The sequence below is a fragment of the Stenotrophomonas sp. INTA L402-1 genome, assembly GCF_059295135.1.
This window is the reverse complement of sequence record NZ_JCAFWP010000009.1, coordinates 1-55,562: the sequence shown is the minus strand read 5'-3', so window position 1 is coordinate 55,562 and position 55,562 is coordinate 1. Positions and strand designations below refer to the sequence as shown.

The 55,562-nt window shown below is 66.5% G+C and carries 54 protein-coding genes (1 of these 54 running past the window's edge); 26 read left to right on the top strand and 28 right to left on the bottom strand.

The window, feature by feature from the left end:
- A protein-coding gene (locus tag AC5O77_RS07730; protein ID WP_049462122.1) for a class II fumarate hydratase crosses the window boundary here: on the bottom strand, positions 1–520 show its beginning. 908 nt of this gene lie to the left of the window's left edge; 520 of the gene's 1,428 nt are visible here — the first part of the coding sequence; its start codon is at positions 518–520; the stop codon falls past the left edge of the window.
- Between the two features lie 293 nt (positions 521–813).
- Between AC5O77_RS07730 and purB the strand changes: the two genes are divergently transcribed.
- The 6 genes from purB (at position 814) to lpdA (ending at position 10,926) form a co-directional block, all read left to right on the top strand.
- The gene (gene purB / locus AC5O77_RS07725; RefSeq protein ID WP_049422054.1) at positions 814–2,181 is read left to right on the top strand and encodes an adenylosuccinate lyase; all 1,368 of its coding nucleotides are present in this window, start codon (positions 814–816) and stop codon (positions 2,179–2,181) included.
- Between the two features lie 665 nt (positions 2,182–2,846).
- The gene (locus AC5O77_RS07720; RefSeq protein ID WP_293798947.1) at positions 2,847–4,262 is read left to right on the top strand and encodes a ribosomal protein uL16 3-hydroxylase; all 1,416 of its coding nucleotides are present in this window, start codon (positions 2,847–2,849) and stop codon (positions 4,260–4,262) included.
- A gap of 9 nt (positions 4,263–4,271) precedes the next feature.
- Positions 4,272–5,168, top strand: a complete 897-nt coding sequence (locus tag AC5O77_RS07715) for a GNAT family N-acetyltransferase (protein ID WP_478056921.1) — start codon at positions 4,272–4,274, stop codon at positions 5,166–5,168.
- A 186-nt stretch (positions 5,169–5,354) separates the two neighbouring features.
- A complete protein-coding gene (locus AC5O77_RS07710; RefSeq protein WP_032129626.1) occupies positions 5,355–8,186 on the top strand; it encodes a 2-oxoglutarate dehydrogenase E1 component in 2,832 nt (943 codons plus the stop codon).
- A 40-nt stretch (positions 8,187–8,226) separates the two neighbouring features.
- Entirely contained in the window at positions 8,227–9,426 is a 1,200-nt protein-coding gene (sucB, locus tag AC5O77_RS07705) for a dihydrolipoyllysine-residue succinyltransferase (RefSeq protein WP_125431639.1), read from the top strand.
- 63 nt (positions 9,427–9,489) lie between these two features.
- On the top strand, positions 9,490–10,926 hold the full coding sequence (gene lpdA / locus AC5O77_RS07700; protein WP_049398740.1) for a dihydrolipoyl dehydrogenase: 1,437 nt from the start codon (positions 9,490–9,492) through the stop codon (positions 10,924–10,926).
- A 148-nt stretch (positions 10,927–11,074) separates the two neighbouring features.
- Here the strand turns inward: lpdA and AC5O77_RS07695 are convergent, their stop codons facing one another.
- From AC5O77_RS07695 to AC5O77_RS07645, 11 genes are all read right to left on the bottom strand, one after another.
- Positions 11,075–11,320: a hypothetical protein gene (locus tag AC5O77_RS07695; protein WP_478056922.1), complete on the bottom strand. Its 246-nt coding sequence runs from the start codon at positions 11,318–11,320 to the stop codon at positions 11,075–11,077.
- Entirely contained in the window at positions 11,317–11,529 is a 213-nt protein-coding gene (locus AC5O77_RS07690) for a hypothetical protein (RefSeq protein ID WP_010486834.1), read from the bottom strand. The genes AC5O77_RS07695 and AC5O77_RS07690 overlap by 4 nt, the downstream gene beginning before the upstream one ends.
- 169 nt (positions 11,530–11,698) lie before the next feature.
- Positions 11,699–13,288: an alkaline phosphatase D family protein gene (locus AC5O77_RS07685; RefSeq protein WP_478056923.1), complete on the bottom strand. Its 1,590-nt coding sequence runs from the start codon at positions 13,286–13,288 to the stop codon at positions 11,699–11,701.
- Positions 13,288–15,531, bottom strand: coding sequence for a TonB-dependent receptor family protein (locus AC5O77_RS07680; protein ID WP_478056924.1), 2,244 nt, complete (start codon positions 15,529–15,531; stop codon positions 13,288–13,290). The genes AC5O77_RS07685 and AC5O77_RS07680 overlap by 1 nt, the downstream gene beginning before the upstream one ends.
- A 173-nt stretch (positions 15,532–15,704) precedes the next feature.
- Positions 15,705–17,135 carry a replicative DNA helicase gene (locus tag AC5O77_RS07675; protein WP_010486827.1) on the bottom strand — a complete coding sequence of 477 codons (1,431 nt, stop codon included), beginning with the start codon at positions 17,133–17,135 and terminating at the stop codon, positions 15,705–15,707.
- 212 nt (positions 17,136–17,347) lie between these two features.
- Positions 17,348–17,908, bottom strand: coding sequence for an NADPH-dependent FMN reductase (locus tag AC5O77_RS07670; protein WP_032129634.1), 561 nt, complete (start codon positions 17,906–17,908; stop codon positions 17,348–17,350).
- A gap of 66 nt (positions 17,909–17,974) precedes the next feature.
- Positions 17,975–19,918, bottom strand: coding sequence for an asparagine synthase (glutamine-hydrolyzing) (asnB, locus tag AC5O77_RS07665; RefSeq protein WP_154264005.1), 1,944 nt, complete (start codon positions 19,916–19,918; stop codon positions 17,975–17,977).
- Positions 19,919–19,921: 3 nt separating this feature from the next.
- Entirely contained in the window at positions 19,922–22,201 is a 2,280-nt protein-coding gene (locus tag AC5O77_RS07660) for a thiamine pyrophosphate-dependent enzyme (protein WP_478056925.1), read from the bottom strand.
- Positions 22,202–22,279: 78 nt separating this feature from the next.
- Positions 22,280–22,936, bottom strand: coding sequence for a glutathione S-transferase family protein (locus AC5O77_RS07655; RefSeq protein ID WP_049460582.1), 657 nt, complete (start codon positions 22,934–22,936; stop codon positions 22,280–22,282).
- 175 nt (positions 22,937–23,111) lie between these two features.
- Positions 23,112–23,654, bottom strand: a complete 543-nt coding sequence (locus AC5O77_RS07650) for a GNAT family N-acetyltransferase (protein ID WP_049460564.1) — start codon at positions 23,652–23,654, stop codon at positions 23,112–23,114.
- Between the two features lie 126 nt (positions 23,655–23,780).
- Positions 23,781–24,626 (bottom strand): glycine zipper 2TM domain-containing protein, encoded by an 846-nt coding sequence (locus AC5O77_RS07645; protein WP_049398785.1) that lies wholly within the window; start codon positions 24,624–24,626, stop codon positions 23,781–23,783.
- Positions 24,627–24,789: 163 nt separating this feature from the next.
- On the opposite strand from AC5O77_RS07645, the gene AC5O77_RS07640 reads away from it, so the two are divergent.
- Both AC5O77_RS07640 and AC5O77_RS07635 read left to right on the top strand, forming a co-directional pair.
- Positions 24,790–25,005 (top strand): DUF6116 family protein, encoded by a 216-nt coding sequence (locus AC5O77_RS07640; protein WP_032129638.1) that lies wholly within the window; start codon positions 24,790–24,792, stop codon positions 25,003–25,005.
- Positions 25,002–25,781, top strand: coding sequence for a TatD family hydrolase (locus tag AC5O77_RS07635; protein WP_478056926.1), 780 nt, complete (start codon positions 25,002–25,004; stop codon positions 25,779–25,781). The genes AC5O77_RS07640 and AC5O77_RS07635 overlap by 4 nt, the downstream gene beginning before the upstream one ends.
- A gap of 73 nt (positions 25,782–25,854) precedes the next feature.
- Here AC5O77_RS07635 and AC5O77_RS07630 read toward each other — a convergent pair whose 3' ends face one another.
- Entirely contained in the window at positions 25,855–26,682 is an 828-nt protein-coding gene (locus AC5O77_RS07630; protein ID WP_478056927.1) for a tRNA threonylcarbamoyladenosine dehydratase, read from the bottom strand.
- Positions 26,683–26,762: 80 nt separating this feature from the next.
- Between AC5O77_RS07630 and AC5O77_RS07625 the strand changes: the two genes are divergently transcribed.
- Both AC5O77_RS07625 and AC5O77_RS07620 read left to right on the top strand, forming a co-directional pair.
- Positions 26,763–27,197: a cytochrome c gene (locus AC5O77_RS07625; RefSeq protein WP_049398757.1), complete on the top strand. Its 435-nt coding sequence runs from the start codon at positions 26,763–26,765 to the stop codon at positions 27,195–27,197.
- Positions 27,198–27,333: 136 nt separating this feature from the next.
- Entirely contained in the window at positions 27,334–27,828 is a 495-nt protein-coding gene (locus AC5O77_RS07620) for a glycine zipper 2TM domain-containing protein (protein ID WP_010486804.1), read from the top strand.
- A gap of 71 nt (positions 27,829–27,899) precedes the next feature.
- On the opposite strand, the gene AC5O77_RS07615 is transcribed toward AC5O77_RS07620, so the two are convergent.
- Positions 27,900–28,109 carry a cold-shock protein gene (locus AC5O77_RS07615; protein WP_005410290.1) on the bottom strand — a complete coding sequence of 70 codons (210 nt, stop codon included), beginning with the start codon at positions 28,107–28,109 and terminating at the stop codon, positions 27,900–27,902.
- A 236-nt stretch (positions 28,110–28,345) separates the two neighbouring features.
- On the opposite strand from AC5O77_RS07615, the gene AC5O77_RS07610 reads away from it, so the two are divergent.
- The 3 genes from AC5O77_RS07610 (at position 28,346) to arsC (ending at position 30,446) form a co-directional block, all read left to right on the top strand.
- Positions 28,346–28,831: a DUF456 domain-containing protein gene (locus AC5O77_RS07610; RefSeq protein WP_049398758.1), complete on the top strand. Its 486-nt coding sequence runs from the start codon at positions 28,346–28,348 to the stop codon at positions 28,829–28,831.
- Between the two features lie 119 nt (positions 28,832–28,950).
- Positions 28,951–30,105, top strand: coding sequence for a phospholipase A (locus tag AC5O77_RS07605; protein WP_019337376.1), 1,155 nt, complete (start codon positions 28,951–28,953; stop codon positions 30,103–30,105).
- Complete coding sequence (arsC, locus tag AC5O77_RS07600) at positions 30,105–30,446, top strand: arsenate reductase (glutaredoxin) (protein ID WP_478056928.1); 342 nt, start codon at positions 30,105–30,107, stop codon at positions 30,444–30,446. Before AC5O77_RS07605 ends, arsC begins: the two co-directional genes overlap by 1 nt.
- Before the next feature lie 71 nt (positions 30,447–30,517).
- Here arsC and AC5O77_RS07595 read toward each other — a convergent pair whose 3' ends face one another.
- The 4 genes from AC5O77_RS07595 to AC5O77_RS07580 form a co-directional block, all read right to left on the bottom strand.
- Positions 30,518–31,153, bottom strand: a complete 636-nt coding sequence (locus tag AC5O77_RS07595; RefSeq protein ID WP_478056929.1) for a glutathione S-transferase family protein — start codon at positions 31,151–31,153, stop codon at positions 30,518–30,520.
- Between the two features lie 58 nt (positions 31,154–31,211).
- Positions 31,212–31,547, bottom strand: a complete 336-nt coding sequence (locus tag AC5O77_RS07590) for a hypothetical protein (RefSeq protein WP_478056930.1) — start codon at positions 31,545–31,547, stop codon at positions 31,212–31,214.
- A gap of 76 nt (positions 31,548–31,623) precedes the next feature.
- Complete coding sequence (locus AC5O77_RS07585) at positions 31,624–32,019, bottom strand: hypothetical protein (RefSeq protein WP_478056931.1); 396 nt, start codon at positions 32,017–32,019, stop codon at positions 31,624–31,626.
- 119 nt (positions 32,020–32,138) lie between these two features.
- Positions 32,139–33,656: a fumarate hydratase gene (locus AC5O77_RS07580; RefSeq protein ID WP_478056932.1), complete on the bottom strand. Its 1,518-nt coding sequence runs from the start codon at positions 33,654–33,656 to the stop codon at positions 32,139–32,141.
- Positions 33,657–33,805: 149 nt separating this feature from the next.
- On the opposite strand from AC5O77_RS07580, the gene AC5O77_RS07575 reads away from it, so the two are divergent.
- The 5 genes from AC5O77_RS07575 (at position 33,806) to AC5O77_RS07555 (ending at position 38,903) form a co-directional block, all read left to right on the top strand.
- The gene (locus AC5O77_RS07575) at positions 33,806–34,702 is read left to right on the top strand and encodes an RNA polymerase sigma-70 factor (protein ID WP_329893511.1); all 897 of its coding nucleotides are present in this window, start codon (positions 33,806–33,808) and stop codon (positions 34,700–34,702) included.
- A 36-nt stretch (positions 34,703–34,738) separates the two neighbouring features.
- The gene (locus AC5O77_RS07570) at positions 34,739–35,188 is read left to right on the top strand and encodes a carboxymuconolactone decarboxylase family protein (protein ID WP_012511595.1); all 450 of its coding nucleotides are present in this window, start codon (positions 34,739–34,741) and stop codon (positions 35,186–35,188) included.
- A 66-nt stretch (positions 35,189–35,254) separates the two neighbouring features.
- A complete protein-coding gene (locus AC5O77_RS07565; protein WP_423163107.1) occupies positions 35,255–36,076 on the top strand; it encodes a hypothetical protein in 822 nt (273 codons plus the stop codon).
- 96 nt (positions 36,077–36,172) lie between these two features.
- Positions 36,173–38,044, top strand: a complete 1,872-nt coding sequence (locus AC5O77_RS07560) for an ABC transporter ATP-binding protein (protein WP_478056933.1) — start codon at positions 36,173–36,175, stop codon at positions 38,042–38,044.
- Between the two features lie 79 nt (positions 38,045–38,123).
- Positions 38,124–38,903, top strand: coding sequence for a ferredoxin--NADP reductase (locus AC5O77_RS07555; RefSeq protein WP_046984352.1), 780 nt, complete (start codon positions 38,124–38,126; stop codon positions 38,901–38,903).
- A gap of 77 nt (positions 38,904–38,980) precedes the next feature.
- Here the strand turns inward: AC5O77_RS07555 and AC5O77_RS07550 are convergent, their stop codons facing one another.
- Positions 38,981–39,460 carry a glutathione peroxidase gene (locus tag AC5O77_RS07550; protein ID WP_121505091.1) on the bottom strand — a complete coding sequence of 160 codons (480 nt, stop codon included), beginning with the start codon at positions 39,458–39,460 and terminating at the stop codon, positions 38,981–38,983.
- A 130-nt stretch (positions 39,461–39,590) separates the two neighbouring features.
- Here AC5O77_RS07550 and AC5O77_RS07545 point away from each other — a divergent pair, with 130 nt between their 5' ends.
- Positions 39,591–41,759: a M3 family metallopeptidase gene (locus AC5O77_RS07545; RefSeq protein WP_478056934.1), complete on the top strand. Its 2,169-nt coding sequence runs from the start codon at positions 39,591–39,593 to the stop codon at positions 41,757–41,759.
- Between the two features lie 198 nt (positions 41,760–41,957).
- On the opposite strand, the gene AC5O77_RS07540 is transcribed toward AC5O77_RS07545, so the two are convergent.
- From AC5O77_RS07540 to AC5O77_RS07525, 4 genes are all read right to left on the bottom strand, one after another.
- On the bottom strand, positions 41,958–42,719 hold the full coding sequence (locus tag AC5O77_RS07540; protein ID WP_478056935.1) for a hypothetical protein: 762 nt from the start codon (positions 42,717–42,719) through the stop codon (positions 41,958–41,960).
- Between the two features lie 161 nt (positions 42,720–42,880).
- A complete protein-coding gene (gene cfa / locus AC5O77_RS07535) occupies positions 42,881–43,996 on the bottom strand; it encodes a cyclopropane fatty acyl phospholipid synthase (RefSeq protein WP_049421515.1) in 1,116 nt (371 codons plus the stop codon).
- A 19-nt stretch (positions 43,997–44,015) separates the two neighbouring features.
- A complete protein-coding gene (locus tag AC5O77_RS07530) occupies positions 44,016–44,897 on the bottom strand; it encodes a DUF3298 and DUF4163 domain-containing protein (protein ID WP_049421528.1) in 882 nt (293 codons plus the stop codon).
- A 37-nt stretch (positions 44,898–44,934) separates the two neighbouring features.
- Positions 44,935–45,237 (bottom strand): GNAT family N-acetyltransferase, encoded by a 303-nt coding sequence (locus AC5O77_RS07525; RefSeq protein ID WP_006455911.1) that lies wholly within the window; start codon positions 45,235–45,237, stop codon positions 44,935–44,937.
- 209 nt (positions 45,238–45,446) lie between these two features.
- Between AC5O77_RS07525 and AC5O77_RS07520 the strand changes: the two genes are divergently transcribed.
- Positions 45,447–45,608: a hypothetical protein gene (locus tag AC5O77_RS07520; protein ID WP_165929939.1), complete on the top strand. Its 162-nt coding sequence runs from the start codon at positions 45,447–45,449 to the stop codon at positions 45,606–45,608.
- A gap of 43 nt (positions 45,609–45,651) precedes the next feature.
- On the opposite strand, the gene AC5O77_RS07515 is transcribed toward AC5O77_RS07520, so the two are convergent.
- Together AC5O77_RS07515 and AC5O77_RS07510 are read right to left on the bottom strand one after the other, a co-directional pair.
- Positions 45,652–46,278, bottom strand: coding sequence for a rhomboid family intramembrane serine protease (locus tag AC5O77_RS07515; protein ID WP_010486760.1), 627 nt, complete (start codon positions 46,276–46,278; stop codon positions 45,652–45,654).
- 7 nt (positions 46,279–46,285) lie between these two features.
- Positions 46,286–47,851, bottom strand: a complete 1,566-nt coding sequence (locus AC5O77_RS07510) for a POT-type proton-dependent oligopeptide transporter (protein ID WP_032129657.1) — start codon at positions 47,849–47,851, stop codon at positions 46,286–46,288.
- 163 nt (positions 47,852–48,014) lie between these two features.
- Between AC5O77_RS07510 and AC5O77_RS07505 the strand changes: the two genes are divergently transcribed.
- A complete protein-coding gene (locus AC5O77_RS07505; protein ID WP_494506669.1) occupies positions 48,015–48,863 on the top strand; it encodes an endonuclease/exonuclease/phosphatase family protein in 849 nt (282 codons plus the stop codon).
- A 132-nt stretch (positions 48,864–48,995) separates the two neighbouring features.
- On the opposite strand, the gene AC5O77_RS07500 is transcribed toward AC5O77_RS07505, so the two are convergent.
- Entirely contained in the window at positions 48,996–49,607 is a 612-nt protein-coding gene (locus AC5O77_RS07500; protein WP_005410310.1) for a superoxide dismutase, read from the bottom strand.
- A 219-nt stretch (positions 49,608–49,826) separates the two neighbouring features.
- On the opposite strand from AC5O77_RS07500, the gene AC5O77_RS07495 reads away from it, so the two are divergent.
- Both AC5O77_RS07495 and AC5O77_RS07490 read left to right on the top strand, forming a co-directional pair.
- Positions 49,827–50,279: a guanyl-specific ribonuclease gene (locus tag AC5O77_RS07495; protein ID WP_478056936.1), complete on the top strand. Its 453-nt coding sequence runs from the start codon at positions 49,827–49,829 to the stop codon at positions 50,277–50,279.
- Positions 50,279–50,692 (top strand): barstar family protein, encoded by a 414-nt coding sequence (locus AC5O77_RS07490; protein WP_032129660.1) that lies wholly within the window; start codon positions 50,279–50,281, stop codon positions 50,690–50,692. The genes AC5O77_RS07495 and AC5O77_RS07490 overlap by 1 nt, the downstream gene beginning before the upstream one ends.
- A gap of 523 nt (positions 50,693–51,215) precedes the next feature.
- Here the strand turns inward: AC5O77_RS07490 and AC5O77_RS07485 are convergent.
- Together AC5O77_RS07485 and AC5O77_RS07480 are read right to left on the bottom strand one after the other, a co-directional pair.
- A complete protein-coding gene (locus AC5O77_RS07485; RefSeq protein ID WP_494506668.1) occupies positions 51,216–52,982 on the bottom strand; it encodes a hypothetical protein in 1,767 nt (588 codons plus the stop codon).
- A 10-nt stretch (positions 52,983–52,992) separates the two neighbouring features.
- Entirely contained in the window at positions 52,993–53,592 is a 600-nt protein-coding gene (locus AC5O77_RS07480; RefSeq protein WP_032129662.1) for an NfuA family Fe-S biogenesis protein, read from the bottom strand.
- 90 nt (positions 53,593–53,682) lie between these two features.
- Here AC5O77_RS07480 and AC5O77_RS07475 point away from each other — a divergent pair, with 90 nt between their 5' ends.
- The 3 genes from AC5O77_RS07475 to zupT all read left to right on the top strand — a co-directional run bounded on the left by AC5O77_RS07475 (position 53,683) and on the right by zupT (position 55,354).
- Positions 53,683–54,033, top strand: a complete 351-nt coding sequence (locus AC5O77_RS07475) for a 4a-hydroxytetrahydrobiopterin dehydratase (RefSeq protein WP_494506667.1) — start codon at positions 53,683–53,685, stop codon at positions 54,031–54,033.
- Positions 54,030–54,446: an energy transducer TonB gene (locus AC5O77_RS07470; RefSeq protein WP_032129663.1), complete on the top strand. Its 417-nt coding sequence runs from the start codon at positions 54,030–54,032 to the stop codon at positions 54,444–54,446. Before AC5O77_RS07475 ends, AC5O77_RS07470 begins: the two co-directional genes overlap by 4 nt.
- A 98-nt stretch (positions 54,447–54,544) precedes the next feature.
- Positions 54,545–55,354 carry a zinc transporter ZupT gene (gene zupT, locus AC5O77_RS07465; RefSeq protein ID WP_006456115.1) on the top strand — a complete coding sequence of 270 codons (810 nt, stop codon included), beginning with the start codon at positions 54,545–54,547 and terminating at the stop codon, positions 55,352–55,354.
- Positions 55,355–55,562 lie beyond the last annotated feature (208 nt).

Genomic DNA, 55,562 nt, shown 5'->3' with positions numbered 1-55,562 from the left:
CCAGGGTCTTGCGCAGGTGCACCAGCGCCGGCAGCAGCTGCTCATGCGTCGCCAACACCGCCGACACCCGCAACGCGGTCGGAATCACGTCGTTGGAGCTCTGCCCCTGGTTGACGTGGTCATTGGGGTGCACACTGGTCTTGCCCGCCTTGCCGGCACGGTTGGCCAGGGTGGCGATGACCTCATTGGCATTCATGTTCGACGACGTGCCAGAACCCGTCTGGTAGACATCGATCGGGAACTGCGCGTCCCAGTTGCCGGCGGCCACTTCGGCGGCAGCGGTCTGGATGGCCTTGGCCACGTTCTTCGGCAGGTGGCCCAGTTCTGCGTTGACGCCCGCGGCGGCGCCCTTGACCAGGCCCAGGGCACGGATGAAACCGCGCGGCATGCGCTGGCCCGACACCGGGAAGTTCTGCACGGCACGCTGGGTCTGGGCGCCCCACAGGGCGTCCGCAGGCACCTGCAGCTCGCCCATGCTGTCGTGTTCGATTCTGAAACCCTTGCTTGCAGCTTTGCTCATTGCATCAACTCCGCACTACTTCAGTTGGGGAAAGGGAAGCGGCGGCTGGCAGGGTGTCGCTTCCCGGGCTGGCGGCTGCGCCAACGATACTCCCTTGCCCGCAGCGTGGGATGACGAGGGCGGGCCAGATCGTTTCATCCGCAGGGCCGTTGTGCGTGCGCAAGGGTAGTGCCGGCTGCTGGCCGGCAATCCATGGAAGCGTGGACCGGGCGTGGTTGCCGGCCAGCGGCCGGCACTACCTGACCGGCACGTCGTAGAATATGGCCCCCGCCGCTCGTCCCAGCCCTGCCGACATGTCCGATTCCGCCCTGCTCGCCCTGTCCCCGCTCGATGGCCGCTATGCCGGCAAGGTCGACGCCCTGCGCCCGATCTTCTCCGAGTACGGCCTGATCAAGGCCCGCATCACGGTCGAAGTGGAGTGGTTGCTGGCCCTGGCCGCCGAGCCGGGCATCGTCGAACTGGCCCCGTTCTCCGACGCCGCCATCGCCCGCCTGCGCGCCCTGGCCGCCAGCTTCAGCCCGGTCCAGGCCGCGCGCGTGAAGGAGATCGAGCGCACCACCAACCATGACGTCAAGGCGGTGGAGTACTTCATCAAGGAACAGCTGAAGGACGACGCCGAGCTGGCCCCGGCGCTGGAATTCGTGCATTTCGCCTGCACCAGCGAAGACATCAACAACCTCAGCTACGGCCTGATGCTGGAACAGGCGCGCCGCGAGGTGCTGCTGCCGACCCTGGACGGCATCGCCAACAGCCTGCGCAGCCTGGCCCACGCCCAGGCCGGCCAGCCGATGCTGTCGCGCACCCACGGCCAGACCGCCTCGCCCACCACTCTGGGCAAGGAACTGGCCAACGTGGTCGCCCGCCTGGAGCGCCAGCGCAGGCAGATCGCCGCGGTCGAACTGACCGGCAAGATCAATGGCGCGGTGGGCAACTACAACGCCCACATCGCCAGCTACCCGGACGTGGACTGGCCGGCCTTCGCCGAGCGCTTCGTGACCGGCCTGGGCCTGGTGTTCAACCCGTACACCACGCAGATCGAGCCGCACGACAACATCGCCGAAATCGGCGATGCCGCACGCCGCGCCAACATCATCCTGATCGACCTGGCCCGTGACATCTGGGGCTACGTTTCGCTGGGCTACTTCAAGCAGCGCCTGAAGGAAGGCGAAGTCGGCTCGTCGACGATGCCGCACAAGGTCAACCCGATCGACTTCGAGAATGCGGAAGGCAACTTCGGCATTGCCAACGCGCTGTTCGAGCACTTCAGCGCGAAGCTGCCGATCAGCCGCTGGCAGCGTGACCTGACCGACTCCACCGTGCTGCGTGCGCTGGGCACCGCGTTCGGCCACAGCCAGGTGGCGCTGGATTCGCTGGCCAAGGGCCTGGGCAAGCTGGAAGTGAACCCGCAGCGCCTGGATGCCGATCTGGACGCGGCCTGGGAAGTGCTGGCCGAAGCCGTGCAGACGGTGATGCGCCGCCACGGCCTGCCGAACCCGTACGAGCAGCTGAAGGCGCTGACCCGTGGCCAGGGCATCACGGCCGAGTCGATGCGTGCGTTCGTGCAGGGGCTGGAGCTGCCGGCGGATGCGAAGCAGCGCCTGCTGGAGATGACCCCGGGCAGCTACACCGGCCTGGCCGAGTCGCTGGCGAAGAAGATTTAAGGGGTTTCCTTTGCGGCGGCGGCCGCGGGCGCTGCCTGCGGCAGGCAACAGCAACAGCAACATCAACGTCAATAGCGGCTCTGGGTTTTTGCCGTGCTTGGCGGGGCGGGTTGGATTCGCGGGACACGCCGTGAACCCGTCCTTGGGGGCTCGATGGCGCCATCCATGGCGCCAACGGTCCCGCGAACCCAACCCGCCCCACCTCTGACAGATTCCCGGTGACGGATCGAAGAGCATTGGGTTGTCGGGACGGAATTTGAAAGAGGGACGCGGCTTCGCCGCGTCCCTCTTTTGTTTTGGCATGAGCAAGCGCAGCGCGCGACCCGCCGTTGCCTTTGATCTTCTTCTTCCATTCCGTGGCGGGCCGCGCAGGAAACTGTCAGGGGCCGGGCGGGTGGGCTGCGCGGGGGTGTCCGCCGCATGGATGCGGCGGCCAAGCTTACAGGGACGTACTTGCAGCGTCCCCCGCGCAGCCCACCCGCCCGGCCAAGCGCGGCTTTTGCTTTCAGCGACCAACCCAGACCCCGCCACGAGGGGCTCCGCCGTTGGCCGGAACCCCCGCGACAAACCCGCGCACGTGCGCAATGCCCACGAACGGCGGACAATGGAGATCTCAGGCGGCCCGCCGCGCCGCCCCTCCCGCTTTCCGCTGCAAGGATTCCCCCATGGCCGCCCGCAAGTCCTCCGCCCCCCTCATCGAAGTCACCGCCCGCCCCGGCCAGCCGCTGGGCATGGCGCCGGCCACCTTCCTGCGCGACTTCTGGCAGAAGCGCCCGTTGCTGATCCGCAATGCCTTCCCGGACTTCCAGACCCCGGTGCAGCCGGAAGACCTGGCCGGGCTGGCCTGCGAGGAAGGCGTGCTGGCACGCCTGATCGAGCACGACAAGACCCAGGACGGCTGGCGCGTGCGCACCGGTCCATTCCAGGAAGACGTGTTCCCCGCCCTGCCCGACCACGACTGGACCCTGCTGGTGCAGGACGTGGACAAGTGGGACCCGGACGTGCGCGCCCTGATCGAGCACTTCAGCTTCCTGCCGCGCTGGCGCATGGATGACGTGATGATCAGCTTCGCCGCCACCGGCGGCTCGGTCGGCGCCCATGTCGACCAGTACGACGTGTTCCTGCTGCAGGCCCATGGCCATCGCCGCTGGCAGATCGATGCCAGCGAATCGATCAAGGGCAAGCAGCCGCCGTTGGGCTTCCGCCCGGACGTGGAACTGAAGCTGCTGAAGGTGTTCAAGCCGACCCACGACTGGGTGCTGGCGCCGGGCGACATGCTGTACCTGCCGCCGAACGTGCCGCACCACGGCGTCGCCGAAGATCCCTGCCTGACATTCTCGTTCGGCATGCGCGCGCCGTCTTCGGCCGAGCTGATCAGCGACTACCTGGACACCCTGATCGCCGATGCCGACGAGAACATCCGCTACCAGGATGCCGACCTGAAGGTGCCGGCCGACCCGAACGAAATCGACACAGTGGCGATGGCGCGGGTGATCACCGCGCTCAACGCCATCCGCATGAACGACCCGGACAAGCTGGGCGACTGGTTCGGCCGCTTCATCACCACCTACCGCGCGGCCGGCGAAGTGATGGCCCACCAGGCCGCACCGGCACAGGAAGAAGTGGTCCAGGCCCTGGCCTCGGGCCTGCTGCTGCAGCGCCACCCGTGGGCCCGCCTGGCCTGGCGCCGGGCCAAACGTGGCGCCAGCCTGTATGTCAGCGGCCAGGACTTCGCGCTGCCGGTGAAGGACGCGCAGCGCCTGGCTGGCACCGAACAGCTGGACGCCGCCGCTTATCGCGGCCTGTCCGACAAGGGCCGTGCCGTGGTCCAGCAGCTGCTGGTCGGCGGGGTGTTCCAGCTGATCGACCCGAATGAGGTATACGAGGCCGAAGACGAGGACGACGGCGAGGATGCCGTGGTGCTCGGCGAGGTCGTCGAAGGCCGCGACCGCGTGGATGCGATCGACGCCGATGCGGTGTCCGACGATGTCCACTCCGTGACCGTGCACGACGACGGCATCGAGGTCATCGTCAACTTCGAGGACGACGAGGAAGACGACAGCGGTGCTGGCCGCGCCTGAGTCGCCACCATGATCCGGGTCCAGCAGGTCAGCCACGCCGATGCCCACGTTGCCATCCACGAGGTGCGCCAACGCGTGTTCGTGCAGGAACAGGGCATCGCCGCCGAGCTGGAACGCGATGCGCTGGACCCGGTCAGTGCCCATGTGCTGGCGCTGGACAGTGACAACCAGCCGGTCGGCACGGGCCGGCTGGCCCCGGATGGCCGCATCGGCCGCATGGCGGTGCTGGCCAGCCATCGCAGCCGCGGGGTCGGCGAGGCCCTGCTGGAAGCACTGGTGGAGGCCGGGCGCCGGCTCGGCCTGGCCGAGCTGCATCTGCACGCCCAGCTGCCCGCCCGTGACTTCTATGCCCGCCAGGGCTTTCTGCCCGAAGGCGAGGTGTTCGAGGAGGCCGGCATCGGCCACCAGCAGATGCGCCGCCGGCTGGGCGCGGCCAGCGCCATCGACAGCCGCGCCGAGGCGGTGGCCATCACCACGGCCATCATCCACCGCGCCCGTCGCCAGCTGTGGCTGCACAGCCGCCAGCTGGACCCCGGACTGCTCGACGCGCCCCCGGTACAGGCCGCCCTGCGCCGCTTCGTCACCGCCCGCCACGACAAGCAGCTGCGGGTGATCGTGCACGACGCCGCCGCGATCGCCTCTGCCGGGGCGCCGCTGCTGGCGCTGGCCCAGCGCCTGCCCAGCGTGATCCAGTTCCGCGAGGTCACCGACCCGGTCGACCGTGCGCTGGCCTCGGCCTGTCTGCTCAACGATGCGGGCGACTTCTACTTTCGTCTGATCGGCCATCGCCTCGACGGCGAAGCCGGCATCGCGCTTCCGACACGTTCGCAGCCGTTCGAGCAGCAATTGCAGCGCGTCTGGGACCGTTCGCGTGATTGCAGCGAACTGCGCGCGCTCGGCATCTGAGCGGAGCGGACTGACTCAACCTGTCTGGAACCGGCACCGGGGGACGCGCGATACCTCTGGTGCTGCCCCTTCGTGTCCGGTTGGGGGTACAATTTGGCTGTTTGAACGCGCCCGCGCAGGGCTATTCATCTTCCTGCCGGGTCCTTCTGAAGCCATACCCCACAAAGCGAATCAACACCCTCCATCGTGGACAATCAACTGAAGCAGTTTGCGCAATCTTCGCAACTCGCCGGCGGCAACGCCTCCTATGTCGAGGACCTGTACGAGCAGTACCTGGTCTCCCCGGATAGTGTCGATCCCAAATGGAAAACCTACTTCGACGGCTTCAAGGGCCGTGAAGCAGGTGACATTCCGCACTCGGCCGTCATCTCCCACATTGCGGACGCGGCCAAGGATGCGCTGAAGGCCGGTACCGGTAACGGTGCAGGCGACGAGCGCGAGCGCAATGTCGGTCGTCTGATCACCGCCTACCGTTCGCGCGGCCACCTGGACGCCCGCCTCGATCCGCTGGGCCTGGCCGCACCGGTCAACACCCCGGACCTGGGCCTGCCGTTCCACAGCCTGTCCGATGGCGACCTCAACAGCGAGTTCAGCACCGGCGGCGTCGGTGGCCAGCCGCGCATGAAGCTGCGCGACCTGCTGGCACGCCTGAAGGCGACCTACACCGGCTCGATCGGTGCGGAGTTCATGCACATCTCCGAGGTCGAGCAGCGCCAGTGGATCTACAAGAAGCTGGAACTGGCCGGTGGCAACTACCAGCTGGACGCTGATACCCAGCGCCGCACCCTGGAGCGCCTGACCGCGGCTGAAGGCCTGGAGCGCTACCTGCACACCAAGTACGTCGGCCAGAAGCGCTTCTCGCTGGAAGGCGGCGACTCGCTGATCCCGATGATGGACACCATCATCCGCAGCGCCGGCAAGGATGGCGTCAAGGACGTGGTGATCGGCATGGCCCACCGCGGCCGCCTGAACGTGCTGGTCAACACCCTGGGCAAGAACCCGCGCAAGCTGTTCGACGAATTCGAAGGCAAGTTCGAGCACGACGAGCACGCCTCGGCCGGTGACGTGAAGTACCACATGGGCTTCTCCGCCGACGTCGCCACCGATGGCGGCCCGGTGCACCTGGCGCTGGCGTTCAACCCGTCGCACCTGGAAATCGCCGACCCGGTCGTGGCCGGTTCCGTGCGTTCGCGCCAGGAGCGCCGCAAGGACACCGCGCGCAAGCAGGTCATGCCCATCCTGATCCACGGCGACGCGGCCTTCTCCGGCCAGGGCGTGGTCATGGAACTGTTCCAGATGTCGCAGGCCCGCGGCTTCGCCGTCGGCGGCACCGTGCACATCGTGGTCAACAACCAGGTCGGCTTCACCACCTCCAACCCGCTGGACACGCGTTCCACGCGCTATGCCACCGACGTGGCGAAGATGATCGCCGCCCCGGTGCTGCACGTGAACGGCGATGATCCGGAAGCCGTTGTGTTCGCCGCGCAGCTGGCCTTCGAGTTCCGCCAGAAGTTCGCCAAGGACGTGGTCATCGACCTGATGTGCTACCGCCGTTGGGGCCACAACGAGGCCGACGAACCGGCGATCACCCAGCCGCTGATGTACCAGGTGATCCGCAAGCACGCCACCACCCGCGAGATGTACGCCGAGCAGCTGGAAAAGGCGGGCGTGATCGCCGCCGGTGCCGGCAAGGCGATGGTCGATGCCTACCGCGAGAAGCTGGATGCCGGTGAAGTGACCACCGAGCTGGCCAAGGTCGAGAAGACCCCGCCGACCAGCCCGCTGTTCGTCGATTGGCCGAAGCTGCTGGAAGGCAAGCTGTCCGACCCGATCTCGACCAAGGTCGAGAAGAACAAGCTGGTCGAGCTGGCCAAGCTGATCAACACCATTCCGGACGAAGTGCAGCTGCACTCGCGCGTGGCCAAGGTCTACGACGACCGCCGCAAGATGGCCGCTGGCGAGATCCCGGGCGACTGGGGCTTTGCCGAGAACCTGGCCTACGCCACCCTGCTCGACGAAGGCAGTGCCCTGCGCCTGGTCGGCCAGGACGTGGGTCGCGGTACGTTTACGCACCGCCACGCGATCCTGCACGACCAGAAGACCGACAACTACTACATGCCGCTGCGGCAGCTGGTGGATTCGCCGGAGAAGGCCACCGTCATCGATTCGCTGCTGAGCGAAGAAGCGGTGATGGCCTACGAGTACGGCTTCTCCACCACCGATCCGAACACGCTGTGCATCTGGGAAGGCCAGTTCGGCGACTTCGCCAACGGTGCCCAGGTCGTCATCGACCAGTTCATCGCCGCCGGTGAAGCCAAGTGGGGCCGCATCTCCGGCCTGACCCTGCTGCTGCCGCATGGCTATGAAGGGCAAGGCCCGGAACACAGCTCGGCGCGCCTGGAGCGCTTCCTGCAGCTGTGCGCACTGGAGAACATGCTGGTGGTGGTGCCGTCGACCCCGGCGCAGGCCTTCCACATGCTGCGTCGCCAGCAGCACCTGACCACCCGCAAGCCGCTGGTGGTGATGTCGCCGAAGTCGCTGCTGCGCCACAAGCTGGCCGTGTCGACCCTGGACGAACTGGCCAACGGCGAGTTCCAGCACCTGATCGGCGACGCCAACGCGGACGCCAAGAAGGTCAAGCGCGTGGTGCTGTGCTCGGGCAAGGTCTACTACGACCTGCTGGAAGACCAGACCAAGCGTGGCCAGGACGACGTGGCGATCATCCGCGTGGAGCAGCTGTACCCGTTCCCGCGTGCGCTGCTGGCTGCCGAACTGAAGAAGTACGGCAAGGCCACCGACGTGGTGTGGACGCAGGAAGAACCGCAGAACCAGGGTGCGTGGTACCAGATCCGCCACCACCTGCAGTTCTGCCTGGCCGATGGCCAGAACCTGCACTACGCCGGTCGCGCACGTTCGGCTTCGCCGGCTGCCGGTCACATGGCTGACCACGTCCGCGAACAGCAGCAGCTGGTCGCCGATGCACTGGTCAACCCGTTCAACGACACGTTCGCTGAATAATCCTCCCCCTATTTAGAAGACAAACCAGGAAGCTCCCGCAATGGCCACCGAAGTCAAAGCCCCGGTACTGCCCGAATCCGTCGCCGACGGCACCATCGCCACCTGGCACAAGAAGGTGGGCGACGCCGTCAAGCGCGACGAAAACCTGCTTGACCTGGAAACCGACAAGGTCGTCCTGGAAGTGCCGTCGCCGGTCGACGGCGTGCTCAAGGAAATCAAGTTCGCCGAAGGCTCGACCGTGACCTCCAGCCAGGTCGTGGCGATCATCGAGGAAGGCGCCGTCGCTGCTGCCCCGGCTCCGGCCGCTGAAGAGAAGAAGGCCGAGGCCGCTCCGGCCGCTGCCGCACCGGCCGCCGCTGCTGCTCCGGCCCCGGCTGCCAAGTCGGCCGCCGACACCCTGCCGCCGGGCGCCCGCTTCACCGCCATCACCGAAGGCGTGAACCCGGCCGACGTCGAGGGCACCGGCCGTCGCGGCGCAGTGACCAAGGAAGACATCGTCAACTTCGCCCGCAACGGCGGCGCCGGCAAGGCCGGTGGCGCACGTCCGGAAGAGCGCGTGCCGATGACCCGCATCCGCAAGCGCATCGCCGAGCGCCTGATGGAGTCGAAGAACTCCACCGCCATGCTGACCACCTTCAACGAAGTCGACCTGTCCAAGGTCTCGGCTGCGCGCAAGGAACTGCAGGACGAGTTCGTCAAGGCACACGGCATCAAGCTGGGCTTCATGAGCTTCTTCGTGAAGGCCGCGGCCAATGCCCTCCAGCGCTTCCCGCTGGTCAACGCCTCGATCGACGGCGACGACATCATCTACCACGGCTACTCGGACATCTCGATCGCCGTGTCGACCGAGAAGGGCCTGGTCACGCCGGTGCTGCGCAACGTCGAGCGCATGTCGTTCGCCGACATCGAGAAGACCATCGCCGACTACGCCAAGAAGGCCCGTGACGGCAAGCTGAGCCTGGAAGAACTGCAGGGCGGCACCTTCACCGTGACCAACGGCGGCACCTTCGGTTCGCTGCTGTCGACCCCGATCATCAACCCGCCGCAGAGCGCCATCCTGGGCATGCATGCCATCAAGGAGCGTCCGATCGCCCAGAACGGCCAGGTCGTGATCGCGCCGATGATGTACCTGGCGCTGTCGTACGACCACCGCATCATCGACGGCAAGGACTCGGTGCAGTTCCTGGTGGACATCAAGAACCAGCTGGAAAACCCGGGCCGCATGCTGTTCGGCCTGTAAGACACCTCCCGCCCCTCCGCGCCTGCGCGGAGGGGTTCTGGTAATGCATCAAGGAATAATTCAATGGCTGAACAATTCGACGTCGTCGTCATCGGTGCCGGCCCGGCCGGTTACCACGCTGCCATCCGCGCGGCACAGCTGGGCCTGAAGACCGCCTGCATCGACGCAGCGCTGGGCAAGGACGGCAAGCCGGCCCTCGGCGGCACCTGCCTGCGCGTGGGCTGCATCCCGTCCAAGGCGCTGCTGGATTCCTCGCGCCAGTTCTGGAACATGGGCCACATCTTTGGCGACCACGGCATCAGCTTCAAGGATGCAAAAATCGACGTCGAGGCGATGGTTGGCCGCAAGGACAAGATCGTCAAGCAGTTCACCGGCGGCATCGGCATGCTGTTCAAGGCCAACAAGGTCGCCGCCTACTACGGCTTCGGCGAACTGCAGCCGGGCAATGTGGTCAAGGTCACCCAGCATGACGGTTCCATCGTCGAGCTGAAGGGCACCAACGTCATCATCGCGGCCGGTTCGGATTCGATCGAACTGCCGTTCGCCAAGTTCGACGGCGAGACCATCGTCGACAACGTCGGCGGCCTGGACTTCACCGAAGTGCCGAACCGCCTGGCCGTGATCGGCGCCGGCGTGATCGGCCTGGAACTGGGCAGTGTGTGGAAGCGCCTGGGCGCTGAAGTCACCATCCTGGAAGCACTGCCGGACTTCCTGGCCGTGGCCGACGCCGAAGTGGCCAAGACCGCTGCCAAGGAATTCAAGAAGCAGGGCCTGGACATCCGCCTCGGCGCCAAGGTCTCCAAGACCGAGATCACCGGCAAGGGCAAGAAGAAGGAAGTCGTTGTCACCTACACCGACAGCGAAGGCGAAAAGACCCTGACCGTGGACAAGCTGCTGGTGGCCGTTGGCCGTCGCGCCGCCACCAAGGGCCTGCTGGCCGAAGGCACCGGCGTCAAGATCAACGAGCGCGGCCAGATCGAAGTCGATGCGCACTGCCACACCGGCGTCAACGGCGTGTGGGCGGTCGGCGACTGCGTGCGCGGCCCGATGCTGGCGCACAAGGGCTTCGAGGAAGGCATCGCGGTGGCTGAGCTGATCGCCGGCCTGCCGGGCCACGTCAACTTCGACACCATCCCGTGGGTCATCTACACCGAGCCGGAACTGGCCTGGGTCGGCAAGACCGAAGCCCAGCTGAAGGCCGAAGGCATTCCGTACAAGGCTGGCAGCTTCCCGTTCGCCGCCAACGGTCGCGCCGTGGCGATGATCGAGCCGGCAGGCTTCGTGAAGATCCTGGCCCATGCCGAAACCGATCGCATCCTCGGCATGCACCTGGTCGGCGCCAACGTCTCCGAGCTGGTGCACGAAGGCGTGCTGACAATGGAGTTCAGCGGCTCGGCCGATGACCTGGCCCGCATCTGCCACGCCCACCCGTCGCTGTCGGAAGTGATCCACGACGCGGCGATGGCGGTCAGCAAGCGCGCCATCCACAAGGCGAACTGATCTGCACCCAGGTGGGTGCCGACCGTTGGTCGGCGCACTCCAGCAATCAAAAAACCCCGCCTCGGCGGGGTTTTTTGATTGCGCTGATGATGTAGAGCCGAGCCCACGCTCGGCTATCCCGGGAAAAGAGCCGAGCATCGGCTCGGCGCTACACCTTTCCAGCCGGCTTCTTCGGCGGATCATCACAGATCCGGTGCTGGACCACGGTTTCACCCGCCTTCCATTCCTTCACTACCCGGCAGTGCTCCTTGGGTTTGACCGCCTTGGCCGCTGCAGCATCCGCCTCATCGGCAGCGGCGGCCTGCTGGCGTTCCAGCCATGCGGACGGCGGCACCGGTGTGGCCAGTACCGGCCCCGCAAGCAGGACCAGACCCACCAGCAGCACCGTCCTCATGCAGCCACCGCTCGGCCACCGAGCAGGCGCGCCGGCAGCATGAACAGGGCGCGCAGGAAGGCGAACAGCGCCGAGAAAGTGATGCCGACCAGGCGGAACGGCAGGCTCAGCAGCCACACGAACGGCCAGGCGATCAGGGCGAGGATCGCCAGCGGCCAGCACAGCACGAACAGCAGGCACCACACACCGAGCGCGAACAGGGTCTTCATCACGGTCTCCTTGTGGCGGCACCTTGCCGCCTTCGGACACCTTGGCGCCGCGCCCTGGCCACCCGCAAACGGTTTGCGACGAAACCGGGGCTGGGGGCGATGAAACCGATTGTGGGGAAACCGGAGATTCAGGAGATTGCCGGCCAGCGGCCGGCACTACCGCAGGGATTTACACCGGGACCGCGCCCGGGCGGCCGTGGGTCACCTGGAAACGCGCCGCGGTGCGCACCGCAGCGTCCGCACGCAGCACGCTGTCGGCGAAGCGTAGTTCCGCGTCCACGGTCTGCCGGTTCAGCTGCAGCTTCCACCAGCCACGGCGGTCACCGTCGAAGTAACGGATATGCGGGTTCTGCGGTATCGACGGCCCGTAGTACGGCCCGTATGGCGTGTCGTCGCCGCCACTGCTGATCGCCGGGGCGATGAATTCGGTGGCCACGACCGGCGCACTGGCCGCGTCAAAATCCAACTTCAGATCGTTGACGAAGGTGGAATGCCAGTCGCCACCCAACACGATGGCATTGCCCTGCCCGCCTGCCTGCATCGCCTGCAGCAGCCGGTTACGTGCGGCGGGATAGCCATCCCAGGCGTCATTCCAGAAGCGCTCGCGTGGCGTGCCACCGTCCAGCCGCAGCTGCGCCATCAGCAACTGCTGCACCACCACGTTCCAGCGCGAGCCCTGCGCGGCCGCCATCGACTGCGCGAACCACGCCTCCTGGCCCGTGCCGAGCATGCTCATGCGCGGGTCCAGTGCAGCATCACAGCGTGGCGACTCGCCCACGCCACAGGGATTGGCCGGGCGGAACTGGCGGCAATCGAGCAGGGTCAGCTGCGCCAGATCGCCGTAACGCAGGCGCCGATGCACGCGCAGGCCGCCGTTGCCCGCAGGTGTGCTGCGCATCGGCAGATGCTCGTAGAACGCGCGGTAGGCGGCGGCGCGGCGGATGATGAAGTCCTCCGTTGATACGCCGGGTTTTTCCGGGTGGATGCCGGAGTAATCATTCTGTACTTCATGGTCGTCCCAGATCACCGCGAACGCGTGTGCGGCATGCGCGGCCTGCAGATCCGGATCGAGCTTGTACAGCGCGTACTGGTCACGGTAGCGCTCCAGGCTGACGGTCTCGCCACTGAAGCGTTGCGCATCCAGCGCACGACCACGCGCGTTCTGCAGCGGGCTGTATTCGTACAGGTAGTCACCCGCATGCAGCACCAGGTCGACATCACTCTGCGCGATATCGCGCAGCACCGGGTAGTAGCCGCTGTTCCAGGCCTGGCAGGTGCACAGGGCCAACCGAAGCTGCTGCAGTTGCGTGTCCAGCGGCGGCGCGGTGCGGAAGTGGCCGACCGCACTTTCCTCATCGCCATCGCATGCGAAGCGGTAATAGTAGTCGCGGCCGGGACGCAGGCCGCTGACCTCCACATGCACCGAATGGGCCAGCTCCGGCACCGCGGCAGCCACACCGCGCTGCACCAGCCGGCGCATGCCGGGGTCTTCGGCCACGAACCAGCGCACCGGTACCGCCCGCGACGGCATGCCGCCGCCGTTGAGCGGGTCCGGCGCCAGCCGCGTCCACAACACGGCCCCCTGCGGATCCGGATCGCCGGCGGCGATACCAAGGGTGAACGGATCACGGCCGAGCCGCGGCCGTGGGCCGGCCGTGGCCAGCCCCGGCATCGCCGCCAGCGCGATCGCCGCCCCCGTGCCCTGCCACGCCATGCGCAGCAGGCGACGACGGCTTTCCGGATCGACAGGCCCGCGCATCAGAAGCGCACGGTAGCGGTGGCCATCACCTGGCGCGGCGCGCCGACCTGCATGGTCGCCAGGCTGCGGGTCGGGTCAGCGGCGTAGGTGCCATTGGTGTTGATCGAGGACAGGTAGCGCTTGTCGGTCAGGTTGGTCAGGTTCAGCGCTACGGTCAGGTTCTGCGCCGGGCCGAGCTTGCCGAAGTCATAGGCCGCCGAGGCGTTGACCAGCCAGTAGCTCGGCACCGACACATCGTTGGTATAGGTCACATAGCGCTTGCCGACATGGTTGGCGGCCAGGCGCAGGTCCCACGGGCCCGGGGTCCACGCCAGGGTGCTGGCGAACATCCATTCCGGGGTGTCGACGGTCGTCTTGCCGCGGGTCGGCACCACGCCGTTGTTCACGTAGTCGTTGTCGTAGGTGCTGTCATTCCAGGACAGCGCATTGGACCAGGTCAGGTCCTGCATCGGCTTCAGCTGCAGGGTCGCCTCGGCGCCGCGGCTGGTCACAGAACCGACGTTGGAGAACAGTGCCGGGCAACCGAGGATGCCCACGCACTGCGCGATGGCCAGCAGGCGGTTGTCGAACTTGACGTCGTACACCGCCACCGAGGCTTCATAGCCGCGGCCGTAGCCACGCCAACCCAGCTCGATGGTGCGCGACTGTTCCGGCTTCAGGTTCTTCGCGCTGGCATCGAAGGCGGCCTGCGGCACATTGAACGGGCTGCCCACGCCCAGCGCATAGGCGGCGACGTTTTTGGCGAACGAACCGAAGATCTCGTTGCCTTCGTTGAGCTTGAAGTTGAAGCCGGCCTGCGGCAGCAGGCCCTTCTTCGAGGTCAGGCTGCTGTTGTTGGCATAGCTGCCCAGCGGCGTGCGCACGCTGGTGCGGGTATGCGGCGACTTCGCGCCGATGTCGATGGTCAGCCGGTCATCGAACAGGCGGAAGCGGTCCTGCACGTAGAACTGGAGGGTGATGGTGGTGTAGCGCTGGTGCCACACGCGCTGGTCCGGGTTGCGCAGGAAGAAGTCGTCGGTGATCGGGCCGTCGATGTAGTAGAAGTTGCGCTGCACGCTGTGGCCGTTGTCCTCGTACCAGAGACCGGCTTCCAGTTCGTGGCCACCGACGTTCCAGGTGAACGCCGAGGTCACGCCGGTACGGTCGATCGCGTACTCGGTGGTGCGGATCGAGATCGGAATCTCGCGGCTGGTGCCCGGGTTGGACGGATTGGACGGGCTGAACCAGTGGCCCTGGCCACGGTTGCTGTGGTTGTAGACGTTGACCTTCAAGCGCATCGACTCGTTCAGGCCGAAATCGCCGGCAATGCTGGACAGGTCATCATTGCGCAGGCCGTGGCCGGAGTAGTACGCATCCCACGGGCTGTTGACGCCGCCGCTGAATTTGCCGCGTGCGGCGGCGACGGCGCGATCCCAGTCCGGCGCGTAGTTGTCCCAGTCCCAGCCGAGGCGATCGATCATTTCCAGCGACAGATCCTGGTAATCGGCCTCGACGCGGCGCGAGGCGTTGAACAGCGCGGTGATCCTGCTGTCCGTTCCGAAGTTGTAGGTGGCCTTGCCGTTGAACTGCTTCAGCTCCTGCGAGCCCTTGCCCTTCCACTTGTCACCTTCCGAATACACGCCGGACAGGTAGGCGGCAAAGCCCTGGTGCTCGCCGGTATCGAGGCGTGCATAGCTGCGGCGTGCGCTGTCACTACCAAAGCTCTGTGCCAGCACGACCCCATACTCGGTGGACGGATCGATCGAGTAGAACTGGAACACGCCGCCGAGGTTGCTGGTGGACGGCGTACCCAGTGCGCCGATGCCGGTGGAGACCTCCGCACCGCCCAGGTTCTCGCTGATCACCGCGCGGCTGATGTGCAGGCCGTTGCTGTTGCCATAGGCCATGTTGCCCAGCGGGATGCCATCGAGGGTGTAGCCCAGGCGGTTCTGGTTGAAGCCACGCAGGCTGATGGTGGTGGACCATTCGTAGGCGCCGGTGGCATCGGCCGATTCGAAATGCACGCCCGGCTTGGTTGCAAGCAGCTTCAGCGGATTGGCACCCGGCGGCAGCACCTTCATGTCCTCGGCGGTCACGCGCTGCACCTGGCGCGCTTCACCGCGGCCGATCACCGAGACCGAATCGAGGGTGGTGGCCGACTGTGCGTCGGTGGCGGGGGCGGTTTCAGCGGCAGCCAGCGACGGCAGCGAAGCACAGACCAGCAGGGCCAGCAGATTGCGGCGAAGCGGAGCGTGGGACGGCATGGGGGCGGATTCCTTGGGCACGCTGGACGCCGAAGGGCGGCGTCGAAGGGCAGCAGCGGCGGAATCGTAGAAGCGTCGCGTTACATGTCATTTACACGCCACATACGGACGTTTGGCGTTTCGAATGGTTTGCCGGCCGTGGGGTGGTTGCCGGCCAGCGGCCGGCACTACGGTTATTCGAATGAACCGACCGAGTCGTGGGCCAGGTTGTCGAAGCGGGTGTACTCGCCGAAGAACTTCAGCTTGCACGACCCGGTCGGGCCGCCACGGTGCTTGCCGATGATGATCTCGGCAAGGCCCTTGTCCGGCGAATTTTCCTTGTTGTAGTAATCGTCGCGGTAGATGAAGACGATCATGTCCGCATCCTGCTCGATTGCGCCCGATTCGCGAAGATCGGCCATCACCGGGCGCTTGTCGGTACGCGTTTCCAGCGAGCGGTTGAGCTGCGACAGCGCGATCACCGGCACGTGCAGTTCCTTGGCCAGGCCCTTCAGCGAACGCGAGATCTCCGAGATTTCGGTCGCGCGGTTTTCGCTGTTGCCCGGCACGCTCATCAGCTGCAGGTAGTCGATTACCACCAGGCCCAGATCATGCTCGCGCTTGAGGCGGCGGCACTTGGAACGCAGCACTTCCGGCGACACGCCAGGCGTGTCGTCGATGAAGATCTTGGTTTCCTTCAGCATCTTGATCGCGCTGGTGACGCGGCTCCAGTCCTCGTCTTCCAGCTGGCCGGTACGCAGGCGCTGCGCGTTGATGCGGCCGTTGGAGGAAATCAGGCGCATCGCCAGCTGCGATGCCGACATTTCCATCGAGAACACCGCCACGCCCTTCTTCGACTTGATCGCCGCGTACTCGGCGATGTTCAGTGCGAAGGTGGTCTTGCCCATGGCCGGGCGCGCGGCAAGGATGATCAGGTCGGTCGGCTGCAGGCCGGAGGTCATCGCATCGAAATCGTTGTAGCCGGTCGGCAGGCCGGTGATGTTGCCGCCGTTCTCGAAGCGGCTGCGCAGCTCTTCGAAGGCATCCTTCAATGCACCGGGCATCGCCACGAAATCGGTACGGCCGCGTGCGCCCTGTTCGGCGATGGCGAACACGCTCTTTTCCGCCGAGGCCAGCAGCTCGCTGCTCTCGCGTCCCTCGGGCTGGAAGCCGTCGTTGACGATGTCGGTACCCACCTGGATCAGCTGCCGCAGCACCGCCTTGTCACGCACGATCTCGGCGTAGGCCACGATGTTGGCCGCCGACGGCGTGGTACTGGCCAGTTCGATCAGGTAGGCACCATCGCCCACCAGTTCCATCTTGCCCTGCGATTCGAACCACTCGCCCAGAGTCACCGCATCGAACGGCCGCTCGCGCTCGGACAGCTCACGGATCGCGCGATAGATCATCTGGTGGTCGCGGCGGTAGAAATCGCCTTCGGTCAGCTGGTCATTGACCCGGTCATAGGCCTCAGGGGCCAGCATCAGGCCACCCAGCACCGCCTGCTCGGCTTCCACCGAATGGGGCGGTACCCGCAACTGGTCGATGCGCGACTCGTCGCGATCGCGATCGAAGCCATCACCGCGCTCTCTGCGGTTGGAACGGAAGCCGGGGCGAGCGGACATGCTGCGGTGTTTCCTGCGAAAGTGGGCCGGACGAGTGTAGGCATGCGCCGACCCCGGCGGCCATGGACAAGCCTGTGGATAAGCCGTGGAGAAACGGGGGATATCCGCCGGTGCCTGGCCAGACTGGCGTGGGAGCGTCGCACTGCCTGCGACGGGCGCCATTGCGGCACCCGAGCGGACATTATCGCAGATGGGGCTGGCAACCGCTGGCGTCAATCGCCCTTGACGTGAACCGCGATCAGCGCCAGGAACCGGTCCACGTAGCCCTGCAGGAATTTCTGCGTGCCTTCATTGTGGACCGTGCCATCGGCATCGATCAGGCCGTCCTTGAAATGAATGAACGCCTCGGGCTGGCCGAGCACGTGCATGTCCAGGAAGGCCAGGCTGTTGCGCAGGTGCTGCTGGGCCACGGCGGTGCCGATCTGGCCGATGGAGGCGCCGATCACCGCCGCCGGTTTGCCGGCAAACGCGCTGTCACCGTAGGGGCGCGAGCCGATATCGATGGCGTTCTTCAGCACGCCCGGCACCGACCGGTTGTATTCCGGGGTCACGAACAGCACCGCATCGGCGGCACGGACCTGGTCCTTCAGCCGGGTACCCTGCGCCGGATAGTGGCCATCGAAGTCCTGGTCGTACAGCGGCAGATCACCGATCTGCACGTACTGGAAGCGCGCACGGTCGCCGGCAATCTTCTCCAGCGCATGGGCCAGTTTGCGGTTGCAGGAATCCTTGCGCAGGCTGCCGACGAACACGGCGATGGTGGGGACGGACATCGGGACATACTCCTCACGGTGCGGGAGGCCCAGCCTAGTCGCCGGGCCCTTGCAGGCCGGTGAAGATCAGCCGCCGGTCACGCCAGCGCGCACCTGCCGCCAATGCGCCTGCCAGGCCTGGAACATCAGCACGTTCCACAGATGGGTATGCCACTTGCGTTGGCCGCCGAGGAACTGCTGCCACAGCGGCTGTACCGCGGCCGCCGACAGCACGCCCTCCTGCTCCAGCCGCGCGGGCTGCAGCAGGTCTTCGGCCCACGGCCGCAGGTCGCCCTTCAGCCAGTCACTGACCGGCGCGCCGAAGCCACGCTTGGGCCGGTGCACCATCGACTGCGGCACATAACGGCCCAGCACGCGCTTGAGCAGCACCTTGCTGGTGGTTTCACTGCGCTTGAAGCCCAGCGGCAGCGACCAGGCGAACTCGGCCACGCGAGAATCCAACAACGGTGCGCGGGCTTCCAGGCTGACCGCCATCGAGGTGCGGTCGACCTTGCACAGCAGGTCATCCGGCAGGTAGGTCACGTAATCGGCCAGCATCATCGCATCGGCCGGTGTGCCGGCACCGTGCAACGGGTCGGCCAGGTCGTAGAAGCTGCCCGCGGCCTGCGCCCCGGGCACTGCCGCCGCCGGGTCGCGCCAGCGCGAGATGCGGTTGCGGTACACGTCACCGATGCCACGCGCGCCGGATTCTGCCAACAGCGCGGCCAGGCCGCCGGTACGCGAGGCCTCGCCCTGCTGCTGGGAGCGCGCGCCCATCCAGCGCCGCAGCGGCCCCGGCACACGGCCCAGCATCTGCCAGTTGCGCAGCGCGCGTACATAGCGGGTATAGCCGAAGAACAGCTCGTCGCCACCATCGCCGGACAGCGCCACGGTCACGCCCTGCCGCGCCAGGCGGGCGACCAGCGCGGTCGGCACCTGCGAGGCATCGGCGAAGGGTTCGTCGAACATCGCCGGCAACTGCGGCACCACCGCCAACGCATCGGCACCGCTGACGTAGAGTTCAGTGTGGTCGCAGCCCAGATGCGCGGCCAGTTCCTTGGCCAGCGGCGCCTCGTCGTGGCCCGAACCGGTGAACCCGATACTGAAGCTGTGCACCGGCTGGCCACTTTGTGCCTGCATCAGCGCGGCCACCAGCGACGAATCGGTGCCGCCGGACAGGAACACGCCCACCGGAACGTCGGCCACCATGCGCAGCGCGACCGCGTCACGCAGCAGCCCGTCCAGCTGCTCCTCGGCTTCCTCGATGCGGCCCTGGAACGGCGCAGCCAGCGCCGCTTGCATGCGTGCACGGGCATCCCAGTACGGGCGCTGCGCCTGCTCCGGGCGATGCGCGGCCGCACCCGCCGCCACGGCTTCCGCATCCAGGCGCAGCACGCGCCCGGGCATCAATTTGTAGCAGCGCTGGTGGATGCTGTGCGGCGCCGGAATGTAATCCAGCCGCAGCAGCAGCGTCAGGGCGTCACGGTCGATGTCGTTGTCGAAGGCCGGGTGCTGCCACAGCGCCTTCAGTTCCGAACCGAACACCAGCGTGTCGCCGGCCCAGCCGTAGTACAGCGGCTTCTTGCCAACACGGTCGCGGGCCAGCCACAGGCACTGCTCCTGGCGGTCCCACAGCGCAATGGCGAACATGCCGTTGCAGCGCTGCAGGGTGTCTTCCATGCCCCATTGCAGGATCGCTGCCAGCAGCACCTCGGTGTCGGAGTGCCCACGGAAGGCGTGCCCCAGCGGCTCCAGTTCGGCACGCAGGGCGGCGAAGTTGTAGACCTCGCCGTTGTAAGCCATCACGTAGCGACCATCGGACGAGGCCATCGGCTGGTGGCCCAGCGGCGACAGGTCGAGAATGCTCAGCCGACGGTGCGCCAGCGCGATGCCGGCCCCGGCATCGACCCAGCTGCCGCCATCATCCGGCCCGCGGTGGTGCAGCGCCTCGCCCATGGCCAGGACCTGCGCCTGCAGCACCTCGGCCGACGCCACCGGCGCCGGCAACAACATTCCCGCCAATCCACACATACATCAGGGTTCCTGCGCCAGTTCAAGGGCGGCGCCAATCACCGCATTGTCGCTTGGAAGCCCGAACATTGCTGCCCCCGCCAACGGGGTATAGGTATCGGCACCGCAGACCCGGCGCAGCGGCAGGTGGCCGAAGCCGGCCTCGACCAGGGCGGTGACCACGCCCTCGCCCACCCCGCCACTATGGCGGCCCTCGTCCAGCACCAGCACCCGCCGCGCACTGGCCGCCTGACTGGCGATGAAGCCGGCATCCAGCGGCACCAGCCAGCGCAGGTCGACCACCCGCACCTGCCAGCCCAGCTGCTGCTCGATTGCCCGCGCCGCGCGCAGCGCCATCGGCACGCCGTTGCCATAGGTGTAGACCACCAGGTCGCCTGCCTCCGGCGCATAGACCCGCCCTTCGCCCGGCACCAGCGCCTGGCCCTGGGCGGGGTAGTCGAACAGCCACTGGCCATCGCCCGGCGCATGCAGGTCCTTGCTCATGTACAGCGCGATCGGCTCCAGGAACACCGCCACCCGCCCGTCCACCCGCGCCAGCGCGGCCAACGTGCGCAGCATCATCACCGCATCGTCGCCGCGCGACGGGCAACCGACCACCAGGCCGGGAATGTCGCGCAGCGCGGTGATCGAATTGTCGTTGTGGAAGTGGCCACCGAAGCCTTTCTGGTAGCCCAGCCCGGCCACCCGAACCAGCATCGGGTTGCGGTATTGGTCATTGGAGAAGAACTGCAGCGAGCACGCTTCGCCGCGCACCTGGTCGATGGCGTTGTGCAGGTAGGCCAGGTACTGGATCTCCGGGATCGGCAGCATGCCCATGTTGGCCAGGCCCTGCGCCATGCCCAGGATCATGGTCTCGTCCAGCAGGGTGTTGAACACCCGGCGTGGGCCGAAGCGGCGCAGCAGGTCCTTGGTGACGGTGTAGACACCGCCCTTCTGCGCCACATCCTCACCGAACAGCAGGCTCTGCGGATACTTGGCCAGCAGCTCCTGCAGGCCGTGGTTGATCTGGATGGCGAGGTGCCGTGGTGGCTGCCGCTCGGGCAGGGCCTCCGCACCGCCATACAGCGCTTCGCGCGCATCGGCGGGCACCTCGCGCCGCGCTTCGGCCTGCACCGCCGCCGGCGTGTACGGCGCCAGCGGCGCCATCACCTCCTGCAGCGACTGCAGCGTCGGGCGGCCTTCGGCATCCGCCGCCGCGGCCATGCAGCGCGCGCGCATCGTCTCGTAGGCCACTTCGATGGCAGCCGCATCCATCCAGCCCGACTCCATCGCGATCTGCGCCGAGCGCAGCAGCGGATCCTGCGCCTCGGCCGCGCACAGCTCCGGCAGCGCGCGCCATTCCACTTCAAAGTCGGTGCCGGCGTGGCCCATCAGGCGGGTGGTGCGCAGATGCAGGAAGGTGGGCCGCCGCGTGCGCCGGCAGTGCTCCACCGCCGCCTGCACCTGGGCGTGCCCGGTGGCCAGGTCGAGACCATCAGCGAAGAAATAGTCGAGCCCCGGCTGGCGGCTGAAGCGCTCGGCAATCCAGCCTTCCGGCGTCTTCACTGAAATGCCCAGCCCGTTGTCCTCGCAGACGAACAGGATCGGCGCCGGCAGCTTCTGGTAGGCCGACCACATCGCGGTGTTGAACGCGGTCTGCGCGGTGGCATGGTTGGCCGAGGCGTCGCCGAACGAGCACAGCACGATGCTGTCGGCCGGGATCGGCAACGGCTGCCCCAGGCGCTTGCCGCTCTCGATGGCCAGCGCGGTGCCCAGCGCTTTCGGCAGGTGCGACGCGATGGTCGAGGTCTGCGGCAGCACCCACAACGGTTTGCTGCCCCACACCTTGTGGCGGCCCCCGCTGGCCGGGTCATCGGCGCTGGCGGCGAAAGACAGTGCGGCATCGCGCAGCGGATCGATGCCCGGCAGCTGGCGCGAACGCTCGGCCATGAAGGCACCGGAGCGATAGTGCAGGAAGGCTGGATCGGTATGCCGGCAGGCCCGCGCCAGCAGCGCGTTGCCCTCGTGGCCGGAGGAACCGATGGTGTAGAAGACCTTGTTCTGCACGCGCAGCACGCGTGCCATCAGGTCCAGCTGGCGGCTGGCCAGCTGCGAATCGAACAGCTCGCCAAACGCGGCGGCAGTGAGCGTGCTGCCCGGCAGGATCGGCGCATCCGGTGCCGGGCGCGGACGCGGGGTGCCGCGCCAGCCACGTACCGCATCGAGGAAGTTGACGTCGCACACTTCGGCGCGGTTGAGCACGCGCATGCGTGCGGGAATCGGATCTGGAACCACAGCGAACATCGAACACCCTCCGTGTCGTTGTTGCATTCCGCCCGGCGTTGGCCAGGCGCTACCCTGTGGGGGTCACCCTGGTAAGAGTCACGCAGCCTCGAATCGCGAGCGCACTTCGGCAGTCACGGCCGGCATCGGCAGGAAGCGCGGTTGTTCACGCACGCGCTGCAGCCAGCCACGCACTTCCGGGAATGGCTCCAGGCTGATACCGCCCTCTGCCGCCACGTCGGTGTAGGCGAACAGCGCGATATCGGCGACGCCATATCCGTTGCCGGTGAACCATTGCGCCTGGCGCAGGTGCTGCTCCATCACCGCCAGCGCGGTGGCGGCGCGCTCGTGCAGGCGCGGCAGTTCGGCGCGGCGCGGTGAATCAGCGGGGGTCCAGCCACGGATGAAGCGCGCCACCGCCACGCACGGCTCGTGCGTGTACTGCTCGAAGAACATCCAGCTCAACGCCTGCGCGCGCTCCCAGCCATCGGTGGGCAGGTACGGCGTGCCCTCGGCCAGCCAGAACAGGATCGCGTTGGATTCGGTCAGCACGCGGCCATCGTCGCGGACGATCAGCGGCACCTTGGCATTCGGATTCAACGCCAGGAATTCGGGGGTGTGGGTCTGGCCATGGGCGCTGTCCACCTCCACCCAGCGGTAGCGGCTGCCGAGCTGCTCCAGCAGCAGGCGCACCTTGTGGCAATTGCCCGAGACCGACATGCCATGCACCGTCAACGGGACGCGCTCTTCCACCATCGCCTGCTCCATCGGATCCGGCCGGCGGCCAGCTGCGTGCAGTCTGGCAAGCGCGCCGATGAATGCCAAGCGCGGGTGCAGCATGGCAACCCGGTAGTGCCGACCGCTGGCCGGCAATCGCGTTGCGGCAGATTCATGCGATTGCCGGCCAGCGGCCGGCACTACCGGGCAACGATCAGCGCGCGCGCTGCCGCCACTGCTCGCGCGACTGGCCCCAGATCTGCATCGGCTTGTCGTTGTACGGCGCTGGCAACTCCCCCATGCGCAGCAGGGTGCTGCCGAGCTTGCGCGCGACCGCCCGCGAGTTGTCGTTGTTCTCGGCAATGGTGTGGATCACTTCGTCCCAACCCAGCGTGTCGAACGCCCAATCGATTGCTGCGACCGCCGCTTCCGGCGCATAGCCCCGGCCCCAGCTGGCATGACGGATGCCCCAGCCGACCTCGGTACCGGGCCAGTCCTGCGGTTGCCAGGGCCCCATCCGCCCGATCCAGTCACCGCTGGATTTCTCGATCACGCTGAACATCGAGAAGCCGAACAGCTGCCAGGCGCCAGCCAGGCTGCAGAAGCCACGCCAGGCCACCGAAGGCGGCTGCACGCCACCGAGGGTGCGCATCGTTTCCTCATCGGCGCAGAACGCCAGATACGGTTCGTAGTCCTCACGCAGCAGCGGGCGCAGGATCAGGCGCTCGGTTTCGATGCGCAGGTCGAAGATGCTCATGCCGGCTCCATGTCGAAGGAAGCGTCCATGATGGTGGATTCGCGCCCCGCGCGGATGAATTTCGCCGGCTGCAACGAAACGGGCCGGCATAAGCCGGCCCGTCAGGCACTGCATGCTGCGTCTGGATTACTGGCGCGTGCTGGCTGCCGTGGCACCGGCAGCAGCGGTCTGCGTGACAAGCTGACCGTCGACCACCGGCAGGCGATCGCTGGCCGGCTTGTTGTCCATGCGCACGGTCTTCTCGGCGCCGTCGTAGCGGTAGGTCACGTTGTAGCCCTTCACCACGTCGTTGGTACCCATGGCAATGCGGTTGCCCGGCTTGCTGGCCATGCGCATGGTGCCGGTGGTGCCATCCTCGTTGCGGTAGGTCACGTTGTAGCCGGTGACGCGGCTCGACTCGGAGGTCGCGGTCTCGGTGTGGCACTGGCGCTCGGTGCGGTTGACCACGCGGCCCCCCACATGGCGCTTGTCGATCTGGTTGCCGATGAAGCCACCGGCCACCGCGCCGGCCGCAGTGGCGGCCTTCTTGCCATTGCCGCCGCCGACCTGGTTGCCCAGCAGGCCACCCACCACAGCACCGACCACGGTACCGCCGACGTTGCCGTCACGTTCCGGCAGGCGCTCCTGCACCGTCACGTCCTGGCAGACTTCATGCGGGGTCTGGGTGGTGGAGGTCTCACGCACCGCGTCGGTGCCGATCACGGTGGCGTAGGCCTTCTGCTTCTCGGTGATCGGGTCGACCTTCAGCACATCGGCATATTCCAGCCCACGCGGTGCGGTCGGGTCGAGAGTGTCACCACGCGCGCCATCGTCGGTGGCGTTGCCATCGACCAGGCGCGATTCACCATTGGGGGTTCCGGCGCTGATGGAATCGGGCGATCTGTCGCCACTCTTCATGAAGGCGGCAGTGGCGATGCCACCGACCAGCAGCGCGCCCGCTGCGACCAGGACAGTTGTAGTTGTGCTTTTCATGACCTGCTCCTTGCGGACCATCCGCAACGTTCTCGAATCAGATTGCAGCATGCGCTGCCTGAACGGAATCTCCACATTTCCTGCTCATTCCCGTAACCCATTCAGCATCGGGAAATGCTGGGCCCGTGGTAGCGTTTGCATATTCCCCAAGAGGCCCCCCGCCATGGCCAACCCGATGCTGCTGCCGGTACTGCAATGGGCGCGCCGGCTGCGCTACCCCACCCTGTTCAAGCTCACCGCGGGCCTGTTCGCGCTGACCCTGTTCATCCCGGACCCGATTCCGTTCGTCGATGAGCTGGTGCTCGGCTTCGGCACCCTGCTGCTGGCCAACTGGAAGCGCCGCAACGCCACCACGCCTCCGCCGCTGGAGCAGCATTGAGCCTGCTGGTCGACAGCCACTGCCATCTGGACGCCAGCGAGTTCGACCGCGACCGCGCCGCGGTGGTCGAGCGTGCGCAGGCCGCTGGCGTGCACCAGCAGGTGGTGCCGGCGGTGACCGCAGCCAGCTGGCCGAAGCTGCGCGGGGTCTGCCAGCAGGCGCCGGGGCTGTACCCAGCCTACGGCCTGCATCCGATGTTCCTGGCCGAGCACCAGCCTGGGCACCTGCCGCTGCTGCGCGAGTGGATCGAACGCGAACGCCCCTGCGCGATCGGCGAATGTGGTCTGGACTTTTTCGTTGAAGGCCTGGATGCCGAGGCGCAACAGGCATATTTCATCGGTCAGCTGGAACTGGCCCGTGAGTTCGAGCTGCCGGTGATCGTGCATGCACGGCGCGCGGTGGATGCGGTGATCGCCGCGATCCGTCGCGTCGGCGGCCTGCGCGGCGTGGTGCACAGCTTTTCCGGCAGTCCGGAACAGGCAGCGCAACTGCACAGGCAGGGCTTCCTGCTCGGGCTCGGCGGCCCGTTGACCTACGAACGCGCGCAACGCCTGCAGCGGCTGGTGCGCGAGATGCCGCTGGAACAGCTGCTGCTGGAGACCGACGCTCCGGACCAGCCTGACGCCGGCATCCGCGGCCAGCGCAACGAACCGGCACGGCTGGCGATCATCGCCCGCCACGTGGCGGCGCTACGCGGGATGGAGCTGGACGCGGTGGCCCAGGCCACGACGGAGAACGCGCGGCGGCTGTTCGCGCTGCCCGCAATGCAACGGTAGGTGCCGGCCGCTGGCCGGCATCTGCGCTGATTCAATCATTCCGGAGTTGCCGGCCAGCGGCCGGCGCTACCGATCACGCTTCAGCGTGATCCTCGACCACTTCGGCCTTCACCTTCTTCGGCTCCAGCAGCATTTCAAGCGCCTTGCCGACCGCCGCGAACGCGAACGCACCGGTGATGTGGGTCGCCGCACCCAGGCCCGCGCCGCAGTCCAGCTTCAATGCCGCATCAGCGCCCAGGTTCGGGCGGATGCCACAGACGCTGCCATCGGCCTGCGGGTACTTCACATTCTCCAGCGAATACACCGCCGGCACGCCGAAGTAGCGCTTGGCATTCTTCGGAAAGTTGAACTCGCTGCGCAGCTTCTTGCGGATCAACGCCAGCATGGCGTCGTGCTCGGTGCGCGAGACATCGCGGATGCGCACCAGGGTGGGATCGGTACGGCCACCGGCGGCACCCACGGTCAGCAGCGGCAGCTTGCGGCGGCGGCACCAGGCAATCGTCTCGACCTTCACCCGGAAGCTGTCGCAGGCATCGATCACCAGATCAAAGCCACGGTCCAGCAGTTCGGCCATGTTCGACACCGTCAGGAACGCCTGTACGGCATCGACCTCGATGTCCGGGTTGATCGCGCGGCAGCGTTCGGCCATCGCCTCGGCTTTGTTGCGGCCGTAGTTGCCTTCCATCGCCGGCAGTTGCCGGTTGGTGTTGGACACGCAGATGTCATCGGCATCGATCAGGGTCAGGTGACCGACCGCCGAACGGGCCAATGCCTCCACCACCCACGAGCCAACGCCACCCATGCCCACCACCGCCACGCGGCTGCTCTGCAGGCGCTCGAGTGCGCCCACGCCATACAGCCGTTCGATGCCGGCGAAGCGTTGTTTGACCTGTTCGTTCATCCGGCTATTTTAACGTGCAGGCGCCAGCGCCTGCAGCGCGCCGGCATCGAACCCACCGTTGCACGTCCGGAGAGCCCGCCATGAACGCCAGCCCGCCCCGCCGCCCGTCCACCGCCTACCGCTATCTGTTCGTGCTCGGCCTGGGCCTGTTGATCGGCCTGATCGCCACGGTGATGGTCGGCCGCGCCCTGCAGGCCCGCCGCGATCCGTTCCCGGACAGCCTGATGCAGGTGATGCAACGGCAATCGCAGCTGCTGCAGCAGGCCCAGCAGCAGAACCGCTGCAGCCTGGCCGACAGCGTGCCGCGGTTGCAGGCGATGCGCCTGCTCTCCAACGACCTGGACCTGGCCTTTCCCGGGCTGAAGGACAGCGCGCAGTTCCAGCAACATGCCAGCCAGCTTCGCGGCAACCTCAACGCCGCTCTGGCGGCGCCGCCCAGCGACTGCACGGCCCTGGCCCGGGTGGTGGAAACGGTGCAGGCCGACTGCCGCGCCTGCCACCAGGACTTCCGCTGAGCCGCATTCATCCTGCAGCCGGACAAGGCCTGCGCGGTTGGCGCCTTGTTCACGTTCAAAAGGGGACGATTCGTCCACCCTGCTGCATGACGCAGTACCACCCCAGACACCCGCCTTCACGGCCAGGAGACGCCCCATGAAGATCCAGCTCATCGCCGCCAGCGCCATCGCTACCCTTGCCCTGGCTGGCTGTGCCACCTCGCCCGGCTACGGCGGTGGTGGTTACAACAACGGCTACAACAATGGCGGCTACGGCAACAATGGTGGCTACAACCAGGGCCGCTGCGCCGACTGCGGCATCGTGACCCGCATCAACACCGTGCAGTCCGGCCGTACCGCGCCCAGCGCGACCGGCGCGATCCTGGGCGGCATCGTCGGCGCCGTGGCCGGCCACGAGATCTCCGACCACACCGGCGGCAGCCGTGGCAACAAGAACATCGCCGCCGCTGCGGGCGCGGTCGGTGGCGCACTGGCCGGCAACCAGATCCAGAAGAACGTGACCAGCGATACCTACGACATCAGCGTGCGCATGGACGATGGCCGCACCATCGTGGTCAACCAGCGCGACCTCGGCGGCATCCGCGAGAACACCTACGTGCGCGTGGTCAACGGCAAGGTCATCCTGCGCTGACCTGCATCGGGCCGATGGCAAAGAAAAGGCCCGCTTGCGCGGGCCTTTTCATTTGACGGTATGCAGCGCGATCAGGTCGGCTGAACGGCGTCGGCCTGCAGGCCCTTCTGGCCCTGCACGACGGTGAAGGTGACCTTCTGGCCTTCCTTCAGGCTCTTGAAGCCCTGGGTCTGGATGGCACGGAAGTGCACGAACACGTCTTCGCCGTTTTCTCGGCTGATGAAGCCGAAGCCCTTTGCATCGTTGAACCACTTGACGGTACCGGTCTCGCGATCAGACATCTCACTAACTCCCTGGTGACTCTCTCTTGTTGTAGGAAACGCCTGGTGGGCGGCTGACAAGCAAGGGGGAAGCGAGGTGCATCGATGCAGCGGATCGGGAAGATCTTGCTTCATCAGGCCACGATCCACGGTGACCTTGCCAAGCTCAGCGACTGCAACTTAACCCGCCCAAAACGAAAAAGCAACTGGCAAAATCTTTCACTGTCAACCCCAAAACGACCACCATACGGGACAGCATGGGACTCTCATTCATCTTATATCTGCTAGCGGTCATTTTTGTCCTCGTCGGCATCGCCGGAATCATCCTTCCGGCCCTCCCCGGCATCCCGCTGGTATTCATCGGACTGCTGCTGGCGGCATGGGCCGACGGCTTCGCCCACGTCGGCTGGCCGACCCTGGTCGCGCTGGGCGTACTGACCCTGCTCTCGCTGCTGGTGGACGTACTGGCCACAGTGGTGGGTGCGCAGCGGGTCGGTGCCAGCCGCAAGGCGCTGTGGGGCACGTTCGTCGGCAGCATCGTCGGGCTGTTCTTCATGCCGATCGGCCTCTTTGCCGGGCCCCTGATCGGCGCCTTGGCCGGCGAGTACTGGCACACCCGTGAACTGGGCCGCTCGACCAAGGTGGGTCTGGCCACCTGGCTCGGCATCCTGCTCGGCCTGGCGTTGAAGCTGGCGGTGGTGATCGCGATGCTGGGCCTGTTCGCCTTCGCCTGGTTCCTGTAACCCGCACCGTCTTCACGCCGCGCGCACGCGGTGGCCGTGCATAAACCGTGGGGGCTGGCCGCGATGCGGTACAGCCGCCACACTGTGCGATTCCCGTATTCACCGAAGGGCCTGCTGGAATGACCCTCCCCCCGCTGCTTCCCCGCCTTGCGCCGCTGGCGCTGGCCCTGGCCAGTGCCCCATTGGCCGCGCAGGAATTCGTGCCCAGCACCGATACCTCGCCGGCGGCGTGTGCCGCCATCACCACTGACGCGGCGCGCCTGGCCTGCTATGACCGCCTGTTCGCGCATACGCCGCAGGCCACGGCCGCCGCCGATGCCGCTGCCGAGGCGGCCGCGCAGGCCCGTCGCGAAGAACGCCAGACCGCACGCGTGAGCCAGGGCGAAGAGAAACTGCGCGAGCGGGTCAGCGACCTGTTCCGCCCCGCTGCGCCCGACAGCGCGCTGGCCAATGCCGGCCGCGGTTCGCTGCTGGACAGCCGCTGGGAACTGGCCGAGGACTCCAAGCTCGGCCCATTCCAGCTGCGTGCCTACAAGCCGGTGTACCTGCTGCCGGCGTTCTGGACCAGCGACCGCAACACCACGCCGCATTCGCCGAACCCGGCCAACACGGTCACCACGCCGCAGGTGCTGGACAGCGCCGAACTGAAGTTCCAGATCAGCTTCAAGACCAAGATCGCCGAGAACCTGTTCGGCGACAACGGCGATATCTGGGCCGGCTACACCCAGAGCTCGCGCTGGCAGGCCTACAACGGCGAGGATTCGCGCCCGTTCCGCGAAACCAATTACGAGCCGGAAGTGATGATGGTGTTCCGCAACGGCTACTCGATCGGTGGCTGGCGTGGACGCATGACCGGCATCGCGCTGAACCACCAGTCCAACGGCCGTGCCGATCCGCTGTCGCGCAGCTGGAACCGGGTGATGCTCAACATCGGCCTGGACCGCGAGAACTGGGCGCTGGTGCTGCGGCCGTGGTACCGCATTCCCGAGACCCGCAGCGACGACAACAATCCGGACATCGAGGACTACATGGGCCGCGGTGATGCAACCCTGACCTGGAACCGCAACGGCCACGAAGTCTCGTTGATGGCACGCCATTCGCTGCGTACCGGCAGCCGCTCACACGGTGCCCTGCAGCTGGATTACGGCTTCCCGATCAGCAACCTGCTGCGCGGCCACGTGCAGATCTTCGACGGCTACGGCGAAAGCCTGATCGACTACAACCACAAGGCCACCTACGTGGGCGTGGGCGTGTCGCTGCTGGAGTGGTTCTGATGGACGTGACGATCTGGCACAACCCGGCCTGCAGCAATTCGCGCGGCGCACTGAAGCTGATCCGCGATGCCGGCTTCGAGCCGGAGGTGATCGAGTACCTCGGCAATCCACCCGATGTGACCACACTGCGCCAGGTGCTGGCCGAATCCAGATTGAGCGCACGTGATCTGGTGCGCAGCAAGGAAGCACAGTTCACCGAACTGGGACTGGAAGATGCGGACGAGGCCACGCTGCTGGCCGCGATGGTCGCACACCCGCGCCTGATCAACCGCCCCGTGGTGCGCACGCCCAAGGGCACCCGGCTGTGCCGTCCACCGGAAACGGTGCTGGAGATCCTGTAACGGAAAAGGGGACGGAGGGGATTAAGTCGCTTGTGCACAAACGACTTAATCCCCTCCGTCCCCTTTTCTGGTTACCGCCAGTCGGTGATGCCTTCGCGGCGGTACACCTCGGCGAACGCCGGGCGCGCCTTCATCGACGTGGCATGTGCCTTGAGCACAGGCCAGGTGTCGCTGGGCTTCGGCATGTTGCGCGACCAGCGCATCAGCATCACCAGCATGTAGTCGACCACGCAGGGTGTGGTGCCCAGCAGGTAGGGGCCATGCGCCTGCAGGTGCGTGGCGACCTGCTGCCAGGCCGCCTCAAGGCGCTGACGGGCCATCTCGCGGCTCGCTTCGATGTTTGCCTCGCCCCCCATTTCATGCGGATAGAACCAGGCACGATAGGCCGGCTGCAGCGTATTGGCACACCAGAACATCCAGCGGTAGGCATCGGCGCGCTGCGGCGTACCCAATGTGGGCAGCAGGTTGGCCTCCGGATGGCGGTCAGCCAGATACAGTGCGATCGCCGCCGCTTCGGTCAGTACCAAGCCATCTATCAGCAGTGTCGGCACCACACCGGCCGGATTCAGCGCCAGGTACTCCGCCGACTTGTGCTCGCGCGCGTCGAAATCCAGCAGCACCAGTTCGTGCTCGATGCCCAGCTCGATCAGCAGCCAGTGCACCACCAGCGCGGCGGTACTGGTTGAACCATACAGCGTGGTGCTCATGCGGAAGATCCTGTGCAGGTGGATCAGCCGATTATGCGCCCACGCGCGCAATCGTTGCTCAGCCGCAGCGGCTCATGCAGGTATCGCGGCCTTCGCTACAGGACATGATCGGCGTGCGTATCGCGCAGTCGTGCGTCTTCAGTTCACAGGAACGGCGCAGCTCGGGGTTGGCAACGTCCTTGCAGCGTTTGTCCGGCGCCGGCGCCATCTGTTGTTCGCAGCTGAAGTCGTTGCTGCCGATACTGCCCCGCGCCATGCAGCTGCGATAGTGGGCCTGGCATTGCATGCGGCACTGCGAGGAGGCGGAGAAATCCGCACCTTCGTAGGATGAGGTTGTGCTGCAGCCGGCCAGGACCAGCAGGAACACAGCCGCGACGGATCGATGCAGGCGCATGAGCACATCCAGTGCAGGGGTGTGCCGACCCTAGCAGACTACGGTTACTCGTGCAGGCAGCGACGCGCGCGCCCGATCAGTACACGGGAATGCCGGTGTCGGTGCGGACTTCATTCACGGTGCCGCCGCAGGAGAGCAGGCACTGGGCGTACGGAGCACTGCATGAAGGAAGCGCCGGGGAACCGCAGTAGGTGCCGGCGCCGTTGCCCCCTTCACAGTTGTGCCGCTGCTTGTCGTCGGCGATACCACTGCAACGGCTGATGATCCGGCTCTTCTCGCTTTCGCAGCTGCGCTGATCCGATTCCGCGCGGGCGCGGTTGTGGAAGTCGCACGTCGCCTTCTGGCTCTCGCAGACCGACGCGCAGATCTTCCCCGCTTCGTGGGTTGGCGGTTCGACGAAATAACGTGGCCCGCAGGCACTGCATGCCAGCGCAGCGACCAGCAACACGAAAACACGCGACCACTGCAGCACGATGGACTCCCTTCCAATACGTCAGACAGCGCACGTTAGCAGAGCACACCATCCACGGGCAGGCTGCATACAACAACGGCGCCACACGGGCGCCGTTGTCTGGACCGGAACGGGAGGAATTACTCCACCACCACCGGAATCTTGCCGATGCGGGCCTGCCATTCGCGCGGGCCGGTCTTGTGCACCGATTCACCAGTGGAGTCGACCGCCACGGTCACCGGCATGTCCTGCACGGTGAATTCGTAGATCGCTTCCATGCCGAGGTCGGCGAAACCAACCACCTTCGCCGCCTTGATCGCCTTGGACACCAGGTAGGCCGAACCACCAACGGCCATCAGGTAGGCCGACTTGTTGTCACGGATCGCCTCGATGGCCGCCGGGCCGCGCTCGGCCTTGCCGACCATGCCCAGCAGGCCGGTCTGTTCAAGCACCTGACGGGTGAACTTGTCCATGCGGGTCGCCGTGGTCGGACCAGCCGGGCCCACCACTTCGTCGCGCACCGGATCGACCGGGCCGACGTAGTAGATGAAGCGGCCCTTCAGATCGACCGGCAGTTCCTCGCCCTTGTTGAGCATGTCGACCATGCGCTTGTGCGCGGCGTCGCGGCCGGTCAGCAGCTTGCCGTTCAGCAGCAGGGTCTGGCCCGGCTTCCAGCTGGCCACATCGTCCGGCGTGATCGTGTCCAGGTCCACGCGGGTGCCCTTGGACGAATCGTAGGTCAGCTTCGGCCAGTCCTCCAGCGACGGCGGGTCCAGCATCACCGGGCCGCTGCCATCCAGGGTGAAGTGCGCATGGCGGGTGGCCGCGCAGTTCGGGATCATCGCCACCGGCAGGTTGGCCGCATGAGTCGGGTAATCGTTGATCTTGATGTCGAGCACGGTGGTCAGGCCACCCAGGCCCTGCGCGCCAATACCCAGCGCGTTGACCTTCTCGTACAGCTCCAGGCGCAGCTCTTCAATGCGGTTGGAGGCACCACGGGCCTGCAGCTCGGTGATGTCGATCGGCTCCATCAGCGCTTCCTTGGCCAGCAGCATCGCCTTCTCGGCGGTGCCGCCGATGCCGATGCCGAGCATGCCCGGCGGGCACCAGCCGGCGCCCATGGTCGGCACGGTCTTCAGCACCCAGTCGACGATGGAATCGGACGGGTTGAGCATGGCGAACTTGGTCTTGGCTTCCGAACCACCACCCTTGGCGGCGACGATGACGTCGACGGTGTTGCCCGGCACCACCTTGACGTTGACCACACCCGGGGTGTTGTCCCTGGTGTTGATGCGCTTGCCGGCCGGATCAGCCAGCACCGAAGCGCGCAGCTTGTTGTCCGGGTGCATGTAGGCACGGCGCACGCCTTCATTGGCCATGTCTTCCACGCCCATGGTGGCGTCGTCCCAACGCACGTCCATGCCGATTTCCAGGAACACGGTGACGATGCCGGTGTCCTGGCAGATCGGACGGTGGCCTTCGGCGCACATGCGCGAATTGATCAGGATCTGCGCCATCGCTTCCTTCGCGGCCGGCGACTCCTCGCGCTCGTAGGCGGCGGCAAGGTTCTTGATGTAGTCGACCGGGTGGTAGTACGAGATGTACTGCAGCGCGTCGGCGATGGACTGGATGAGGTCTTCCTGCTTGATCGATGTCACGACTTGCTCGCTTGCTGGAGGCTGGCGGGGGTAATCCGCCCATTTTACCCCCTCCCCCGGCCGCGGGGTGGTAGTGCCGGCCGCTGGCCGGCAAGATCAGACCCCGAACCCTCTGTCACGCGACGCCCCGCTGGCGCGTCCTTGCCCACATGAACGCCGAAACCGCTTTCCAGACCCACCGCCCGCGCCTGATGGCGCTGGCCTACCGCCTGCTCGGCAGTCGCGCCGACGCCGAAGACGTGGTCCAGGATGCCTGGTTGCGCTGGTCCGGCGCCGACCCGGCGGCCGTCCGCGACCCCGAAGCCTGGCTGGTCACCACCACCACCCGGCTCGGCCTGGACCGGTTGCGCGCAGCCAAGCGCGAGCGCGTGCACTACGTCGGCCCGTGGCTGGCCGAGCCACTGGCGGTCACCCTGGAGCCCGACCCAGCGCCCGGCCCCGCCCAGCTGCATGCGTTTGCCGACGATGTCTCGGTGGCTTTCCTGACCCTGCTTGAACAGCTCGGCCCCGAGGAACGCGCCGCCTTCCTGCTGAAGGAAGCCTTCGACCACGATTACCGTGAGATCGCCGACCTGATCGGCCACAGCGAGGCCAACTGCCGGCAGCTGGTGCATCGTGCCCGGCAGCGCCTGCAGGCCGGGCGGCCGCGCTTCAACGCCGACGCCAGCCAGCACCGGCAGCTGCTGGCGCGCTTCATGGACGCTTCCCAGCGTGGCGACAGCGAAGCGATCCAGGCCCTGCTGCACGCCAACGCGGTACTGGTTTCCGACGGCGGTGGCGTGGTTACCGCGGCGGTGCGGCCCCTGCTGGGCGCCGAGCGCATCGGCCGCCTGTTCTGGGCCATCGCCCGCCGTGGCGCGGCGCATCCGGCGCAGTTGGGCTACGTCAACGGCGAGCCTGCGATCCTGCGCTTCCAGGGCGATCGCCTGCACTCGGTCACCACCATCGAGGTGGTCGATGGCCGCATCGCCAACGTGTACAGCGTGTTGAATCCGGAAAAGTTGCCGGACGTTGTCACGCGCGGTGACGGCACTGCGTCCTTGTAATGAAAGGCGGCCATCGTGGCCGCCGTGGAGCCGAAAATGTCCGACCACGCCTCTCCCCGCGTCCCTTACACCCGCCTGGCCGCCGAAGCCTTCAAGGGCCTGCTGGCCACCAGCCAGGCGGTGCATGACAGCTCGATTGATCCGACCCTGATGGAACTGGTGTTCCTGCGCGTGTCGCAGCTCAACGGCTGCGGCTATTGCATGGACATGCATGCCACCACGCTGCGCAAGGGCGGCATCGAGCCGCGCAAGCTCGATACCCTGCCCGCCTGGCACGAAAGCCGTTTCTTCGATGCCCGCGAGCGTGCGGCGCTGGGCTGGGCCGAAGCGCTGACCCGGCTGACCGACGGCGCGCCGTCGCAGGCGGCGTTCGATGCACTGGCACCGCACTTTGATGAGAAGGGCATCAGCGACCTGAGCATGGGCATTGCGGTGATCAACGCCTGGAACCGGCTGGGCGCCGGGCTGCTGCCGCCGCTGCCCTGAGCGCTTCGTTGACAGTGCCTGGACCGCCGGGCACTGTACCTGCCCCGCAGGAAGCATCCGAACGTCATGGCCGACGAAGCCCCCGACACGCCCAGCAAGGAGGCGCTGAAGGCGCTGACCCAGTACCGGGAGCGGGACACCGCGCCGCCCGAACTCCTGTCGACGCTTGAACGGCATGGACTGTTGTGGCCCGTCGAACATCCGGGCCATGAGGCCCTCCAGGTGCGGATGTTCGCCGCCTATGCCCGCGCCGACCGCCAGCATGTGGCAGACAACTTCATCCTCGGCGTGCAGGAGAACCGCAGCGACCTGCGCGCCGGGCTGTCGGCGTATGCGTTCATGGTGAACTTCCCCAGGCATCAGGAGCAGCCACACCCCAGCCTGGCCTGTGCGGTCTGCGGCCAGGTCCGCGAAGGCAGATTCGACCCGACCACCTGGGCGCGCGTCCGCCACAACATCGGGGTCGTGCTCGGCGGAAGCGTAAACGCCATCACCTTCCTGTTGGAACAACACAATCTGACGCCCAGACGGGCGCCCGGCGACATGAGCACACTGGTGGCACTGCTGCGGCTGCTGCACCACGAGAGCGACGCCAAGGACACCCCGTCGACCATCGTCAAACGCGTGCGCGCGCTGCCGGGCCTGAAACTGTCCGTCGAGCAGGCGCGTCACCTGCTGGATGCCCTGGGCCATGCCGGGCTGCTGCAGACCCCCGAGCATCCCGGCCTGGCGCAACGCTTCACCCGGGTCGGCCTGGCACCGCGCACGTCGCGCTCTTCGGACTGGAGCTATCCCGTCGATTTCTGGAAAGGCGCCTACGGCATCGACAGCGGGGCCCTGCGCTTCTGGTTCGCTCACCATCCTGCGCTGCTGGCTGCGCTGGACTGAGCGCGCAGGCGGCGCCGACGCGCTGCCCTGCCGGCGCATGGCAGGCATGCGCCCCGTTCATGCCTCCGCCACGCGCAGGGCGCGCACAATACGCACATGCCTGCTACCCCCACCGCTGGCGCTGCCGCCGCGAAGAAACCCAGCCTGCGCCAGCGCTTCAGGGCGATGCGCAACCTGCCACCGTTCCTGCGCATGGTCTGGAAGACCAGCCCCGCGCTCACCCTGGCCAGCCTTGGCCTGCGCCTGATCCGTGCGCTGCTGCCGGTGGCGATGCTCTACGTCGGCAAGCTGATCATCGACAGCGCCCTGCACCTGAGCCAGCACGATGCCGGCTTCCCGCCACTGGGCGAGGCGCTGTCCAGCGGCATACTGAATCCGCTGCTGGGCCTGCTGGCGCTGGAATTCGGCCTGGCCATCGCCTCGGATCTGCTCGGCCGGCTGGTCAGCTACGCCGATGCTCTGCTCTCGGAACTGTTCGCCAACGTCACCAGCATCCGGCTGATGGAACATGCGGCAACGCTGGATCTGGAGGACTTCGAGGACCCGGACCTGCAGGACAAGCTGGACCGTGCGCGGCGCCAGACCATGGGCCGGATGAACCTGATGAGCCAGTTGTTCGGCCAGGTGCAGGACGCGATCACCGTGGCCAGCCTCGCCATCGGCCTGCTGGTCTACGCGCCGTGGCTGATCCTCCTGCTGGCGCTGGCACTGGTGCCGGCCTTCATCGGCGAATCGCACTTCAACGCGGCCGGCTACAGCCTCAACTTCCAGTGGACGCCCGAGCGCCGCCAGCTCGACTACCTGCGCCAGCTCGGTGCCAGCGTGGAAACGGCCAAGGAAGTGAAGATCTACAACCTGCACCGCTTCCTGGTGGAGCGCTACCGGCGCCTGTCGGTGGCGCTGTTCCAGGCCAACCGCGCCCTGGCCCGGCGCCGCGCGTTCTGGGGCACGCTGCTGGCCGCACTGGGCACGCTGGGCTACTACACCGCCTACGCCTACATCGCCTGGCGCACGGTGCGCGGCGACTTTTCGATCGGCGACCTGACCTTCCTCGCCGGCAGCTTCCTGCGCCTGCGCCAGCTGCTGGAGGGCCTGTTGATCGGGTTCTCGCAGGTGGCCAGCCAGGCGCTGTACCTGGATGACCTGTTCTCGTTCTTCCAGATCCAGCCGGAAATCCACTCGCGCGAAGGTGCAGTGCGCGTGCCGCAGCCGATCCGCCAGGGCTTCGTGTTCGAGAACGTCGGCTTCCGCTACCCGGATGCCGAGCAATGGGCGGTGCGCCACCTTGATTTCCAGCTGCAGGCCGGCGAAGTACTGGCGCTGGTCGGTGAGAACGGCGCCGGCAAGACCACGCTGGTGAAGCTGCTGGCGCGGCTGTACGAACCGGACGAGGGCCGCATCCTGCTCGATGGGCGCGACCTGCGCGACTACGACCTGGACGACCTGCGCGCCAACCTCGGGGTGATCTTCCAGGACTTCGTGCGCTACAACCTCAGCGCCGGCGAAAACATCGGCGTCGGCCAGGTCGAGGCGATGGACGACCAGGCACGCATCGCCGACGCCGCGCGGCGCGGCATGGCCGAGGAAGTGATCGACGACCTGCCCGGCGGCTACAACCAGCTGATCGGTCGCCGCTTCAAGCAGGGCGTGGACCTGTCCGGTGGCCAATGGCAGAAGATCGCCATCGCCCGTGCATGGATGCGCAATGCGCAGGTGATGATCCTGGATGAGCCAACGGCGGCGCTGGATGCGCGAAGTGAGTTCGAGGTGTTCCAGCGGTTCAGGGAACTGGCGGATAATCGCACCGCAGTGCTGATTTCCCACCGTTTTTCCTCGGTACGCATGGCCGATCGCATCCTGGTGCTGGCCGATGGCCGGATCGAGGCCAGCGGCACCCATGAAGAGCTGATGGCCCAGGGCGGCCGCTACGCCGAGCTGTTCGAGCTGCAGGCGGCCGGCTACCGCTGAGAACGCCTCTCGTTCCGCCTAATGAGAACCTGTCTCATTTGAGATAGAATCACCCCGACGACTTCCGATAGATACGCCCATGTCCTCCGCTTTTGGCGCCGAAACGGTGCTTGAGGTCCGTCATTGGACCGATGCCTACTTCAGCTTCACCCTCACCCGCGACAGCGGTTTCCGCTTCGAGAACGGCCAGTTCGTGATGATCGGCCTGGAAACCGAGGCGCGGCCGCTGCTGCGCGCGTATTCCATCGCCAGCGCCAACTGGGAAGAGCATCTGGAGTTCTTCAGCATCAAGGTGCAGGACGGCCCGCTGACCTCGCGCCTGCAGCACATCAAGCCGGGTGACAAGGTGCTGGTCGGCAAGAAGCCCACCGGCACCCTGCTGATCAGCGATCTGCACCCCGGCAAGAACCTGTACCTGCTGGGCACCGGCACCGGCATGGCGCCGTGGCTGTCGGTCATCAAGGACCCGGAAACCTACGAGCGCTTCGAGAAGGTGATCCTCTGCCACGGCGTGCGCTACGAGAAGGACCTGGCCTACCGCGATTACTTCGAGAAGGAACTGCGTGAGCACGAATTCCTGGGCGAGATGATCGGTGACAAGCTGCTGTACTACCCGGCCGTCACCCGCGAGCCGTTCGCCAACCAGGGCCGCCTGACCCAGCTGATGGAAAGCGGCGAGATGCAGCGCACCCTCGGCCTGCCGGAGCTGAGCCCGGAGAACGACCGCGCGATGATCTGCGGCAGCCCGCAGATGCTGGCCGACCTGCGCAGCGTGCTCGATGCCCGTGGCTTCCAGGTCTCGCCGCGTATCGGCCAGCCGGGCCACTACGTGTTCGAGCGCGCGTTCGTCGAGAAATAAGCAAAAAGGGGACGGAGGGGATTAAGTCGTTTGTGCACAAACGACTTAATCCCCTCCGTCCCCTTTTCGGGTTCGTCTCACAGCAGCGCTTCGATCTCGCCGCGCAGCTGCTCCGGCCTGGTGGTGGGCGCGTGACGCGACACCACCTGCCCCTGGCGGTCGACCAGGAACTTGCTGAAATTCCACTTGATGCGGGCGCTACCCAGCAGGCCGCGCTTCTCGCGTGACAGCCATGCCCACAACGGATCAGCCCCCTCGCCGTTGACCTCGATCTTCTCCGACAGCGGGAAGCTGACCGGGTAGTCCAGCGAACAGAACTGGCGGATCTGCGCGGCGTCGCCCGGTTCCTGTGCACCGAACTGGTTGCATGGGAACCCGATCACCACCAGGCCACGGTCGCGATACTGCTGCCACAGCTGTTCCAGCCCGGTGTACTGCGGGGTGAAGCCACAGCGGCTGGCGACATTGACCAGCAGCAACGGGTGCCCCTGGTACCGGGCCAGGGCCTGCGGCTGGCCGTCGAGGTCGCGGAAGCTGAAATCGTAGGCAGTGGTCATGGCAGCGGGCCGTGGGCGGTGAATGCATGTTACCCGCGCCCAGCCCCGGCAACATGCCTTTTGACACAAGTGCGGGCGCCGCCGGCCGGGTTACCCTCGGGCCCTTGTTTGCCTTACCGGAGTTCCTACCTTGACCACTCGCCTTGCCCTTGCCGTGGCCATGTCCCTCGGCCTTGCCCTGCCCGCCTTCTCGGCCGGCGCCGCCACCCCGGCTGCCAGCACCCATGCCCAGCAGGCCAATCCGTTCTTCGCCGAAAGCCCGCTGCCGCTGCATTTCCCGCAGTTCGACAAGATCAAGGACAGCGACTTCGCCCCGGCCTTCGACGCCGGCATGGCGCAGCAGCTGAAGGAAGTGGAGGCGATCGCCAACAACAAGGCCAAGCCGACCTTCGACAACACCATCATCGCCCTGGAAAAGAGCGGTGACATCCTCGACCGTGCGACCACCGTGTTCTTCAGCCTGGTCGGCGCCGATACCAACGACACCCGCAAGAAGCTGCAGGCCGACTACTCGGCGAAGTTCGCCGCGCACAGCGATGCGATCGCGCTGAACGGCAAGCTGTTCGCCCGCATCCAGGCGCTGTACGACACCCGCAGCCAGCTGGGCCTGGACGCCGAAGGCGTGCGCCTGGTCGAGAAGTACTACGACAACTACGTGCGCGCCGGCGCCAAGCTGTCCGAGGCCGACAAGGCCACGCTGAAGGCCATGAATGCCGAGCTGGCCAACCTGGGCACCAAGTTCAGCCAGAACGTGCAGTCGGAAGTGAACGCCTCGGCGATTACTGTCGATGACGTCAAGGAGCTGGACGGCCTGTCCAAGGAGCAGATCGCGGCCGCCGCCGAAGCCGCCAAGGCCCGCGGTCTGGATGGCAAGTACGTGATCACCCTGCTCAACACCACCGGCCAGCCGCCGCTGACCAACCTGGCCAACCGTGCCCTGCGCCAGAAGATCTACGAAGCCTCGACCACCCGCGGCAGCCGCGGCGGTGAGTTCGACAACACCGCGCTGGTCTCGCGCATCATGCAGCTGCGTGCCGACAAGGCCAAGCTGATGGGCTTCCCGAACTTCGCCGCCTACAACCTGACCAACCAGACCGCCAAGACCCCCGAAGCGGTCAACGCGATGCTGGGCAAGCTGGCTCCGGCCGCGGTGGCCAATGCCAAGCGCGAAGCCGCCGACCTGCAGGCGATGATCGACAAGGAACAGAAGGCCGCCGGCAAGAAGACCTTCGCCCTCGAGCCGTGGGACTGGGCGTTCTACAGCGAGAAGGTGCGCCAGGCCAAGTACAACTTCGACGAATCGCAGCTCAAGCCGTACTTCGAGATGAAGAACGTGCTGGAGAACGGCGTGTTCTACGCTGCCGGCCAGGAATTCGGCCTGACCTTCAAGCAGCGCACCGACCTGCCGGTCTACCACGATGACGTCACCGTCTATGACGTGTTCGACGCCGACGGCAGCCAGCTGGCGATCTTCATCTTCGACCCGTATGCGCGCGCCTCCAAGCGTGGCGGTGCGTGGATGAATTCGTACGTCTCGCAGTCCAAGCTGACCGGCTTCAAGCCGGTGGTCGCCAACCACCTCAACATCCCGAAGCCGCCGGCCGGCCAGCCGACCCTGCTGACCTGGGATGAGGTGAACACCACCTTCCACGAATTCGGCCATGCCCTGCACGGCATGTTCTCCAACGTGAAGTACCCGTACTTCTCGGGCACGTCGGTGCCGCGTGACTTCGTCGAGTTCCCCTCGCAGGTCAACGAAATGTGGTCGGACAACCCGGCCATCCTGAAGAACTACGCCAAGCACTACCAGAACGGTTCGGCGATGCCGCAGGCGCTGCTGGACAAGGTGCTGGCCGCTGCCAAGTTCAACCAGGGCTTTGCCACCACCGAATACCTGGGTGCGGCCATGCTCGACCAGCGCTGGCACCAGATCGGCGCCGACCAGGTGCCGGCCGCCAAGGACGTGATGGCCTTCGAGCGCGCCGCGCTGGAGAAGGACGGCATCTACTATGCGCCGGTCCCGCCGCGCTACAAGACCCCTTACTTCAGCCACATCATGGGCGGCTACTCGGCCGGCTACTACGCCTACATCTGGTCGGAAGTGCTCGACGCCAACACCCAGAAGTGGTTCAAGGACAACGGCGGCCTGAGCCGCAAGAACGGCGACCACTTCCGCGCCACCCTGCTGTCCAAGGGCGGCAGCGTGGACGCGATGCAACTGTTCCGCGATTTCGCCGGCCACGAGCCGCAGATCGAACCGCTGCTGGAAAAGCGTGGCCTGACCGGCGCCGGCAACTGATCGCCCGCGCGGTAGCCTGAAACGAAAACCGCCCGGGAGACCGGGCGGTTTTTTGTTGAAGCATCCACGCATGGCGTGGATCTACTGGAGTGCGTCATGTGTGGATCGATGATGCCGGGGTTCGTGGCGCGAATGGATCGTGCCGACCAACGGTCGGCACCCACCAGTAGATCCACGCCATGCGTGGATGCTCTCCGGTCACCGCCGAAACAGTCGCTCCCACCACCGCCCTTTCGGCGTACCGGGCGTGGCAGCGGCAGTCGATGCGATATCCGGGTGCGCTGCCACGAACTCCGCCAGCTGTGCCGCCGCGGCCTCCGCATACAGCATCGCGCCATCCGGCGCGCAGTTCAGCAGATTGCTCAAGCTGGTCGATGCATTGAGATCCATCGGGTTCGGCTCGACCACCTCGCTGGCCTCCAGCAGTCCACAGCCCTTGGCGATGGCATCGTCGACAACACGCCAGAAAACGACCAGGCGTCCATCGGAGAACAGCTCCTCCAGGCGCGCAGCCAGTGCGCTGTCCACTGCATGATCAGCGCGTAACTGCTTCAGCCGGGCATGCGTGATGAACACGCCACCACCATAGTTCTCACGTAGATGGTTGCCGGCGGCAGCATCCGCCCACTGCAACGGCACCAGTTGCCGCCAGTCCGCGAAATAGCGGGCGACCACCGGATCGTCGATGAAAAACGAAAGGGCGCTCCCGCGGAGATAGTGATACCGCCGAAGGTGGCCGGCCACGATCGCCAGGTACAAAGCGTGCCCCTTCTCGAAAGGCACTTCTGCGCTGATCGAGCGAGCCTCCTCGATGCGCTCCTGCAGCTGCTCCATGTAGAACGGCTCGATCTGGAACCGCTGCTGCAGCTCGGTGACCAGCGCGCCATCCTCAAGCGCACGGAAATAAATGTCACGGATCTCGGATTCCGCAATCGGATGATAGGTGATGTCCCAACCCATGCTGCGATGCCTTCAGTGAAGCGGTGATGCCGCTGGTCGACAAGTTTAGCGCCCACGTCACTCCAGCCAGGCACAGCGCCGACAACGCTCGCGCATGACGTCAAGCGATGTCGCTTCTTCCACGATCCGCACCATCGGTCGCGCAGGGCAGAAGTGCAGCCTCAACGTGGCGCCACGTACCCACCCGGCACGCCTTCCGGCGACAGCACCAGCTGCCACAGCTGCGCGTGCCGGCAACGGAAGGTGGCCATCGACCCAGCCAGGTAAAAGCGCCACATGCGCCGGAAGTGCTCGTCGTAGCGCGCATCCAGCCGCGGCCACGCCGCTTCCACGTTGCGCCGCCAGGCCTGCAGGGTCAGGTCGTAATCGGTGCCGAAGTTGTGCCAGTCCTCCAGCACGAAGCGGCCCTCGAACGCCTTGGTGATCTGCACCGCCGATGGCAGCATCGAGTTGGGAAAGATGTAGCGCGCGATCCACGGGTCGGTACGATGCCGCGAGATGTTGGTGCCGATGCTGTGCAGCAGCAGCAGGCCGCGCGGTGACAGGCAACGCCTGGCCACCTCGAAGAAGCTGGCGTAGTTCTTGTCGCCGACGTGCTCGAACATGCCGATCGAGAAGATCGCATCGAACGGCTCGTGCAGTTCGCGGTAGTCCTGCAGGCGGATCTCGATCGGCAGGCCGGCGCACAGTTCGCGGGCGAACTCGGCCTGCTCCTGCGAAATGGTCACGCCGACGCCACTGACACCGTAGCGCTCGGCGGCGAACTTCAGGGCTTCGCCCCAGCCACAGCCGATGTCCAGCACACGCTGCCCCGGGCGCAGGCCCAGCTTGCGGCAGACCAGGTCAAGCTTGGCTTCCTGCGCGGCGTCGAGATCGCCGGCATTGCGCCAGTAGCCACAGCTATAGACCAGGCGCTGGCCCAGCATGGCCTGGTAGAGATCATTGCCGAGGTCGTAGTGGCGGCGGCCCACCTCGTAGCTGCCCTGTCCCACCTGCAGGTTGAACAGGCGCGCCTTCAGTGCATCGGCCACTTCGCGCCAACCGTGCACCCGTTCGTCCAGGTGCGCCTGCATCAGGTGGACAAGGAATTCATCCAGGACGTTGGCATCCCACCAACCGTCCATGTAGCTCTCGCCGAGGCCAAGCGAGCCGTGCGCCATGACCCGCGCGAAGAAGCGCGGGTCATGAACCTGGATATCCTGTGGCTGGGTACCGCCGATGCGGACCCCGGCTTCCTGCAGCAGGCCGGCGACCCGCTCCTGCAACCCTGTATCCACGCCACCTCCTCGACTGCGGTCAACCGCGTGCGAACAGCTCCACGTAGTCCTTGGCCACGTGCGGCAACAGCACCGCCGCCGGTACATCGGCGGTCTGGGTGCCGTCCGAGTATGGACCCACCTGGTACGGCGGGAAAACAAAGCGCAGCGCGGTGATCTGCCCCTTGTCGTCGGTCAGCGGCTGGAACTGGCTGAAATTGTCGGCCTGCGGGCCGGTGCCGTCGGCAATCATGCGCGATGCGTTGCGCAGCGATTCCTGCAGCTGGGCCGGATCCATGTCCTCACCGCTGAGGCGGGTGGCCACGCGTTCACGCAGCTGGTCGGCGACGAAATCGCTGATCGCCTTCCAGCCCTTGGCATCGGCCACCAGCTTTTCGGCGCTGAGCATCTGCTGATGCTGCGGCAGCCACACGAATCGGGCCACCAGCGGTTCGCCATGGGCGCCACCGGTGTAGCGGCTGCCATCAGCACTGACCACCACCAGCTGCGGGGTTTCCAGCAGCTTCTCGAAGCTCAGCGACAGCTCGTACGGCATGGTCGGCTTGTCATTGCCCAGCCCGTCCAGCGCCTGTTGCAGGTCACTGCGCGCACTCGTCGCATAGCTCTGCAGCGCGCGGGCCAGGCCCGGGTAGCGGTCGATGCCGGCCGGGTAGCTGATACCCACCACTTCGCGTTCGTTGTTCTCGATCACGTCGCGCAGGTCCAGCGGCGCTTCCGTGACCGGCGTTTCGCCTGCGGCGGTGGCTTCGGCGGCGGGCGCCGCGTCGGTCGCCGGTGCCGGCTCGCTTTCACGCTGGCAACCGGCCAGCAACAGCACGCCCACCACGCCGGCCAGCACGCTGCCGTGCAATGGCCGGTTGTTTCCAATCTTCATCGGGATCCCCTGTTCATGTTTGTACATCATCGCCTGCCATGGCTGAAGCTTGGCCCGCTGGCATTCAGCCAACGAGCAGGTCGTGGTATTCCTCATGCCGCTGCAGGAAGGCCTCGGCGTAGGAACACGCCGGCACCACCTTGTACTTCTGCTCACGGGCAAAACGCAGCGCCACACGGGTCAGCTCACCGGCGATGCCTCGGCCGGCAATCGGCTCGGGCACCTCGGTATGCGTGATGACCATGCGCCTGCGTTTGATCTGGTAGTCCAGCACCGCCAGCTGTCCGCGCACACGGGCGGTGAAGCGATGGTTGGCCAGGTCGTGTTCGACCTCGTAGGCCAGACCGGGGGGCGTGACCGAAGCCATGGAACTGTCTCCTGCGGCGACTGCGTGGATGGTGCGCAGCCGGGCGCCATGATCGCGTGAAGCCTGAACAGGGGCAAGTCCGTTCCATTCACGTCAGTTTGCGACCCTCAAGCTGGAGCACTGGCGGCCGCTATCGCCTGTGGAGGGGTACGGCCAGGCTGGCACGGCCCTTGCGACCGTTGATCATGTGCACCACCGCGGAGGCTCCGATGCACCCCAGCGATTCCCATTCAGATACCGACCGCGCCCTGCTGGAGGGCCTGCTGCAACTGGCCGTGGAGGGGCAGACCCAGGACCAGGATTTCCAGCGCATCGGCGAAGAAGTGTTCGCCCGCCTGCTGGATACCTACGGTCAGCAGCCCACGCTCTGAAACAGCGGGGGCGGATCGCTGCCGATCCGCCCCGCTCCCGTCATCAACCGCCGCCGAGGCGGAAGGTCGGGTTGGAGAGTTCGCGCAGGAAGTGAGTGAAGATGCTCGGCTGCATGGCCAGCATGAAGATCACGCCGAACGCCGCGCCTGCCAGGTGCGCGCTGTGGTTGATGCGGTCACCGCCGCGCTTGTCCATCCAGATGCTGTAGCCGACGTAGAACGCGGCGTAGACGATGGCCGGCGCCGGGATGAAGAACACCAGGATGATCGACCACGGCTTGATCAGGATGAAGGCGAACAGCACCGCCGACACCGCACCGGACGCACCCAGGCTGAGGTAGTTCGGGTTCTTCTGGTTCTTCAGGTAGCTGGGCAGGATCGAGACCAGCAGCGCACCGATGTAGAACGCCGGGTAGGTCAGGTAGCTGCCGGTCAGCTGCACCATCACGCTCTCGATGAATCCCCCGAAGAAGAACAGGGTGATCATGTTGAAGATCAGGTGCGACCAGTCGGCGTGGATGAAGCCATAGGTCACCAGCCGGTCGTACTGGCGGTGACGGTCGATGGCCGGCGGCCACAGGATCAGGCGGTCGGCCAGCTTGCGGTTGTTGAACGCCATCCACGACAGGATGGCGGTGATGGCGATCAACAGCAGATTGACGGGGGTCATGTCAGGCTCAGGCGCTACGGTAGTTGTCGACCATACGATAGCGTTTCGCGTACCAACCGAAGGCCAACGCCGCGACGAAGGCGAAACCGGCGAAGAAGAACATCAGGAACGCCGCCTCGCTCAGGCCCGTACTGGCGATCTTGTGGGTCACCGCATCGTTGCGCACCGCCGCGTTGGACAGCAGCACCCACAGGTTGCCGATGGTTGTGGTCAGGTTCCAGAAGCTCATCACCACGCCCTTCATCGCCTGCGGCGCCTGGCTGTAGGCGAACTCCAGGCCGGTGGCCGAGACCAGCACCTCACCGAAGGTCAGCAGCGCGTACGGCAGCATCTGCCAGAAGATCGACATGGCGTTGCCCCCGTCCATCACCACCTGGATGCCGCCGACCACGATCCAGGCCAGGCCGCTGAAGGCGATGCCGGCGGTCATGCGGCGCAGCGCGGTCGGCTCGAAGCCGAAGCGGCGCAGGGCCGGGTACAGCACCAGGTTGTTGAACGGAATCAGGATCATCACCAGCAGCGGGTTCAGTGCCTGCATCTGCGAGGCGGTGAACCAGCTCGGCATCTGCATCTGCTGGCCCTGCAGGACCCAGGTCGAGGCCTTCTGGTCGAACAGCGAGAAGAACGGCGTGGTCAACGCGAAGATCACCAGCACCCGCAGCACCGAGCGCACGCCTTCGACGGCTTCGGCCGGATGCTGGCCACGGGCGCGATCGAGCTGCAGCCAGGTGCCACCGCCGATACCGGCCAGGATCGATACCAGCGCCAGGCACAGGCAGATGACAATGCCCAACGAGCCAACCAGGCCGAACGAGGCCACTGCCAGCACCAGGCCGAGCACGGCGATCACCAGGCCCGGACGGCCCTGGCCGGCCACGCGCGTGGTCAGTGCGGTACGCACCACGTTGGCGAACGAATGCGGATCCTTCGGCGGCAGCGGCACCAGCACGTAGCGCTTGCGGCCCAGCCAGAACACGAAGGTGGCGATGAACATCAGGATGCCCGGGATGCCGAACGCCCACTGCGGGCCCCAGTTCTTCAGCACCAGCGGGATCAGCAGCGAGGCGAACAGCGAGCCGAAGTTGATGATCCAGTAGAAGGCGTCGAAGACGATCTTGGCCAGGTGCTTGTTGCTCTGGTCGAACTGGTCGCCCATGAACGAGGCCACCAGCGGCTTGATTCCACCGGCACCGAGCGCGATCAGGCCCAGGCCGAGGAAGAAGCCCTCGCGGCTGTTCTCGAACAGCGCCAGGCACAGGTGGCCGGCACAGTAGACCAGGCTGAACCAGAGAATGGTGTGGTACTTGCCGAAGAACCTGTCGGCCAGCCAGCCTCCGAGCAGCGGGAAGAAATACACGCCGATCATGAAGCTGTGCATGATGTCCTTGGCTTCACCGGCACGGCCTTCCGCAGTGATTTCCTGCAGCAGCAGCGAGGTGATCAGGAACTGCACCAGGATGTTGCGCATCCCGTAGAAACTGAACCGCTCGCAGGCCTCATTGCCGATGATGTACGGGATCTGGCGCGGCATCTTTCCCTGGCCGGCGATGGGGGCAACTGCGTCGTGGCTCATCCTGTAAGGCAATCCTGCAAAGCGAAAGGCGCAAGATTACCGGAAGCAGGGCTTGCGAAGCACGCTGCAGGGCTGCATGACAACGGTGCCAATCCATGGCAGGCAGCGACACTCCGTGCCGGAAGTCACGGCACCTGCACGACAAAAGCGTAAACTTATCGTTATGCGCGCCCTCGCCCCCGCCCGTCTCCTGCTCAGTTGCCTGGTGCTGCTGATGGCGTTGCAGGCACAGGCGCGGCCGCAGGCAACGGCCACCGCCGCCAGCGAGAGCGAGCCCCGGCAACTCACCGTGGCCGCACTGGAACTGCCCAGCCGCGATGACGCGCAATGGAAGTTGCGCCGTGAGCAGGTCGCACAGTTGCTGACCGACCTGCAGCCGGACGTGATCTCGGTGCAGCAGGTGCTGCAGCAGCAGGGCCGCAATCCGGCCTGCTGGCTGGCCAGCCGGCTGCGCTACAGCTGCGACTTCGTTACCGCCGATCCGCCCAGCCAGCCGTTGCGGCATGGCAACGCGATGCTGACCCGGCTGCCGGTCAGCGAGGATGGCGTGACCCTGCTGCACCCACCCGGCACCTTCAGCGCCGCCGGCATGATGCGGCTGAAGCTGGGCGAGGCACTGGTCAACATCTATGTGGCACGGCTGCGCCCGGACCCGGACGAGGCCACCGCCCGCCAGCATCAGACCAGCGACCTGATGACCTGGATCGGCGCCACCTCCGAGGGCATGCCCAGCCTGATCGCCGGCGATTTCTCCGCCAACACTGTGGAACTGGTTCGCAGCACGCCCGGCTTCCAGCCGGCCCGGCGCAATCCCGGCGGCCGCGCCGAGGCGCCTGCAGCCAGTGGCGGTGGCAGCAGTGGCCATGGCCTGGATGTGCTGTTCCAGGTCAAGCACTTCGGCGGCATCCGCCAGCAGCCGATCCTGTTGCCAGCCGACGGCGACCTGCCCGGCCTGCGCCTGGGCGTGATGGCTACGCTGCGGCTGCAGGGTGATACGGCCACGGCCGAATAGGTAGTGCCGGCCGCTGGCCGGCTCCTCGGGTACCACACGATTGCCGGCCAGCGGCCGGCACTACCGAATGACTCCTGCAACAGAAAAGGCCGGGGTCTCCCCCGGCCTTTTCAGTTCATCCCGTTACCGCGATCAGGCGATCGCTTCCTGGTAACGGCGCTCGACTTCGTTCCAGTCGATGACGTTGAAGAACGCGCCGATGTATTCCGGACGACGGTTCTGGTACTTCAGGTAGTACGCGTGTTCCCACACGTCCAGGCCGAGGATGGGGGTGTTGCCTTCCATCAGCGGGCTGTCCTGGTTGCCGGTGCTCTCGACCACGACCTTCTTGTCCGGGGTCACGCTCAGCCACGCCCAGCCGCTGCCGAAACGGGTCAGCGCCGCCTTGGTGAAGGCGTCCTTGAACTTGTCGAAGCCACCCAGGTCCTTGTCGATGGCCTTGGCCACGTCGCCCACCGGGTTGCCGCCAGCATTCGGAGCCATCACGGTCCAGAACAGCGAGTGGTTGGCATGGCCGCCACCGTTGTTGCGCACCGGACCCTGCAGGTTCTCCGGCAGCGACTTGAGCTTCTTCACCAGTTCTTCGACCGGCAGGTCAGCGTACTCGGTGCCTTCCAGCGCCGCGTTGACGTTGTTGATGTAGGTCTGGTGATGCTTGGTGTGATGGATTTCCATCGTCGCCGCATCGATATGCGGTTCCAGCGCGTCGTAGGCGTAGGACAGCTTGGGCAGGGTATAGGCCATGATGCATCTCCTGATTGCGAGGGCACCCGACGGTGTCGGGCGTTGCGCGGTGAATGATGGGGACAGACCGCCAGATTACCAAGGGGGATGTAAAGGAAATTGCGTCCTGCCAGTGAGCATGACGGCAATTGTTACGCAGCAGTGACGCGACGCCGTCCTCATGCACCGTGCAGCGCACAGGCGCTACAGTGCCCGCACCACCCTCGCCCGCCCCTGCCCATGCGCAACCCCCGGCTGCTGATCACCGCCATCGCCCTGCTGCTGCTCGGCCTGGTCGCCAACCATTTCATGCAGCGCCCGCCGGCGCCGCAGTTCGCGCCCGACCTGCAGGGCGCGCCTGCCGCGCGCGCGCCGGCCACGGCCGCAACCGGCAACGACAGCGGCCTGCCCGCATTCCTGCCCGCTGAAGCCCGGCAGACCATCGCCCTGATCCAGCGTGGCGGCCCGTTCCCGCACCGCCAGGACGGCAGCACCTTCGGCAACCGCGAGCAGCAGCTGCCGCAGCGCCCGCGCGGCTACTACCGCGAATACACCGTCGACACCCCCGGTGCGCGCACCCGTGGCGCTCGCCGCATCGTCACCGGCGGCGATCCGCCGGAGGCGTGGTACTACACCGACGACCACTACGAATCGTTCCGCAGCTTCACCGTACCGGCCCAGGGAGCGCAGTGATGAGCCACGATGATTTCGGCCTCGGCCTGCATGACATCAACAATGCAGGCGTTTACGCCATCGACAGCGACGACATCGGCGCACTGGCCGCGGCGATGCGCGATGCCGGGCTGAAGGTGATCCGCATCGACCTGGAAGGCGTGGCCGACAAGCGCACCCTGCTGGCCCGGCTGGCCGCGCAACTGGATTTCCCTGCCGGCTTCGGCGGCAACTGGGATGCGCTGTCGGACAACCTGCGCGACCTGCAGTGGCTGCCGGCCAACGGCTACGCGCTGTTCCTGGCCGACGTGGACACGTTGCGCGCCTCCACGCAGAAGGATTTCGACACGTTGCTGGACGTAATGGACGAAGCCAGCCGCGACTGGGTTGGCCGCGACGTGCCGTTCTGGGTGTTTCTGTCGCAGAGCGCGTGAGGTCATCGCCCAGGTAGAGGCCGGCCCTGGTCGGCACACGTGCTCCGGTAGATGCCGACCTTGGTCGGCGCTTCTGTGCCAACCAAGGTTGGCACCTACCAAAGTGCGAGCCGGCCAGCAGGTTGGCGGAGACGTGCCGTTCTGGGTGTTTCTGTCGCAGAGCGCGTGAGGTCACCACCCAGGTAGAGGCCGCCCCTGGTCGGCGCACGTGCTCCGGTAGATGCCGACCCTGGTCGGCGCTTCTGTGCCAACCAAGGTTGGCACCTACCAAAGCGCGGGCCGGCCAGTGGGTTGGCGGAGACCTGCCGTTCTGGATGTTTCTGTAGCAGAGCGCGTGAGGTCACCGCCCAGGTAGAGGCCGACCTTGGTCGGCGCTTCTGTGCCAACCAAGGTTGGCACCTACCAAAGCGCGCCAGCATGGCCGTCACATCCCGCGATGGGTCCATCGAAAAGCCCTCTTGTTGTTCAAGGGGGCGCGCCAACGGCGCGGGGATAAGGAAACATGCGTGGACAACGGGAGCCGTTAGCGGCTCCCGTTGTCTTCCTGCAGCTCTTTCTTGAACGGGATGTCCGGCGGCGGTCGTGCCACCGCTGGCTGGTCCTGCATGTTCGGATTGGTCAGTCCGCAGCCACCGCCGGCCTGCAGAATCGAGATCACGCAGGAGATCTTCGTACTGGTACCTGGCAACGGAATCTCCATAGCCTTGACGCCCTTGCGCACCCACTCGGCCAGCAGCGATTCCTGCGGCACCCAGTACTTGTCGAACGAGGTAGGCGTGTAGTCGTACGGCGGTCGCTTCAGCCAGGTGCCCGATTGCGCGATGCGTTCCTTGCTCCAGCCATCGTTGGCACCACCGGGGGCACCGCGCTCGGCACGCCCCTCGCCTTCCTGGCCCGGCACGCGGACGCTGCCATCGGCATTGAACAGGCCACTGCCCTTGCCGCTGGTACTGGCCTGGCGGGCGCCCTTCTCGGCGCCGTCCTGGTTGCGGCTCGATGCACCCCAGTCATCGCCCTTGGCGGGCGTGGCCCAGTTGCCCGGATTGGGGGCCGGGCGCGCTCCGGCCTGGGCCGGGGTCGTGCTGGATGCAGCAGGCCGCGCAGTGTTGCTGCTGGCCTGCGTCGCGCTGCCATTGGCTGCCGACGCGGGCGTTGCCGCGGGTACATTGCCACTGGAAGACGAAGGGGCTGCCGCCGGTGCCGAGGCTACTTCGCGCTCGCGCACCTGTACGTCACGACCCGCCGGCGCACGCACCGCCGGTTCACGACCGGCGACGGTCGCCATCCGCACCTGCGGATCGACCACCGCCTGCACCTCACGCTCGCGCACCTGCACGTCGTGCTGCGGCACGCGCACCTGCACATCGGCCGTGCGCAGCGGCTGCGACACCGCCGGTGCATCGACCGTACTGACTTCGCGCTCCTGCACCGGGATGTCACGCAGCTGCGGCGTCCGCACCGCGATCTGCGGCGCACGCATCGCGGTTGGGGTTGGCGGCGCCTGCACCGGCTGCACGCTGCGCTCGCGCACCGTGGGTGTGGTGTCACGCGGCACGATGCTGACCTCGGTGCGCGGCACGCTGACCGGCGGCACCACGAAATCCGTGCTGGCCTGCGCCACTTCGGTGGCCTGCACCGGCGACGGTGGCGGGGCCGCAAGCGGGGCCGGCTCGGCTTCGGCCGGCGGCGACGGCGCGCTGGCTGTCGGTGCTGGAGCCGGTGCAGGCGCAGGCGCCGACGCGGCCGCAGGACGCGGCTCAGGTGCAGTCGCGGCCCCTGCTGCCTGGCCGGCGGCAACCTGGCCGGCCGGTGCAGCCGCAGCCGCCTCGGCACCCGGCTGATCGCCTCCGCCCTCCTGGGAGGCGCGGCCGACGAATTCCACCTGCACACGCTCGCCTTCGGCGCCCTCTGCTTCCGGTGCCGTGGTGCGGATCACCGCAACCCACAGCAGCAGCATGAAGAACAGCAGGTGCAGCAGCGCGCTGGCCAACGCCGAGGTCCAGCGCATCCAGCGCTGATCGCGCGGCGCAGCGTCCCAGTCCTGCCAGAACAACCGGCGCAGCGCCTGCCACGGCGACAGCCGGGGTGATTGGCCCGGCGGTCCAGGCAGCGGGCGCGGCAGCAATACCGCAATCACTTCGCGGGCGTGGAACGGCCGCGGCAGCGGGCCCAGCGAGCGCAGCCACAGCGCCCAGCCATAGGGCAGGCGCGTGGACTTCTCGAGGACGGCGCGTGGCTGCTGGCGGGCCAGCAGCAGTTCGATGAGTTGCTCGGCCCGGGTCAGAGGCACGCGTCAGCGGTCAGGCGACGTTGCCGCGCGGGATATACGGCGCGTGGCCGCTGTCATGGTCGGTCGCGTCGCGCACGGCGGTCACGCCCGGCACGCGGCCCATCAGGGTCTTCTCGATGCCCTGCTTGAGCGTCACGTCGGCCATGCCACAGCCCTGGCAGCCACCACCGAAGCGAAGCAGCACCACGCCGTCGGACGAGACTTCCTGCACGGCCACCTTGCCGCCATGCGAGGCCAGCTGCGGATTGACTTCGTTTTCCACCACCCAGTGCACGCGCTCGACCAGCGAAGCGGCATCGCCGGGGGCCTCGCCCTTGATGCGCGGCGCCTTGATGGTCAACTGCTGGGTACCGGCGGTGCCGGCGACGATGTCGATCTCGGCGCCATCGAGCCAGCCGACGCTGCTCGCATCGACGTAGAGGGTGAAGCCATCGCAGTCCACCGCCCACTCGTCACCGAGCAGGTCGGTCGGTTCGGCGAACTCCAGCCGGGCATCGGCGCGCGGGGTGCCGGGCTCGACCGCACTCAGGCGCACGCCCATGCCGGGCACGCCCTCGCGTTCGATCAGCTTGCGGAAATGGGTCTGGGCAGTGTCGGAGATCTGGATCATCAGGCTATTCTAGCCAAGTAAGCGTCAACCGCTCATTCGGTTTATACACCGTCCGGCGCATTGTTCAGTCAACACGAGGTGGAGATTCCCATGGCCGACCTGATTCCACTGGCCCAGGCCCGTTGCGTGCCGCGCAAAGGCAGCGATCACAAGCTTGGCGAAGCCCGCCTGGCCGAACTGCTGCCGCAGATTCCCGGCTGGGAGCTGAGCGAGGGCGGCCAGGCCCTGTCGCGCACCTTCCGCTTCAAGGATTACTACGCCACCATGGCCTTCGTGAACGCGCTGGCCTGGATCGCCCATCGCGAGGACCACCATCCGGACCTGGGCGTGCACTACGATCGCGCGGCCGTGCGCTTCTCCACCCACGATGTGGGCGGCCTGAGCGAGAACGACTTCATCTGTGCGGCGAAGACTTCGGCCCTGACGGAGCAACTGCCATGAACGTACGTTTGCTGAGCCTGTCCCTGATCGCTGCGACCGGCCTGGCCGGCTGTGGCGCGTCCGAACCAGCGGCACCACCACCGCCGCCGCCGACCGAAGTGGCTGCGGTGAAGACACCGCCGCCGCAGTACCCGCTTGAGCTGGCCTGCATGGGTGTGGGCGGCACCAGCACCTTCAAGGTGACCATCGGCACCGACGGCAAGCCGAGCGAAGTGGCTCTGCTGACCGGTGCCGGCAACCCCCAGCTGGACGAGCTGGCCAGGACCGCCGTACAGGGCTGGCAGTTCAATGCCGCCACCCGCAACGGCCAGCCCGTGCCGGCCACGATCCAGGTGCCGGTGAGCTTCAACCCGCCGCAGCCGAAGCCGGACCAGTGCTTCGCCATCGAAGAACGCCTGCGCCGCGGCGGCTGATCGCGCGCGCCCCGACGAGGCCAGCCGACGCCCGCCTCGCCCTCCCCGCCCCGGGTTCATCCGGGGCGGTTGTCTGTTGACCAGGACCGCGTCGGTACATGCTGCAGATTCCCCCCGAAAATGTCTGGATCGCACTGGCGGTCACCCTCGCGGCCGGCCTGGCCACCGCCATCGGTAGCCTGCTGGTGCTGTTCTCGCGCCGCCCCAACCCGCGCCTGCTGGCCTTCGGCCTGGCCTTCGCCGGCGGTGCGATGGTCTATGTGTCGCTGTCGGAGATCCTCAACAAGTCCATTGCCTCGTTCGCACTGGCCTATGGCGAGCGCACCGGCTTCACCTACGGCACTCTGGCCTTCCTGCTGGGCGTGATCGTGATCGTGCTGATCGACCACTTCATCCCCAACCCGCATGACAGCCTGGACAAGCAGGACCCGGCGTTCCGCGAGAACAGCCGCGAGTACCTGAAGCGGGTTGCCCTGCTGACCTCGATCGCGATCACCGCGCACAACTTCCCGGAAGGGTTGGCAACCTTCTTTGCCACGCTGGAGAGTCCGTCGGTCGGCATGCCGCTGGCCTTCGCCATCGCCATCCACAACATCCCCGAGGGCATTGCGATTGCGGTGCCGGTGTACTTCGCCACCCAGAACAAGTTCTACGCGTTCAGCGCCAGCCTGCTGTCGGGCCTGGCCGAACCGGTGGGTGCGGCGCTTGGCTACTGGCTGCTGTCCGGATCACTGTCGCACGCCACCTTCGGCTGGGTGTTCGGGCTGATCGCCGGCGTGATGGTGTTCCTGGCGCTGGATGAACTGCTGCCGGCGGCCAAGCGCTATGCCAAGGGCCACGAAACGGTGTATGGGCTGGTGGCAGGCATGGGCACGCTGGCGATCAGCCTGGTGCTGTTCAAGTGGTGAGGGGTTTGCGACCCGCCCTGTAGAGTCGAGCCATGCTCGACTGCTCTTCGGCCGGGGCGCGCGAAAAGCCAGTCGAGCATGGCTTGTATGTTCCTCCCGGCTCCTACGCGGTATGTAGGAGCCAGGGTGGAGGGACCGTCAAGCATGCATCTGCGGATACTAGCCGACAGACGAGTCGAGCGATCCCCATCCCGCACACGAACGTCGA

Excerpts from the sequence above, each read along its gene's own strand:
- asnB (WP_154264005.1), bottom strand. The coding sequence starts at position 19,918 with ATGTGTGGATTGGCGGGAATGTTGTTGCCGGCGCCGGTGGCGTCGGCC.
- AC5O77_RS07640 (WP_032129638.1), top strand. The coding sequence starts at position 24,790 with ATGGCCAACCCGATGCTGCTGCCGGTACTGCAATGGGCGCGCCGGCTG.
- AC5O77_RS07615 (WP_005410290.1), bottom strand. The coding sequence starts at position 28,109 with ATGTCTGATCGCGAGACCGGTACCGTCAAGTGGTTCAACGATGCAAAG.
- AC5O77_RS07695 (WP_478056922.1), bottom strand. The coding sequence starts at position 11,320 with ATGAGGACGGTGCTGCTGGTGGGTCTGGTCCTGCTTGCGGGGCCGGTA.
- lpdA (WP_049398740.1), top strand. The coding sequence starts at position 9,490 with ATGGCTGAACAATTCGACGTCGTCGTCATCGGTGCCGGCCCGGCCGGT.
- AC5O77_RS07510 (WP_032129657.1), bottom strand. The coding sequence starts at position 47,851 with ATGAGCCACGACGCAGTTGCCCCCATCGCCGGCCAGGGAAAGATGCCG.
- AC5O77_RS07540 (WP_478056935.1), bottom strand. The coding sequence starts at position 42,719 with ATGGGTTGGGACATCACCTATCATCCGATTGCGGAATCCGAGATCCGT.
- AC5O77_RS07715 (WP_478056921.1), top strand. The coding sequence starts at position 4,272 with ATGATCCGGGTCCAGCAGGTCAGCCACGCCGATGCCCACGTTGCCATC.
- arsC (WP_478056928.1), top strand. The coding sequence starts at position 30,105 with ATGGACGTGACGATCTGGCACAACCCGGCCTGCAGCAATTCGCGCGGC.
- AC5O77_RS07560 (WP_478056933.1), top strand. The coding sequence starts at position 36,173 with ATGCCTGCTACCCCCACCGCTGGCGCTGCCGCCGCGAAGAAACCCAGC.
- AC5O77_RS07630 (WP_478056927.1), bottom strand. The coding sequence starts at position 26,682 with ATGAACGAACAGGTCAAACAACGCTTCGCCGGCATCGAACGGCTGTAT.
- AC5O77_RS07595 (WP_478056929.1), bottom strand. The coding sequence starts at position 31,153 with ATGAGCACCACGCTGTATGGTTCAACCAGTACCGCCGCGCTGGTGGTG.
- AC5O77_RS07655 (WP_049460582.1), bottom strand. The coding sequence starts at position 22,936 with ATGGTGGAAGAGCGCGTCCCGTTGACGGTGCATGGCATGTCGGTCTCG.
- AC5O77_RS07605 (WP_019337376.1), top strand. The coding sequence starts at position 28,951 with ATGACCCTCCCCCCGCTGCTTCCCCGCCTTGCGCCGCTGGCGCTGGCC.
- AC5O77_RS07475 (WP_494506667.1), top strand. The coding sequence starts at position 53,683 with ATGGCCGACCTGATTCCACTGGCCCAGGCCCGTTGCGTGCCGCGCAAA.
- AC5O77_RS07515 (WP_010486760.1), bottom strand. The coding sequence starts at position 46,278 with ATGACCCCCGTCAATCTGCTGTTGATCGCCATCACCGCCATCCTGTCG.
- AC5O77_RS07500 (WP_005410310.1), bottom strand. The coding sequence starts at position 49,607 with ATGGCCTATACCCTGCCCAAGCTGTCCTACGCCTACGACGCGCTGGAA.
- AC5O77_RS07680 (WP_478056924.1), bottom strand. The coding sequence starts at position 15,531 with ATGCCGTCCCACGCTCCGCTTCGCCGCAATCTGCTGGCCCTGCTGGTC.
- AC5O77_RS07645 (WP_049398785.1), bottom strand. The coding sequence starts at position 24,626 with ATGAAAAGCACAACTACAACTGTCCTGGTCGCAGCGGGCGCGCTGCTG.
- sucB (WP_125431639.1), top strand. The coding sequence starts at position 8,227 with ATGGCCACCGAAGTCAAAGCCCCGGTACTGCCCGAATCCGTCGCCGAC.
- AC5O77_RS07525 (WP_006455911.1), bottom strand. The coding sequence starts at position 45,237 with ATGGCTTCGGTCACGCCCCCCGGTCTGGCCTACGAGGTCGAACACGAC.
- AC5O77_RS07675 (WP_010486827.1), bottom strand. The coding sequence starts at position 17,135 with ATGTCCGCTCGCCCCGGCTTCCGTTCCAACCGCAGAGAGCGCGGTGAT.
- AC5O77_RS07720 (WP_293798947.1), top strand. The coding sequence starts at position 2,847 with ATGGCCGCCCGCAAGTCCTCCGCCCCCCTCATCGAAGTCACCGCCCGC.
- AC5O77_RS07590 (WP_478056930.1), bottom strand. The coding sequence starts at position 31,547 with ATGCGCCTGCATCGATCCGTCGCGGCTGTGTTCCTGCTGGTCCTGGCC.
- AC5O77_RS07670 (WP_032129634.1), bottom strand. The coding sequence starts at position 17,908 with ATGTCCGTCCCCACCATCGCCGTGTTCGTCGGCAGCCTGCGCAAGGAT.
- AC5O77_RS07505 (WP_494506669.1), top strand. The coding sequence starts at position 48,015 with ATGCGCGCCCTCGCCCCCGCCCGTCTCCTGCTCAGTTGCCTGGTGCTG.
- AC5O77_RS07550 (WP_121505091.1), bottom strand. The coding sequence starts at position 39,460 with ATGACCACTGCCTACGATTTCAGCTTCCGCGACCTCGACGGCCAGCCG.
- AC5O77_RS07520 (WP_165929939.1), top strand. The coding sequence starts at position 45,447 with ATGCACCCCAGCGATTCCCATTCAGATACCGACCGCGCCCTGCTGGAG.
- AC5O77_RS07555 (WP_046984352.1), top strand. The coding sequence starts at position 38,124 with ATGTCCTCCGCTTTTGGCGCCGAAACGGTGCTTGAGGTCCGTCATTGG.
- AC5O77_RS07565 (WP_423163107.1), top strand. The coding sequence starts at position 35,255 with ATGGCCGACGAAGCCCCCGACACGCCCAGCAAGGAGGCGCTGAAGGCG.
- AC5O77_RS07490 (WP_032129660.1), top strand. The coding sequence starts at position 50,279 with ATGAGCCACGATGATTTCGGCCTCGGCCTGCATGACATCAACAATGCA.
- AC5O77_RS07610 (WP_049398758.1), top strand. The coding sequence starts at position 28,346 with ATGGGACTCTCATTCATCTTATATCTGCTAGCGGTCATTTTTGTCCTC.
- AC5O77_RS07625 (WP_049398757.1), top strand. The coding sequence starts at position 26,763 with ATGAACGCCAGCCCGCCCCGCCGCCCGTCCACCGCCTACCGCTATCTG.
- zupT (WP_006456115.1), top strand. The coding sequence starts at position 54,545 with ATGCTGCAGATTCCCCCCGAAAATGTCTGGATCGCACTGGCGGTCACC.
- AC5O77_RS07570 (WP_012511595.1), top strand. The coding sequence starts at position 34,739 with ATGTCCGACCACGCCTCTCCCCGCGTCCCTTACACCCGCCTGGCCGCC.
- AC5O77_RS07470 (WP_032129663.1), top strand. The coding sequence starts at position 54,030 with ATGAACGTACGTTTGCTGAGCCTGTCCCTGATCGCTGCGACCGGCCTG.
- AC5O77_RS07495 (WP_478056936.1), top strand. The coding sequence starts at position 49,827 with ATGCGCAACCCCCGGCTGCTGATCACCGCCATCGCCCTGCTGCTGCTC.
- AC5O77_RS07650 (WP_049460564.1), bottom strand. The coding sequence starts at position 23,654 with ATGAGCATCTTCGACCTGCGCATCGAAACCGAGCGCCTGATCCTGCGC.
- AC5O77_RS07480 (WP_032129662.1), bottom strand. The coding sequence starts at position 53,592 with ATGATCCAGATCTCCGACACTGCCCAGACCCATTTCCGCAAGCTGATC.
- AC5O77_RS07690 (WP_010486834.1), bottom strand. The coding sequence starts at position 11,529 with ATGAAGACCCTGTTCGCGCTCGGTGTGTGGTGCCTGCTGTTCGTGCTG.
- AC5O77_RS07530 (WP_049421528.1), bottom strand. The coding sequence starts at position 44,897 with ATGTACAAACATGAACAGGGGATCCCGATGAAGATTGGAAACAACCGG.
- AC5O77_RS07575 (WP_329893511.1), top strand. The coding sequence starts at position 33,806 with ATGAACGCCGAAACCGCTTTCCAGACCCACCGCCCGCGCCTGATGGCG.
- purB (WP_049422054.1), top strand. The coding sequence starts at position 814 with ATGTCCGATTCCGCCCTGCTCGCCCTGTCCCCGCTCGATGGCCGCTAT.
- AC5O77_RS07685 (WP_478056923.1), bottom strand. The coding sequence starts at position 13,288 with ATGCGCGGGCCTGTCGATCCGGAAAGCCGTCGTCGCCTGCTGCGCATG.
- AC5O77_RS07620 (WP_010486804.1), top strand. The coding sequence starts at position 27,334 with ATGAAGATCCAGCTCATCGCCGCCAGCGCCATCGCTACCCTTGCCCTG.
- AC5O77_RS07660 (WP_478056925.1), bottom strand. The coding sequence starts at position 22,201 with ATGTTCGCTGTGGTTCCAGATCCGATTCCCGCACGCATGCGCGTGCTC.